We start from the raw sequence: 57,671 nt of genomic DNA on the forward strand, positions 1-57,671 counted from the left end.
TGACAATCGTGCCGATAACCGGCAATAGTTCGACAGGATGATGGAACTTCGCGAGGCCAATTCCGCCAGTCAGCACAATAAAAATCGCCATTACCCATAAGCTGCGCGTGCGTAAGGTAATCAATGTACGAATGGCATTAAGGATGGCACTGGCACCAGCGGGATAGGTGCCCAGAAGAAAAAAATGTACGCCAATAACGGCGCTATAGACCGAAAGCTGCTTTTTGAAGCGACGTTCGTCACGATTGAAAAATGTTGTGATACCAATCAGAAAGGCGATGACACCCACGCCCTGGGCCAGCCAATACGCGGTCATGATAAATCCTTAGCAGGTATGGAAAAGCAAACGGCGCTTCACATTATGAAACGCCGTTTTTTATTAACAACTCATTTCGACTTTATAGCGTTACGCCGCTTTTAAAGATCGCCAGTTCACGGAAGTCGTTACGCTCGTTGCAGGTTTGCTTACCGTTGGCAAACTCAACGATGGTATCGATAAATTCTTCCAACAACTGCGGCATCGCTTTACCGTGGATCAGCTGACCCGCGTCAAAGTCGATCCAGTGCTTTTTCTTCGCCGCCAGTTCGCTGTTGGTGGCGATTTTCACCGTCGGTACAAAACCGCCGTATGGCGTGCCGCGACCAGTACTGAACAGCACCATATGGCAGCCCGCGCCCGCCAGAGCGCTGGTCGCTACGGCATCGTTACCCGGCGCACTTAACAAGTTCAGCCCCGGCGTTTTCAGACGTTCGCCGTAACGCAGCACGTCAACCACGACGCTGGAACCCGCTTTCTGGGTACAGCCAAGTGATTTGTCTTCCAGCGTGGTGATACCGCCCGCTTTGTTCCCCGGCGATGGGTTTTCATAGATCGGCTGGTCATGGGCAATAAAGTACTGTTTGAAGTCGTTGACCATAGTGACCAGTTTTTCAAACGTTGCTTCGTCGCGGCAATGGTCCATCAGCAACTGCTCTGCGCCAAACATCTCCGGCACTTCGGTCAGTACGGTAGTACCGCCGTTAGCAATCACGTAGTCAGAGAAACGCCCCAGCATCGGGTTAGCAGTAATACCAGAAAGACCGTCAGAACCACCGCACTCCAGACCAAACTTCAGTTCGCTGAGTTTGCCTGGCTCACGCTTGTCGTTGCGCATTACGTTATACAACTGATGCAAATGCGCGATCCCGGCTTCGATCTCATCATCCTGCTGTTGGCAGATCATGAAATGAACGCGTTCAGGATCGATATCGCCCAGCGTTTCACGGAATGCGGCAACCTGGTTGTTTTCACAGCCCAGACCAATGACCAACACGGCGCCCGCGTTCGGGTGGCGCACCATGTTTTGTAGCATGGTGCGGGTATTGATGTGATCGTCGCCCAGCTGCGAGCAGCCGTAGGTGTGGCTGAAGAGGAACACGCCGTCAGTACCTTCGGCGTTGTTGGTCTCTTTCAGGAAACGGTTCTGGATCTGCCGCGCGATGCCGTTAACACAACCCACGGTTGGCAGGATCCACAGCTCATTACGCACCCCGACATCGCCGTTCGCGCGACGATAGATCTGCACTTCACGATCTGCCGCTTGCGCAGGCAGATCCTGAAAATCAGGTTGATAGCGATACTGATCCAGATCGCTCAGATTCGTGCGCGTATTGTGGGCGTGAACGTGTTCCCCCGCCGCAATATCCGCCAATGCATAACCAATCGGCAGGCCATATTTAATGACGTTGGCCCCTTTTGCGATATCCGTTAACGCAAATTTATGTCCACGAGCAACATCCTGGCGCAGCGTAACAGTCTGGTTATCGACACTGACTTCTGTGCCTTCCGCCAAATCTGCTAAAGCAACCGCGACGTTATCCAGCGCATGGATCTTGATGTATTGCATATCAACCCCAGACCTTAGTTCAGTTCAATGGCGAAGTAGTCACGCGCATTGTTAAAGCAAATATTTTTCACCATCTCGCCCAGCAGGTTGATGTCCGCCGGTGCTTCGCCCGCTTCCACCCAGCGGCCAATCATCTGGCACAGAATGCGGCGGAAGTATTCGTGACGGGTGTATGACAGGAAGCTACGGCTGTCAGTCAGCATACCGACAAAGCGGCTCAGCAGACCGAGCTGCGCCAGTTGGGTCATCTGACGTTCCATACCGTCTTTCTGATCGTTAAACCACCAGCCGGAACCGAACTGCATTTTGCCCGGCATTCCTTCGCCCTGGAAGTTACCGATCATGGTACCCAGTACTTCGTTATCGCGTGGGTTCAGGCAGTACAGAATAGTTTTCGGCAGCAGGTTTTCTTCGTTCTGTTTGCTCAGCAGCTTAGACAGTTCTTCCGCCATCGGACGGTCGTTGATGGAGTCAAAGCCTACATCCGGCCCCAGCAGTTTGAACTGACGCAGGTTGTTATTACGCAGTGCGCCGATGTGGTACTGCTGTACCCAGCCGCGACGTGCGTATTCGGCACCAAGGAACACCAGCACCGCAGTTTTGAACTGTGCCACTTCGTGCTCGCTCAGGGTTTCGCCTGCCAGACGGCGCGCCAGAATGCTGTCCAGTTCCGCTTCGTTCGCTTCAGCAAACATCACCACGTCCAGCGCGTGGTCAGACACTTTACAGCCGTGAGCGGCGAAGTGATCCAGACGTTTGGTCAGGGCAGTTTGCAGATCAGCAAAGCGGCGGATGTCGGTATCAGAGACTTCACCCAGCTTCGCCATGTAGTCGTTAAAGGTCGCCTGTTCGATGTTAAAGGCTTTGTCCGGACGCCAGCTCGGCAGCACTTTGATGGTGAAAGAGCCGTCTTTGGCGATCTCAGCGTGATGCTCCAGAGAATCGATCGGGTCATCGGTGGTGCCGACCATTTTCACGTTCATCTGCTGCATGATGCCGCGCGCGGAGAAGTTATCCTGCGCCAACAGTTCGTTACATTCGTTCCAGATTTCATCCGCGGTAGACGGAGACAGCAGTTTACCGGTAATACCGAATGGACGACGCAGTTCAAGATGCGTCCAGTGGTATAACGGGTTGCCGATAGTGTGCGGAACGGTCGCCGCCCAGGCGTCAAATTTTTCACGGTCAGACGCATCACCGGTACACAGACGCTCAGCCACGCCATTAGTGCGCATAGCACGCCATTTGTAGTGATCACCTTTCAGCCAGATGTCATACAGATTTTTAAAGCGGTAGTCTTCTGCGATTTGCTGCGGCGGCAAATGGCAATGGTAATCGAAAATCGGCTGGTCTTTTGCGTAGTCGTGATACAGACGGCGGGCAAATTCGGTATCTAACAGGAAATCTTCAGTCATAAACGGAGTCATTTTCGTCTTCCTCTCAACGAGTGAGCTAGCTTGCTTATGGTGCGATGCTGACAAAGTTATCACACCAATTTCCAGAGTCCGAAGATATTTTCGTGAGATAGATCAATAAACGTAGTTAAAAAAATTACTCTCAAAGTGGTAAATCTCGCTGCAAGCCGCGCCAGTACTGGCCTCGCTGTCATCAGGTAATGTCCCTACAAATATTCCCACATTTGTGATGGCTCTCACCTTTTAAAGTTGTATGACAAGTTATCTTTCTGCCGTCGCAAATCATAAGTCGACGGAATGCAAATTGCCGATTCATTCATTTGTTAGATGAATCGGGTTAACCGGTACGGAAGCCGAATTAGCACGAAACTTTCATGGCAACGTTCGGGGCGTGCCGGTTTTTTTTCGGTTACCCGGTCGTAACTAACATCTTCAGCCTCTGGCGGGATGATGGCCGCGCTTCCTGCGGATATAACAAAACGATGAGGTTTTACATGCGTAAAATTAAAGGGTTACGTTGGTATATGATCGCACTGGTGACGCTCGGCACCGTGCTTGGTTACCTGACGCGTAACACTGTGGCGGCAGCTGCGCCAACTCTGATGGAAGAGTTAAACATCTCCACCCAACAGTATTCCTATATCATCGCAGCCTATTCTGCTGCTTATACGGTCATGCAACCGGTAGCAGGTTATGTACTGGATGTGCTGGGTACGAAAATCGGTTACGCAATGTTTGCTGTACTGTGGGCTGTGTTCTGTGGCGCAACCGCGCTGGCAGGTAGCTGGGGTGGCCTGGCGGTTGCTCGTGGTGCGGTAGGTGCTGCAGAGGCGGCGATGATCCCGGCGGGTCTGAAAGCCAGTTCCGAATGGTTCCCGGCAAAAGAGCGTTCCATCGCGGTCGGCTACTTTAACGTAGGTTCTTCGATTGGTGCGATGATTGCGCCGCCGCTGGTGGTATGGGCAATCGTGATGCACAGCTGGCAGATGGCATTTATCATCTCCGGTGCGTTGAGCTTTATCTGGGCGATGGCATGGCTGATTTTCTACAAGCATCCGCGCGACCAGAAACATCTGACCGATGAAGAACGTGACTACATTATTAATGGTCAGGAAGCCCAGCACCAGGTTGACACAGCGAAGAAAATGTCCGTTGGTCAGATCCTGCGTAACCGTCAGTTCTGGGGTATCGCGCTACCGCGTTTCCTGGCTGAACCTGCCTGGGGTACTTTTAACGCGTGGATTCCGCTGTTCATGTTTAAAGTTTACGGCTTTAACCTGAAAGAGATCGCGATGTTCGCCTGGATGCCAATGCTGTTTGCTGACCTTGGTTGTATCCTCGGTGGTTACCTGCCGCCGCTGTTCCAGCGTTGGTTTGGCGTGAACCTGATCGTTTCCCGTAAGATGGTAGTAACGCTGGGTGCGGTGCTGATGATTGGCCCAGGTATGATCGGTCTGTTCACTAACCCGTATGTCGCGATTATGCTGCTGTGTATCGGTGGTTTTGCTCACCAGGCCCTGTCTGGCGCACTGATTACGCTCTCTTCTGACGTGTTCGGTCGTAACGAAGTGGCGACGGCGAACGGTTTAACCGGGATGTCCGCATGGCTGGCAAGTACGCTGTTTGCACTGGTAGTCGGTGCACTGGCTGACACCATCGGCTTCAGCCCGCTGTTCGCAGTTCTGGCAGTATTCGACCTGCTGGGTGCGCTGGTTATCTGGACTGTGTTGCAGAACAAACCGGCGATTGAGGTGGCGCAGGAATCACATAACGATCCCGCACCGCAACATTAAGGCTTAACGTAAGTTGTAATGACGAAGCCGCCTGTTCAGGCGGCTTCGTTGTTTGTAGAGAACAAACCGTTTATCCGGGTTACAGGATTAATTGATAGTTGGCAAGGATGGGGTAAATATTACCGACAATTTACCCATGTAATATCCAGCCTGTTTTGCCGTCACGTTAAATTTATCCACCACCAACGTCAGTGGTGTGGGGACACACATCACTGCGTAACGAATGCCGGGCAACACTACCGGACGTACACGTTTAAGATTGATATTGTTCCAGACGATACTTTCATTGTTGCGCACGTCGATTTGCCCGCCAGTCTCCGGGTTAGACATTTTGACGCGATAGTCGATACGTTCCGCTGCGTCAGTAGACGTGCCTCCCTGACGATATATGGAGAATTCACCATTGTTGCGCCCCGCCGCCGCGCGCCCCTCATCTTTTAGCAAGATTTCATAGCTGAGGCCATTACCGTTAAAACCGTCATACAGGCACATGTCAAGCATGGTCAGGTCTTGTGCGTAATTGCTGCCATTGACGCTGCCCGTAGGATGTAAATCTAACTGCACACGCGGCGTGGCATGCGCAAACTCAGGAAAGAAGACGTCTATATGATTGGGGTCGAGGGTATTCAGGGTAATATCCGCAAAATAGTCCTGTGAAGGGCTATTCAAATGTAATTTCACTGACCCTTTCCAGACGCCACCGATCGGTAGCTTCTTCATTTCAGCCTGTTCAAGGTAAAGTGTGAGTTGTCTCCTGTCCGCGCCATATGTGCCCGTGTTATCTCTACAATTCCACCCGGTATAATCAGTAAGAGGGAGTTGTTTAGTATACCCTTCACAATCTGAACCGACTCTTGATGTTTGTGCAGATATGTATCCTTTAAGTTTTACCTGCCAACGCATACCACTGCGCTGTTCTGTCATATAGATTTGCACTGTGGACATGTTAGAGCTGCTGGTACAGGTTTGCTGCAAATTAGAGAATGCACATAAATAAGACGCATACTTATTTTTTGCTGGTGGTTCTTCTCGATTCCAGAAGTAATAATCTGCTCTTCCTGATGCTAAATCATATGTCACTTCTGCAGTGACAACAGGTGCAGACTGGGCATACTGAGCGGAGAAAAATATCCCCCAAATACCTGCAATCAATCGCTTTCTCATGGTGCAACCTCCCTTTGCGCCGTTTGTACGTTTCCGCGTAATTTAGGCTGTTTTAACTGTGCCTGAACCTGAATGGACTCCGGTAATTGCGAATAACTCACGATGCTGCAAGTCACAACCCCGCTGTAGCGAATGCTGGCACGTTTCTTCACAACACTCAGTGGACACTTAAGGAAATGCTGCCCGGAAAGCAGATACAGATCTTTTTCACTACCGCTAATCTCAAGTGTAAATCCACCGTCTTCAGCCACCAGTAACATGGCGCTGTTCAGACCAACCAGCGGGAATTTCTCTACTGATGCGGGCAATAACAAGCGACCAATATAGTTGTAATTAAAGCTGGCAGACACTTCGCGATAGCGCAGCTTGCCCGGTAACAACATTAATTCACGATTTCCAGCACCGTTAATGATGTTGGTTGTCCCTTGCTGATCGCCCTGGCTGCTATCGTTAACTTCCACAAAACCCGACTGGAACCCGGCGTACGGAAACAATACGCTGTCATTTTGACCAAGTTGCAATGTTCTGCTGCCCGCCACTCGCGCTTCGAGTTGCAGCTCCTGACTCTGTTCATCCTGCTCAGAGAAACCTTTCACATCCACCAACACCGCCCCCAGCAGATCATCTGAGCCGCTGGCCCCCACATTAATGCCATAGCGACTCACCGCTAGTGTGGAGCTATATGTACCGGTAAAGGCTGAGATATGATCATGATTCTGGCGATCATAACTGTCCGAAACAGTAGCGTAGACATTTCCATATTGACCATCCCAACGCCCGTTAACCGCGCTGTTTATGGTATCGGTGTTCAGACCGCCGACGGTCACGCCAAGCTCTTTATGGCTGAATGAGTCGTTATAAAAGGTATGAGATAACTGCCATGACGTTTGATCGCCATCCTGATCGCTATAACGATAGTCAGTAGAAACATTGGTTAAATAGCTGTTGTTATTGCTATCCATCGTTGGCGTATCAGATAACGAAAACGATAAGTACAAGCCGTTATCGTCGTTATCATCCCCATTGTCATTACGATGGAAAACACCAACAGTAGTACTCAAAATCCAGTCACGCATCACGAAAGCGCGGGAAGCACTGAGTTGTAAAGTTTCGGAAATACTTTGCGCCGTCGTCTGGCGAAGATAGTTATTTTCAAAGCTCTGCTGTTTGTCCCAACGCAGATTGTCATTCGTGTTATTTTGCGTACGGGTATAACCCAGCATCATGTTCCAGCCTACAAGATTCTGTGAAATCGTCGCGGAGATGCTTTCATAACAGCTTAAGGCGTTGTAGCTTTCTCGGTTGTCGGTTGTACAAACATCACCATCAGAGTTGGTACGATAAAAGCCCAATGTCGGCCATCCCGATTGACTCCAGTTAGCCTGTTGCATATCACCTTTGCCACCATCATCGTTACGGAACACGCTGGCGTTGATGAGTAGATTCCCTGCCACGCCTAAATCTGCTGTCCAGTTATTGCCTAACTCGAAGGCACTAACATCATCTGCATTCGCCAGCCCTGCATAGAGCTCATATTGCGGATGTAATGGCAGGCGCACACCCAGCTGATAAGCCGAACTTTCATCATCAGAAGCTTGAGATGTGGTTTTCCCCGCCTGTAAAAACCACTGGGCATTTCCGTCTGTCAGACCGCCGGTTTTGGTAAATGGCACGAGCTCAGTGCGGGTGAGTTGGTTATTTTCATAGACTTTTAACGCCACGCTGTAACTGCCTGGCGGAAAGGAATTGGTATCAATAAATTGCGAACCGCTATTGAGGTAAAACGACCCCAAAAGTTGTTCATTACGATAAGCATCAACACGTGAATTGCGCGAAAGCAAAACCATTACCGGGGTTCCCTGCTGGCTTTGCGTCTGGTTTAAATAACTGAGCGTCGACCCGATACGCATTCCGTCGATTGCACCGAGTGGCAGAAAGTTAAACGTAAAGTTACCACCTTGTGCATTAAATAATGTGCGGTTGTCCATCCGCCCCGCCTGCACATAATAACGACGTAAAAAATCGTAGCGATAATAGAGATCGCTGACATCAGCATTACTGTCACTGATATCATCACCATCATAACCGTTGAAATTCCAGTGGGCGCCAATATAACTATTTTCTGTTATTCCCTGCGCACCATTACCTTGAATTGACAACGATTGGTAATCGTCCTGTACCAGCACATTAATATCTTGCTGATGTATAAACGCGTTAACCGTATTTTGGTCAGGATTTAAATACAATGATTTCGTATCAAACGCAGAACTCCATTGCGGATTGAGAAAGAGCGTTGCTGAACTTTCCTCATCATTGAAGATTATTTCTACCGTCTCAGTATTAAGAAAACCACAGCCTGAATCAGTACGTACAAAGCCACAAGCCAGTTCACCATGGCGAGCTAACGGTTGCGATAGTTTTTCTTTCACTGTACGTGCGATTTTTTGATCGTCGGTGTTCAATTCCAGTTTACTGTATAAACTCGATGAGTCCAGAAATGTTATGGTATCAAGATTAACCATTGCATAGTATTTACCGAGACTTTTCCCTGCAAAATAAACCTCGATATACTCCTGCTGTCCTTGAGCAATAATCTCGAAACCAGCGGGGATTTTTGTTAATGTTGCCTTTGCCGGGCTGATACTCGCCAGGATCAAAAGAGCCAGTAGTTTTTTATCCATGGCAGTCCTGTAATCCATAATAAATACTAAAATAGTTAAAAGAAGGGAGGAATTTCCTCCCTTTATTACATGTTAATTCTGTTATTAGGATTAGATATCCTGGGACAGATAAATGCTGACTACGCCACTGTAAATACCTGTTTCCAGAACACCTTTGGTGGCTTGAGCAAACATCAGTGGTTTAGCCAGCGAACCGTTAGTTAACGCATCGGAAGCAAAGATTTTTGTTGCAGTAAAAGTGGTTGCCGCATCAGCTTTAATCTCTTCACCGCCCCAGGTTACAGTCAGCGGAACAACTTTAGTAGCGTCCAGGCTTTGAACCAGTTGTGCAGGAGAAACTAACTGCATTTTCACGTCTTTGGTCGTGTCATTTGACCAGATTTTGGTCATTAACTGGTAAGATTGCAGGCCCTGCCCCGGCAGATATTGCATTTCAACTGCTTTCGGCAGTGCGCTGTTATCTGTCTGAGTCATATCCAGAGCAGCATCAACATTGGCAGTAACAGTGATATCTTTTTGTACTGCTAATGCAGAACCTGCAACGGAAAACATTGCCGCGACCAGAAGAGATTTTGCGAATACCTTTTTCATTACTATTCCTTTGTTTATTACAATGATAATTAATGAACCGCCAGTTCAAACTCGCCATTGTCCTTGGTGATCCAGTTATTATATTTGACAACGATTTTATCGTAGCCAGATATGCCTTCTAAACTTCTTTCCTGACCAGGGAAAATGTTTTTATTGACGGTCTGTATCTTGCAATTATTTTTACTATTATTTTTACAATAAGCGATCGTTAAAATTTTCAAGCGCTGATTCCCTGCATTTAATAATTTTTGGGCAGGGCTTACTTCTAACTTAGCAATAGGTTGCTGAGGTGGAACACTAACAACAATCCCCCAAATTAAATTAACTGTTAACTGCATAGAGAGATCTTTTTTATCCGTGGCAACGTCATCAATACTGGGAACCGCTTCAAATTTAACGCGATAGTTTTTCTCTTTTTGCTCTGGTTCCATCGCGACAAAGCGCACGGTTTTGCTACTACCGGCTGGTAAGGCGAATTTGGGTGGCATCACAACCAGATGATTTGCATCACCGGATTTAATCTCAACTTCATTTTCCTGAGGCGTCGATGGATTATCGATACGGAATACTGTCGCCTTAATATACTGAACTTCATTACTTTTAGATATAACGCGAACGTTGCCTTCACCCAGGCTATTAATGGAAACAGCCATAGGATAAACAGTCATATTTGACTGTGCAAAAAAAGGAGCGAACACGAATAAAAGCGGCGTAAGCCGTGATAAGAAGTTAATTTTCGCCACCATATAAATTTGATCTTATAGTATTGTTTCCAAAAAGTTAGTGCATTAGAAATGTAGACCTATTGTAAGTCAATATAAAAAAGCATTTTTAGTGAAGATTAAATTTAAAAGTAAAGAATTAAGTTACTGAAACATAGTGATTTTCACAATGGCAACACTTAATTTTTAGGAATTTATAAATATTCACAATATTAATTTATTATATTAATTCAATCACCATAATTATATATGAACGATGGCATACCCTTGAATAAAGTGGTATGATAACTTCGTCCGCATTCCACTCCGGGAGACGCATATGGAAATCACTGAACCACGCCGTTTGTATCAACAACTTGCCGCTGATCTGAAAGAGCGCATCGAACAGGGCGTCTATCTGGTGGGTGATAAACTGCCTGCTGAACGCTTTATTGCCGATGAAAAGAACGTCAGTCGCACCGTGGTTCGTGAAGCCATCATCATGCTTGAAGTTGAAGGCTATGTAGAGGTGCGTAAAGGCTCGGGTATTCATGTGGTTTCCAACCAGCCGCGCCATCAGCAGTCGGCTGACACTAATATGGAATTCGCCAATTACGGTCCGTTTGAGCTGCTTCAGGCACGTCAGCTCATCGAAAGTAATATTGCCGAGTTCGCAGCGACCCAGGTAACTAAACAGGACATCATGAAACTGATGGCCATCCAGGAGCAGGCGCGCGGCGAACAATGCTTCCGTGATTCCGAATGGGATTTACAGTTCCATATTCAGGTTGCCCTGGCGACGCAGAACTCCGCCCTGGCAGCCATCGTTGAAAAAATGTGGACCCAACGTAGCCATAACCCATACTGGAAAAAACTGCACGAGCATATTGATGCCCGTACTGTCGATAACTGGTGCGATGACCACGATCAGATCCTCAAAGCGTTAATTCGCAAAGATCCCCATGCCGCTAAGCTGGCAATGTGGCAGCATCTGGAAAACACCAAGATCATGTTATTTAACGAAACCAGCGACGATTTCGAGTTCAATGCCGACCGCTATCTGTTCGCCGAAAATCCCGTTGTGCATCTTGATACGGCCACCAGCGGCAGCAAATGAAATCCCCATTCGGCAGGCGCAACGACGCGCCTGTTTGCCTCGTCGGTAAGCGAAAAGTATAAAGTGTCAGCCTGTGTAAATCCTCTCGCCTCCCTCCCCTGCATTCAGCAAAATCAGACACCACGGACATGTAATTTTGATAACGAACAACGTTGACCTTTGTTACAATTAGATTCAATTTGAATTTATGCTTTTGAATGCTTTCTTATCTCACGATTTAACAGGGAATAGTTCAGGCTGTGTTGATGTATCAAACCCGCAGAACATACCAAAAAAGCAATAACATTGCGGTAGTGCATCTTTTAAAACCAGCGTGGCGTTAACCGATTCACCAGGAATAATGAATGGAACTTTTGACCCAATTGCTGCAAGCCCTGTGGGCGCAGGATTTTGAAACCCTGGCCAATCCGTCGATGATTGGCATGCTCTATTTTGTTTTATTTGTAATTTTGTTCCTTGAAAACGGCTTGCTTCCGGCGGCCTTTTTACCGGGCGACAGTTTACTGGTGTTGGTCGGCGTATTGATTGCGAAAGGCGCGATGGGCTATCCGCAAACGATTCTGCTACTGACCGTTGCCGCCAGCCTCGGCTGCTGGGTCAGCTATATTCAGGGGCGATGGCTGGGCAATACCCGCACCGTACAAAACTGGCTATCTCATTTACCCGCGCATTATCATCAACGCGCACACCATCTTTTTCATAAACACGGTTTATCGGCGCTGTTAATTGGTCGCTTTATTGCGTTTGTCAGAACACTGCTGCCGACGATTGCCGGGTTATCAGGGCTGAATAACGCGCGCTTTCAGTTCTTCAACTGGATGAGCGGTCTGCTGTGGGTATTAATCCTGACAACTCTGGGTTACATGCTCGGCAAAACGCCGGTATTTTTAAAGTACGAGGACCAGCTGATGTCATGCCTGATGCTGCTCCCGGTGGTGCTGCTGGTGTTTGGCCTGGCAGGTTCTCTGGTCGTGTTATGGAAAAAGAAATATGGAAATCGGGGGTAAGGGATGCAAATACCTCGCATGTCGCTTCGCCAGCTAACCTGGTCCGGCGCTGTTTTACTTCTGGTCGGCACGCTGTTGCTGGCCTGGTCCGCGGTTCGCCAGCAAGAGTCTACGCTGGCGATTCGTGCCGTTCATCAAGGCACAACGATGCCAGACGGTTTTTCAATCTGGCATCACCTTGACGCTCACGGCATTCCTTTCAAAAGCATCACCCCTAAAAACGACACTCTGTTAATTACGTTTGACTCCAGCGACCAGAGTGCCGCAGCAAAAGCGGTTCTCGACAGAACATTGCCCCATGGCTACATCATTGCGCAGCAGGACAATAATAGTCAGGCTATGCAGTGGCTAACCCGATTGCGGGATAACTCTCATCGCTTCGGATAACTTCCTGTTATCCGAAACAGATCACTCACTTTGGTGATTTCACCGTAACTGTCTATGATTAATGAGGCGGTGGTCAACACTACCGCTTCGTTGTCTGGACAATCGTTCCTTTGTAATAGGTCCGAATCACAATGGAAGGTTCAAGAATGAAATACCGCATCGCTTTAGCTGTTTCTCTTTTTGCTCTTAGTACCGGTAGTTATGCCACTACCCTGTGTCAGGAAAAGGAGCAAAATATCCTTAAGGAGATCAGCTATGCCGAAAAACACCAAAACCAGAATCGTATTGACGGTCTGAATAAAGCCCTGAGTGAAGTCCGGGCCAACTGTTCAGATAGCCAGCTGCGTGCCGATCATCAGAAGAAAATCGCAAAGCAGAAAGATGAGGTGGCGGAACGCCAGCAAGATTTAGCCGAGGCGAAGCAAAAAGGCGATGCCGATAAGATTGCCAAACGCGAACGGAAACTGGCAGAAGCGCAGGAAGAGCTGAAAAAGCTGGAAGCGCGCGACTACTAACTCACAATAGTCACTACTTACTCACCTGGAGAAAACTATGTCGAAAGAACACACTACGGAACATCTGCGTGCTGAGTTGAAATCCCTTTCCGATACGCTGGAAGAGGTGCTTAGCTCATCTGGCGAGAAGTCGAAAGAAGAGTTGAGTAAGATTCGTAGCAAAGCGGAGCAGGCACTGAAACAGAGCCGTTATCGCCTGGGTGAAACCGGTGATGCCATTGCCAAACAAACCCGTGTCGCGGCGGCGCGTGCCGATGAGTATGTGCGTGAAAATCCGTGGACGGGCGTGGGCATTGGCGCTGCAATCGGTGTAGTGCTCGGCGTTCTGCTGTCGCGTCGTTAATTATGGCGGACACTCATCACGCGCAAGGGCCCGGTAAAAGCGTTCTGGGCATCGGGCAGCGAATTGTTTCCATCATGGTTGAAATGGTGGAGACACGTCTGCGGCTGGCGGTGGTGGAGCTGGAAGAGGAAAAAGCCAATCTCTTTCAGCTTTTACTGATGCTGGGCCTGACGATGCTTTTCGCTGCATTTGGTCTTATGAGCCTGATGGTGCTGATTATCTGGGCGGTTGATCCGCAATATCGCCTGAATGCGATGATTGCCACCACCGTGGTGTTGCTGCTACTGGCACTCATTGGCGGTATCTGGACGTTACGTAAATCGCGTAAATCCACCTTACTGCGCCATACGCGCCATGAGCTGGCAAACGATCGGCAACTGCTCGAGGAGGAGTCCCGTGAGCAGTAAAGTCGAACGTGAACGACGTAAGGCGCAACTGCTTAGCCAGATCCAGCAACAACGGCTGGATCTTTCCGCCAGTCGTCGTGAATGGCTGGAGGCGACAGGCGCTTATGATCGTCGCTGGAATATGCTGCTGAGTCTGCGCTCCTGGGCGCTGGTTGGCAGTAGTGTGATGGCTATCTGGACGATTCGTCATCCCAATATGCTGGTCCGCTGGGCCAGACGCGGTTTTGGTGTATGGAGCGCCTGGCGTCTGGTGAAAACAACCCTCAAGCAACAACAGCTTCGCGGTTAACTTCCTCTCTGGCCGGAGACATTCCGGCCTTATCCCTCAAATTTTTTGAAAAATTTTGACAGTTTTCCTTGCTAACAATCACGCTTCGCCACGTTTATGATTCTCTCCATCGAAAGCAACGACGCTAATACCGCGCCCTTGCACAAAAAAACAATCAGCAGCCTGAGCGGCGCAGTGGAGAGTAAGATGAAAAAATTAGAAGATGTTGGGGTACTGGTCGCACGCATTTTAATGCCGATTCTGTTTATTACGGCAGGTTGGGGAAAAATTACTGGCTACGCGGGTACGCAACAATATATGGAAGCGATGGGTGTCCCTGGCTTTATGTTGCCACTGGTGATTCTGCTTGAGTTTGGTGGTGGTCTGGCAATCCTGTTCGGTTTCCTGACACGTACCACTGCCCTGTTTACTGCGGGCTTTACGCTGCTGACGGCATTTTTATTTCACAGCAATTTTGCAGAAGGCATGAACTCGCTGATGTTTATGAAAAACCTGACTATTTCTGGCGGATTCCTGCTGCTGGCGATTACCGGTCCGGGCGCGTATAGCATCGACCGTCTGTTGAATAAAAAGTGGTAAGTACGCGCTATACTTAACGATAAAAAACGAGGGGGAACACTCCTCGTTTCAGATTGTTGACAAAGTGCGCGTTGTTCATGCCGGATGCGGCGTGAACGCCTTATCCGGCCTACAAAAACATGCAAATTCAATACATTGCAGAAACCTCGTAGGCCTGATAAGCATAGCGCATCAGGCAGTTTTGCGTTTGCCATCAGTCTCAAACGAGGAGAAACGCTCCTCGTTTTTGCTATTGGAGGAGAGAAAAATGGGTCAACTGATTGACGGCGTCTGGCATGACACCTGGTACGACACCAAATCCACCGGCGGTAAATTTCAACGTTCAGCTTCCGCATTTCGTAACTGGCTCACTGCCGATGGCGCGCCAGGCCCCACTGGCAAAGGTGGTTTTGCCGCAGAGAAAGATCGTTATCATCTCTATGTTTCACTCGCCTGCCCGTGGGCGCACCGCACGCTGATCATGCGTAAACTCAAAGGGCTGGAACCGTTTATTTCCGTTTCCGTAGTGAACCCGTTAATGCTGGAAAACGGCTGGACCTTTGATGACAGTTTTCCGGGAGCAACCGGCGATACACTCTATCAACATGAGTTTCTGTATCAGCTTTATCTCCACGCCGATCCACACTATAGCGGACGTGTCACTGTTCCCGTACTCTGGGACAAGAAGAACCACACCATTGTCAGCAACGAATCAGCGGAAATCATCCGCATGTTCAATACCGCGTTTGATGCGCTGGGTGCGAAAGCTGGAGATTACTACCCTTCAGCCCTGCAAACGAAAATTGACGAACTTAATGGCTGGATTTACGACACCGTTAACAATGGCGTGTATAAAGCCGGTTTTGCCACCAGCCAGCAAGCCTACGACGAGGCGGTGGCGAAAGTGTTTGAATCGCTGGCGCGGCTGGAACAGATTTTAGGTCAGCATCGTTACCTGACCGGCAACCAGCTAACCGAAGCCGATATTCGCCTGTGGACCACACTGGTCCGTTTTGATCCGGTGTATGTCACCCACTTCAAGTGCGATAAGCACCGCATCAGCGATTACCTGAATCTGTATGGCTTCCTGCGCGATATCTACCAGATGCCGGGAATTGCCGAAACCGTCAATTTCGCTCACATCCGTAATCACTACTTCCGCAGCCATAAGACCATCAACCCTACGGGGATTATTTCAATTGGTCCGTGGCAGGATCTCGATGAACCGCACGGACGAGATGTTCGCTTCGGTTAAAAAAAGGCGCCTTACGAGGTGCCTCTGATAATTAGCTAAGTGCGTGTTGTTCATGTCGGATGTGGCGTAAACGCCTTATCAAACCTACAAAACATTTATATTCAATATGTTGCAATGACCGCGCAGGCCAGATAAGCGTAGCGCATCTGGCAATTTTGCGCTTGCCCTTATCCTTCACAGCGCCTTATTAATTCATCGAGATAATATTTACTGCCATTTCATTCACGTCTATTCTTAATTTGCTGCTTTAAAAACAAGTGATTGAGCAAAATTGAGGCAAAAATGGACTGGTATCTGAAAGTACTAAAAAATTATGTCGGTTTCCGGGGCCGTGCGCGGCGCAAAGAGTACTGGATGTTTATTCTGGTCAACATCATCTTTACGTTCGTGCTGGGGCTGCTGGATAAAATGTTAGGCTGGCAACGCGCCGGTGGCGAAGGCATCCTGACGACAATCTACGGTATTCTGGTGTTTTTACCATGGTGGGCAGTTCAGTTCCGCCGCCTGCACGACACCGACCGCTCGGCGTGGTGGGCACTGCTGTTCTTAATTCCGTTTATCGGCTGGCTGATTATCATCGTCTTTAACTGCCAGGCAGGTACGCCAGGCGAAAACCGCTTTGGACCAGATCCGAAACTGGAACCTTAAAACAAATCTCCTCGCCGGATGTCTGACTCATCCGGCTTTTATCATCATGTTGATGAATAAATAATCTCCTAATGTTTATTGAAATTATTTCAATGTCGTTATATAAATTACATATAAAACACGACCATGTATTTATCTTAAATATCAAAACCTTTATAACATCCGAAAAAGAAAGATACGAATAGCATTTACTCCATCCCCGGAATAGACTTTCGCAACTTTTAATTAAAGGGATGTTTTTATGCAGTGGTATTTAGCCGTATTAAAAAATTATGTTGGTTTCTCTGGTCGTGCACGTCGTAAAGAGTACTGGATGTTTACTCTGATTAACGCCATCGTCGGCACTATTATCAATGTCATTCAATTGATTTTAGGTTTAGAGTTTCCATTCCTTTCTCTCATTTACCTGGCAGCAACAATCATTCCGGTCATTGCTCTGTGCGTTCGTCGTCTGCACGATACTGACCGTTCAGGTGCGTGGGCGCTTCTCTATCTGGTACCGGTCATTGGCTGGTTAGTTCTGTTTGTATTTGCCTGTTTAGAAGGCAATTCTGGCAGCAATCGTTACGGAAACGATCCGAAGTTTGGTTCAAATTAATCTTAGAATTGGGGCGATATTTCGCCCCTTTTTATTAAAAATAACAAATATTATTTTCCGCTAAAAAGTTTGGGAATTTCCCGCAGACACCAGGATTTCGCTTCCCCCATACTGTCACGACGCCAGGCCATAATAATATCGATCTCGCTGGTCGATTCCGGGCTGACGACACGCAACCGTCCTTCCGCAATATCTTTTTCAACCATCGGATACGGCATCGTCGCCACGCCAAGCCCCGCCAGTAATGCCTGACGTTTATCTTCAATCGTGCTCACCGTTAAGCGCGGCTGTTTGTCCAGCAGCTGTACGGTCAACACCGGGCGCTCACGAGCGGTATCCGCCACCGCAATTCCACGATATTTCACGCGCGTCACTTCAGATAACGGTTCCGGCTCCTGATGAATCGGGTGATCAGGCGCGGCAACATAGACGTTCATTAAGGTATAGAGTTTGCGCGAGTTGATCTCCGACGAGGAGCGAAAATGCATATCCGGCGCGATAACAATATCCGCGCGCCCCTGCTCCAGCCGTTCCCACGCCCCCGCCAGCACTTCGGTGATGATTGCCAGTTGGGTATTGGCTTTTGCCGCCAGTTTGTCGATTAACGGGAAAAAGGCGGGTGTCGGTACCAGCGCCTCAGTCACAATGGTGAGATGCGTTTCCCAACCGCGCGCGAGGGCTTCCGCATCGGTAGTCAGTTTATCTGCGGCTTCCAGCAAAACGCGCCCTCGCTCCAGCAACATTCGCCCGACATTGGTGAATTTGGTGCGATGGCCCGAGCGGTCAAACAACACCACATCCAGCTCTTCTTCTAGTTTTTGCATGGTGTAGCTAAGTGCGGAAGGCACGCGTCCCAGCTCATCCGCCGCCGCCGCAAAACTGCCCCGGCGATCGATCGCATCCATAACCCGTAGTGCTTCCAGCGTTAATGCCCTTTCTTTGGCCATTTCGTTCTCATTCAGGAAATTTGAACATACCGGGCAGAATATCTGGCTAACAATGTAGCGTCCAGCCCCTTACCATAAAAGGAAGTAAAGAGAGGTCAAGAATTATGATTACTACCCGAACTGCCAGGCAGTGTGGACAAGCAGACTACGGATGGTTGCAGGCCCGGTATACTTTTTCCTTTGGACACTACTTCGACCCGAAATTGTTAGGTTATGCCTCCCTGCGTGTGCTTAACCAGGAAGTTCTGGCCCCAGGTGCCGCCTTCCAGCCACGAACCTATCCCAAAGTCGATATTTTAAATGTGATTCTGGATGGAGAAGCTGAGTATCGTGACAGCGAAGGCAATCATATTCAGGCCTACGCAGGTGAAGCGTTGCTGCTCTCTACCCAGCCGGGTATCAGCTATAGCGAACACAATCTCAGCAAAGACAAACCGTTAACACGGATGCAGCTTTGGCTGGATGCCTGCCCGCAGCGAGAGAATCCGCTGATTCAAAAACTGGCGCTTGATATGGGCAAGCAGCAATTAATCGCCTCGCCAGAGGGGGCGATGGGAAGCCTGCAGTTGCGCCAGCAAGTGTGGCTGCATCATATCGTGCTAGACAAAGGCGAAAGTGCGAATTTCCAGTTGCATGGGCCACGCGCGTATTTGCAATCGATTCACGGGCAATTTCATGCGCTTACGCATCATGAAGAGAAAGCGGTGCTGACCTGCGGTGATGGGGCGTTTATTCGTGACGAGGCTAACATTACGCTGGTTGCCGATTCCCCACTGCGCGCTTTGCTGATAGATTTGCCTGTCTAGTTGTTTTTACAGGGAGATGATGATGAGTAAAAAATCGGCCAAAAAGCGTCAGCCAGTGAAGCCCGTGGTGGCGAAGGAACCGGCTCGCACCGCCAATAATTTTGGCTATGAAGAGATGTTGAGCGAACTGGAAGCCATTGTCGCGGATGCTGAAACGCGTTTAGCCGAGGATGAAGCTACCGCGTAAAGACAGGTTGCCGGATGCGGCGTAAACGCCTTATCCGGCCTACAAAACCAGCAACATCAACAAATTGCACAACTCGTAGGCCAAATAAGATGCACCAGCATCGCATCCGACACGATACCCATAACCAGGCGTTTATCTGGCCTTGCTCGCCATAATCTCGATAATCTGCCGATCCGTTTGCTGCATCGAATGGCTTGCCAGCGCACACAGGTTGGCAATCGACTGCTCAACATCATGCGCCACAATACCTTCATTACCGGTCACAGCGGTATCATCCAGCGCCATTAACACTGCTTTCCACGCAGCCGAAGCACTGGTCGAAACCTTCATCGCGCAGCTGTTGGACGCACCATCGCAAATCATGCCGCTGACATCGCCGATCATACTGCTGATCGCCATCGAGATGGTTTCATAACGCCCATCCACCAGCCATGCCATCCCAGCAGCAGCCCCCATTGCTGCTGTCGTTGCGGCACACAACGCAGACAAACGCGGTAACTGGTTATGGATGTAAATCGCGCTCAAATGCGAAAGCATCAGCGCACGCGCCAGCCGTTCATCATCGGCCCCGAAGTGTTCTGCGACCACCACCACAGGCATTGTTGCAGTGATCCCCTGGTTACCCGAGCCGGAGTTACTCATTGCCGGAAGCGTAGCGCCGCCCATACGCGCATCGGATGCCGCGCTGGTACGAATCACAATGGATGAAGAGAGATCTTTCGCCAGCAAACCGCGTTCACACTGTTTTTCCAGCGTCGCGCCAATATGTAGCCCCCAGTTACCGCTCAAGCCTTCCTGCGATAACGCACAATTTAACTTCGCAGAATCGAGAATAAAGCGGATCGCCGCAAACGGCACTTCATTGACGAACTTCAGGATCTCAGCCAGCGTCGTTCTGGAGAGCACCGTCAGTGGCGACTCTTGCTCGCCCTCTGCTACACTGGCCTGCTGGGTAAACACCACGCCATTGTGCGTCTCAATATGCACAATGTTGGTATGCCCACCGACGATGGTGACACACGCCCACTTCTCACCGTTCCAGACTTTGGCGCGTGAGAAGAGGATTTCATCGCAAGGTTCCTGGATCTTAACTGAGACTTTCCCCGCCGCCAGCAGTGCTTTGGCATCGGCAATTGCCTGCGCAGTTGCGTCTTTCAGCACTTCCAGCCCGGCGTTGGCATTTCCACCTAACGCTCCCAGCGCCGCCGCAATCGGCAGCCCCACCATTCCCGTGCCAGGAACGGTGACGCCCAGACCGTTCTTCATCAGATTTGGCGAAACCCAGGCTTCTACTCGTTCAACCGGACCTTCCAGTTCTGCCGCAGCTACCGCCGCCGCCAGCGCCAGTGAAATTGGTTCAGTACATCCCAGCGCCGGTTTTACTTCCTCCTGAACGGCGAGGATGTAACGCTGCCATAACGGATTTAAAGTCGAATCAAACATAATAAAAACCTTAAAATTTCAGGTAAATCAAGAAAATGCCAGGAACGGAGATACACAAAGCAACAAACCAGTGACGATAATCAGGTACAGAGACATCCCTTTGTATTTGTGCAATGCCGGTACTTTGTAAACCAGCCACGCCGGGATCAAGCACCCTACCATGCCGAAAATCGGGCTACAGATAGAGGTGAAGCTCAACACCGGTGCGTTCAGTACGATGGCGCTCCAGGCCAGTAAAATGGCGAAAATCATGATGCCGCGCTGAACGAGATTTTCGTTAATCTTCTCGGCGGGCATCTTACGACGCAGGATGTTCATTACGATCCCTTGCGTTGCTTCGCGAAAACCTAAATAGACACCAAAGAATGCAGTCATTACGGCAAAAATATTAAGAATGACGCTGACCACTTTCACCCACGCTGCGCCGTCACCGCTAATAAACTGCGCCGCAATTGCCAGCGCGGAAATATTCTGCTCGTAGGCTTTTACCGCTTCGTCATGTCCCATCGCCAGCGTGAACGACACGGCGTAGAAAAAGACGGTGACAAACAAAATGCCAAACGCGATATTCATTGCCCGCAATGCTTTATGCCGCGCCACTTCAATGGATTTTTCCCGCGAGCGATAAGAGATCACCATCGGGCTTAACGTCTGGATAAACAGAATCGACGTCAGGGTAAACGGCAGAGTAATAATGGCGTTTTTCACCAGTAGCCCCAGAGGCGGTAGCGAACCGACGTTATACAGATGCCACATTCCCACCATCGACACGCCCAGCGCCGCGACCACCAGCAGCTTGGTCAGCACCATCCCCGTCGAAATTTTGAATAACAATTTCTCGCCGCGTGAGGAGATCGCCACCAGAATGCAAATCAGTACCAGACCATAAAAGGGACTGTCTGACAGCAACCCTTCCGTCACGCCGAAGGTATGCAGGTAGGAAGCACTATCGTTGGTGATGGCGGTGGAATAGACGAACATCCAGATCACCAGCATTACGAAATAGAGTGCACCTAACAGGATGCCCCAGTTTTTACCTAAATAACCGCTAATGACGCTCGGGTAATCTTTACATTCTGGTGATTCTGCCAGCGTATTAATAAACAACCGCTGAAACAGATACATTGCCGGGTAACCAATCACCGATGAGAGCAAAAATACCCACAATCCCATCAAACCGACCTGCACCGGGAGAAAAACAATCCCTGCGCCAATCGCCATCCCGATACTCATAATCACCCAGCCGGTGTCAGTACTGTCGAATTTGATCGCTTCTCGCCACTCGCTCTCACTCATTCCAGCACGACCTGCCGGGGTCGATGCGTCTGCAATGACGCCTTTATTCGATGCAATTTCCATAATTTCTCGCTCAATATTTTGTAGGGCTTATTATTTTTTTCCGAGCCGCATCAAGGCGATATGCGGTCTACATTTTTGCAGGCGAGTTATTAGAATAAGGAAATGATACGCGCGAGGTCAGAGAAAATCTTCACAATCAAGACTTTGAAATAACGGAGATGGATAAGAATTTTCTACTAAATTAACCGCAAGAGAATATTCATTCTCTATTTGCGTCAGATCACAAAAAAAAGGTGCACATTTGTGCACCCAAGGATGAAAGCTGACAGCAATGTCAACCGCAGACCACTTTAATGGCCAATCCTCCGCGTGATGTTTCGCGGTATTTATCGTTCATATCTTTGCCGGTTTCATACATCGTCTCGATCACTTTATCGAGTGAAACACGCGGTGCCGAAGTGCGGCGCATCGCCATCCGCGCAGCGTTTACTGCTTTCACGGCATTAATGGCATTACGTTCAATGCACGGGATTTGTACCTGTCCGGCAACCGGATCGCAGGTCAGCCCAAGGTTATGCTCCATAGCAATTTCCGCCGCATTGCATACCTGCGCAGGACTGCCGCCCAGTAGTTCAGTTAACCCTGCCGCCGCCATTGAACAGGCCACGCCAATTTCCCCCTGACAGCCGACTTCCGCGCCAGAGATGGAAGCGTTCATTTTATACAGCGCGCCAATAGCCCCCGCTGCCAGTAGATAGCGGGCAATCGACCGCTCATTTACTGGGCGACGGAACTTATCATAATAAGCCAGCACAGCCGGAATAATGCCGCACGCCCCATTGGTCGGCGCTGTTACTACGCGCCCACCGGCTGCGTTTTCTTCACTCACTGCCAGCGCGTACATGTTGATCCAGTCGATGACGTTCATCGGATCGTTAGAGATGTTATCGCTGGAAACCAGCTGGCGACGCAACGCAACGGCACGACGAGGCACATTAAGCGGTCCTGGCAGCACGCCTTCGGTATTCATCCCGCGTTCAATGCCGTCGTGCATCACTTGCCAGATACGGGCAAACCCGGCATCAATTTCCGCTTTGCTGCGCAGCGCCAGCTCGTTGTGCATCATTAGGCCAGAAATAGACAGGCCGTTGTAATCACACATTTTCAGCAGTTCACCTGCTGAGTGAAAATCATAAGGTACGAGGGTTTCGACATCGTGCGACAGACCGAAGTGTTCTTCTTCAACGATAAATCCGCCACCGACTGAGTAGTAAGTTTTGCTTAATAGCTCTTTCTGCCCATTCCAGGCAGTAATCCGCATCCCGTTCTCATGACGAGGCAACATTTCAGGATGGAAAACAATGTTCTTTGCTACAGGAAAATCAACAACATGCGCCCCAGAAGCCACCGGCAACCGCCCGCTGCGCGTCACTAACTCAATAAATGCAGGGATCTCATCAATAACAACATCCTGCGGACTGTTTCCTGCTAGTCCCATGATGATGGCGACATCCGTGGCATGGCCTTTGCCCGTCAGTGACAACGACCCGTACAGATCGACCATAATATGGCTCGTCGCGGTTAATAAGCCGCTATTTTCCAGCCGATCAATAAAACTTTTTCCGGCATTCATCGGCCCCACGGTATGCGAACTGGAGGGTCCAATCCCAATTTTGAAAATATCGAATGCACTAATCATATCCACACCCTCGGATTGCCGTTCAGTGAAGTGGAGCGGAACGACCTTGCGACCGTCCCGCTCACGAGGCTTTACGCACTACGTACTGCGATGGCTTCAATTTCCAGCTTCACATCTTTCGGCAAACGCGCGACCTGCACACAGCTCCGGGTCGGGTAGGTCGCCTGATGCTCATCGAAGAACTGCTTATAGACTTCATTGATGGTGGCAAAATCATTCAGATCGGTGATGAACACGGTCATCTTGATGATATCACCCACGCTCAGCCCGGCAGCAACCACGATCGCTTTGACGTTTTCGAGGCTTAAACGCGCCTGATCTTGCACATCAGCCGGGATCTCACCTGTCTGCGGGCAAACCGGAATTTGCCCGGAGGTGAAGACCATGCTGCCTAAATCAACACCCTGAACATAAGGGCCGATTGCGCCTGGGGCACGTTGCGTTTCGATAATCTTTTTCATACATCCTCCGGCGTCAGAGCGCCTGGGTAAAAGTACGTGAAATAACATCTTGTTGCTGTTCACGGGTCAGTGCGTTGAAACGCACGGCGTAGCCAGAGACACGGATTGTCAGGTTAGGATATTTTTCCGGGTGCTCGATGGCATCCAGCAGCATTTCCCGATTCATTACGTTGACGTTGAGGTGTTGACCGCCTTCGACATCCGCTTCGTGGTGGAAATACCCATCCAGCAGGCCGACAAGGTTGGTTTTACGTACTGGATCTTCTTTGCCCAACGCCGCCGGGACAATTGAGAAGGTGTACGAGATACCGTCTTTGGCGTAAGTGAACGGCAGTTTCGCCACCGACGTCAGCGAGGCCACGGCACCTTTACGGTCACGACCGTGCATCGGGTTAGCGCCCGGTGCGAACGGTGTTCCGGCGCGACGACCGTCCGGCGTGTTACCGGTTTTCTGCCCGTACACCACGTTAGAAGTGATAGTCAGAATCGACTGGGTAGGGACGGCGTTGCGATAGGTCGGCAGCGCTTTAATTTTCTTCATAAAACGTTCAACGAGGTCGCAGGCAATACTGTCTACACGCTCATCATTGTTGCCGTACTGCGGATATTCGCCATCGATTTCAAAGTCCACCGCCAGGCCGTTTTCGTCACGGATTGGTTTCACGCGGGCATATTTGATGGCAGACAGGGAGTCCGTCGCCACTGACAGGCCCGCGATGCCACACGCCATAGTGCGATAGACATCACGATCATGCAGCGCCATCAGCGAGGCTTCGTAGCTGTACTTGTCGTGCATGTAGTGGATGATGTTCAGCGCGCTGATGTACTGCACCGCCAGCCAGTCCATAAAGTGGTCGAGGCTGTCCATCACTTTGTCGTAGTCCAACACGTCGTCCATCAGCGGTGCTGTTTTTGGGCCGACCTGAATCTTCAGCTTCTCGTCCACCCCGCCGTTAATTGCGTAGAGCAGCGTTTTCGCCAGGTTAGCGCGTGCACCAAAGAACTGCATTTGCTTACCAATCACCATCGGGCTAACGCAGCAGGCAATCGCGTAATCGTCGCTGTTGAAGTCAGTACGCATCAGATCGTCGTTTTCATACTGCAAGGAAGAGGTGACGATAGACACCTGCGCGGCATATTTTTTGAAGGCGATCGGTAATTCTTCCGACCACAGAATGGTCAGGTTTGGTTCCGGTGCTGGCCCCATAGTGTGCAGGGTGTGCAGATAACGGAAAGAGTTTTTGGTCACCAGCGTACGACCGTCCAGCCCCATCCCACCGATCACTTCCGTCGCCCAGATCGGGTCGCCAGAGAACAGCGAATCAAATTCCGGCGTACGCAGGAAGCGCACCATACGGATCTTCATAATGAAGTGGTCGATCAGTTCTTGTGCCTGCTGCTCATTGAGCACGCCAGCTTTAAAGTCGCGCTCAATGTAGATATCGAGGAACGATGCCGTACGGCCAAGAGACATTGCGCCGCCGTTCTGTGATTTCACTGCCGCCAGGTAAGCGAAGTAGAGCCACTGCACCGCTTCCTGCGCATTCCGCGCCGGACGGGAGATATCAAAACCGTATTTCGCCGCCATTTCCTGAATCTGCAACAGCGCACGACGATGTTCCGCCAGCTCCTCACGCAGACGGATAGTGGCTTCGAGATCTTCGCCTTTTTCCAGACGAGACTGGAGATCGGCAAATTGCAGTTCGCGTTCACGTACCAGATAACTGATGCCGTAAAGCGCTACGCGGCGGTAGTCACCGATAATACGCCCACGACCATAACCGTCTGGCAAACCAGTCAGTACACCCGATTTACGGCAGCGCAGCATATCCGGTGAGTACGCATCAAATACGCCCTGATTATGGGTTTTACGCAGATCGGTAAAGATGTACTCAAATTCACTGTCCATTTCACGGCCATATGCGTGGAATGAACTTTTAATCATATTAATACCGCCGAACGGATGCAGCGCGCGCTTTAATGGTGCATCTGTTTGCAGGCCAACAATTTTTTCCAGCGGCTGGTTAATATATCCCGCATCATGAGCGGTAATGGTGGTGGCAATATTAGTATCGAAATCCAATGGCGCGTGAGTCGCGTTTTCGATACGGATGCCTTCCATTACTTTTTCCCACAATTCCGTGGTGGCTGGCGTTGCTTCGGCGAGAAAAGATTCATCACCTTCATACGGTGTATAGTTATGTTGAATAAAATCGCGGACATTAATTTCGTTTTTCCAGTCCGTACCTTTAAAGCCAAGCCATGCGTCGGCGTACAGCTTATCGCTGGTATCAATATCTACCTTCATGAAAAATAATCTCTCTACAATACTTCAACTAAATTATGCAAATTCTGCGGGCGCGTTCACTTTGCCTAAATGAATGGCATCCAAAGCAATCATTTTTTCTTCGTTGGTTGGGATAACGGCGCAAATGACACGCGCATTTTCACTGGAAACAATTCGCTCTCCACAGGAGTTAGAGCGATTATTCATTTCTGTATCAATCTCTACGCCTAATACAGCCAAATGCTCCATGACCAAACGACGAATTAAACTTGAGTTCTCTCCTATTCCGCCGGTGAATATAATTCCATCCAGGCGACGTAATGAAGCTGCGTGTCCGGCAATATGACGGGCAATTCGGTGAACAAAGGTTTTAATTGCCAGTTGCGCGCGTTCGTGTCCTTCATGCCACGCTTTTTCCAGAACACGTAAATCCGAAGAAAGACCGGAAATGCCTAATAATCCCGACTCTTTATTCACTACGCGTTCCAGGTCACTCAGGCTCTGGTTGGTTTGACTGGCGACCCAGGACATCGCCCCGAAGTCGACATCGCCACTGCGGGTACCCATCATCAAACCTTCCAGCGGCGTCATTCCCATTGAGGTGTCAACACTCTGACCGTTGCGAACTGCGCAGATTGACGCGCCATTGCCAAGATGCGCCACGACCAGGCCGGAGTCATCTTCCGCCAGATTCAGCAAAGAATGCGCGCGCTGGGAAACGTAGCGGTGCGACGTGCCGTGGAAACCATAACGGCGTACACCTAACTCTTCATAATATTTCCACGGCAGGCCGTATAAATAAGCTTCCGGCGCCATCGTCTGGTGGAAACTGGTATCAAATACCGCCACCTGAGTTACGCCCGGGAATAATTGCTGCGCCGATTCAATACCACTTAAATTGGCGTAATTATGCAGGGGTGCCAGTGGAGAAACGCGACGGATATTATCAATGACTTCATCGGTAATAATGGCGGACTCGGTAAAAATACTGCCGCCGTGAGCGATGCGGTGGCCAATTAAGGCCACGCTGTCATTTAAATTCCGTTTTTCCAGTTCAAATGCAATTGCCTTCAATGCACCTTCGTAGCTGTGGTGAGCCAGCGGTGCTGGCTCTCCCCCATTTACGGATAAGAATGCATTTTCCGAGTTAATACCGTCGGCAATACCTGACATTAATACTTCACAGTCGCTGGCATCGAGCACGGAAAACTTAATCGAAGACGAACCACAGTTAATAACCAAAACAACCGGAAATTCATTCATCTCTTTTCTCATCCTGAGTTACGGATTAAAACAGTTTGTATACGATGTTCAGGATGGTCAGCAGACCAATCACGGTAACAAACACGTTATCCAGACGACCACGGTATTTCGCCAGAGACGGCGCTTTACGGATGGCATACATCGGCAACAGGCACAGCAGGGATGCGATAATCGGCGCGCCCATGGCTTCAATCAGGTCGAGGATGTTCGGGTTGGCGTAGGCAACAACCCAGGTGGAGCCCATGATGAAAATCATGCTGAGAGTATTCAGTTTACCCAGCGACACTTTGGTTTTGTCACCTTTATAACCGAACTTCAGAATCAAACCATTCAGACCTTCCAGCGTCCCCAGATAGTGACCGAAGAAAGATTTGAAAATAGCCACGAGTGCGATGATGGAAGCTGCATATTCCAGTGTAATTGCAAACGTTGTTTTGGTACCGGTCATGGACGCAAAGTGGTTAGCCAGATAAGAAAGCACTGGAATATTCTGCGCTTTCGCTTCAGCCATATTCGCCGGAGACAGCGTAAACAGGCAGCTAAAGGCAAAGAACATCACCACTGCAACCATCAGCATACTGGCGCGAGAGATGATTTGTGAACATTTACGCTCGGTGAAATCGCGACCAAAATCTTTCTCATACTCTTCACGTTTAGAAACCACGAAGGAAGAGACGATTGGCGAGAAGTTAAAGGAGAAAACCATGATGGAAATCCCCAGCCAGACAGTGATCAGGATACCGTCATGACCGGTTAACGACAGCGAACCGAGGTCAACCTGGTCGATAACTGCAGAGTTCCAGTAAGGGATCAGCGACAGAGAAATCAGCACCAGGCTGGCGATAAACGGCCATACCAGGTAGCTCATCACTTTAACCATCAGATCCTTACCAAACCAGATGACGAAAGCCATCAGCAGCAACAGGAACAGCGCCACAAAGCCGCGATTCAGCGGTGCAAAGCCGAGCTGGTTTTCCCAGAACGTCATAAAGGTATTGGTAATAGTAACGCCATAAATCCACAACAGTGGGCAAATCGCGAAGAAGTACAGGAACGTGATAACCACGCCGCCAGTTTTACCAAAATGCTCTTCCACCGTTTCCGTAATGTTGCCGGAAGGGTTAGAGCCAGAAAGACACAGACGCGCCAGCGCCCGGTGGCAATAAAATGCGATGGGGTATGCCAATACCAACATCAGAAGAATCGGGATCAGTCCGCCAAAACCTGCGCGGATAGGGAAGAACAGCACCCCGGCGCCGATTGCCGTACCAAACAAGCCTAACGTCCATGTGGTATCTGATTTACGCCAGGACGATTGTTTTGTCTGGCTGGATACAATGCTATCTGAAGTACTCATATCCTATCCTCAACGAATTAATTAAGCGTCAACGAAACCGGTGATTTGAGAGACGCGAGAAAGATCGATATTGCCGCCGGAAATAATACTGACGGTTTTTCTGTTTTGAATATATTGGTCTAATTTACCGCTTAATAATGCAGCACATGCCAGAGCGCCTGCGCCTTCGGTGACGACTTTATTGCGCTGAATTAAGGCAATCATACTGTTTCTGATTTCGTCTTCGCTGACCAGCACGATGTCATCGACTAATTCACGAACGATTTCGTAAGTTAAATTACCCGGGCGGGCGACATCACAACCATCCGCCAGGGTGCCGGTAGTTCGGTGCGTGGTTATTTCTCCGGAGTGGAAAGAAGCCGCCATGCCGTGAACGTTTTCTGACTGTACACCAATAACACGAATAGTCGGGTTAATTGATTTAATCGCTACCGCAATACCAGCAATTAAACCGCCACCGCCAATTGGCACAATCACGTTATCGACATCATAGAGATCTTCCATAATTTCCAGACCAATCGTTCCCTGACCGGCAATCACTTTCGGATCATCATAAGGTGGGATAAAAATACGGCCTTCCATTTCGACAATTTCGCTCACTTTAGCGATAGTGTCGTTGAAGTTATCACCATGCAAAACAACTTCAGCGGAGTAGTCGCACGTTGCCGCTACTTTGGATTTCGGCGCGCCTTTTGGCATCACCACTTTACCGTCGATACCCAGCATCGCGCAGGAGAGCGAAACCCCTTGCGCATGGTTGCCCGCAGAGCAGGCCACTACACCTTTACGTTTTTCCGCATCGGTCAGTGAACTTAATTTATTAAATGCGCCACGAATTTTAAATGAACCGGTACGCTGCATGTTTTCGAATTTGAGGAATATTTCACCTTTGCAACGTTCACTAAAATAGTTGGAGCGAGGCATGCCTGTTTTATAAATTCGCCCAGCCAGTCGTTGTTTTGCTTCAATGATGTCATCAATAGCAACCGGGAGATCGTATGTAATATGCATTATAAAACCTCTTAGCCTGAATTAAATATGTAGGTAACCGTAACCGACACCTGCAAAACAGACAGGTGGATTATTTATGTTTAAATAAAAACAAATAACTAACCAACTTCTATTAATTGCCTTCGTCTACACCCATTATAAGATGAATACTCTTTGGCTAATTCCACCAAAACCGATGCTGCTTTTTTAATACGATAATTTTTCGACCATACCGCGGCATATTGTGCCACAGGTAATGTTTCTTCAACCGGGATAGTAATAAATTGATTAGAACCAAAAGGTGACGTCATATCACAAGGAATTACAGTTAAGAAATCAGCATTGAGGACAAGATTATAAATTGTCACGACTGAGTCAGTTTTAACGATGTTTTCAATACTGATGCCATTTCTTTGTAACGTGGTAAGCAGCTCGCTGTAGTACCCCATATTGGTTTGTGGCAACACCCACTGTTCGTTCTTCAACGACTCCAGCGTGGTGGTGCCGGTGCATGTTCGGGACTTACTGGCTACCAGCACAAACTCGGACTCGAACAGCGGCTCAACATGTAAATCCTGAAGCTTCATTTCTGCGCTTAACGTACCAATCGCAAAATCCAGGCGACCGTCGCGGATTGCCGGTAGGAACGAAGACAGTTGCGCTTCATACATAGAAACCTGCGCTTTCGGAAACACCTCTTTGAACTTGTTGATCATCCCGGACATAAAAGTAAAACCAATCAATGAAGGAAAACCAAATGAGACTTCCACCACCGCCTCAGAAGACATACCGCTTATCTCATTAACCATATTTTTCATTTCACGGGTAATGGATTCGGAACGGGAGAGTAACAATTGACCGGCAGGTGTTAATGTTACACCGGTATTTTTCCGCACCACTAATTCCACGCCAAAATAGTCTTCAATATCGTTAATGATTTTACTGACGGCGGGTTGAGTTAACCCTAATTCTTTTGCAGCCGAGCCGATAGAGCCACTTCTAATGACTTCCTGAAAGACTACCAGATGCTGCGTTTTCGGAAGAAGAATAGTGCTCATAACTACCTACGTTAATAACCTCATTGACGGCATGAAGTGTATCAAAATGAAATGAACAGGATATGTGCGACCACTCACAAATTAACTTTCAATACTTTTTTGGACATCACTGTATCAATTAAATATTTTTATATATCAATAAGTTAAAGTATATAAATCAGCATAAACCCTGATTTTTGTCAAAAAAAATGACAGGGATAACCATATTTTATGGCGATAACATCATTCGTTATGTGGTTAATAAAAAAAAGCAGCTGCGACCATATTTCAAGCAATTAGCGGATAATTACCAGGCAAATTTTGAGTTAAATTTTATGAGCAAGTTATCAAATTTTATTATAAATAAATCATTTTCAGCGATAAATAATGCGGCACGTCACATTTTTTCTCGCTATTTGTTGGAGGACAAACATTTATTTTATCAATGTTTTAAAATTTTGAATACAGATATTGATCATCTCGAACAATTGATTAACATCAACTTTCACCCTTCTTACAGGACGTCATTTTGTGAATGCAATCGTTTCCCCTCGTTTCTACTGTCACCATAGTTACTAAATAGCATTTTGTGTTGAGGATCACAAAACGAATAATTGATGTTCATCGCTATACGATCAGAAGAAGAGAACAAGGAGGATTTTCGTTGTGCTTTACATCGTTGTAGACCACAGAATTTTGCTTCGTTGACTGTAATGCCGGGTAATTGAGCGTTTTTTGATAGTTGTGAGCGAACCGTGCAAGGAGAATAAGCATTGATTATTGTTTGTCATGATGACAAGGCAGGCATCAATGAAAGGTTATTCGGTTTCACATTTTTTACCCCCTTCGATACCACCAATGTACGAGACTGTTAACACTTATAATAGAAACATTGATTATTGGAAGGTAAAAATAAAATTTGCCGAGATTATATCGACAAATGACGTTAATGAAATTTACAGCATAAGCAATGAATTGCGGAGAATATTATCTGCGATTACTGCATTGAATGTCTATAAAGGTGATGTTTCTTCTGTAATGATCCGAATCCAACCGGAAAATAGAAGTCCATTCATCATTGATATTTCTACAGGAGTAAATGATGATTATATAATACAAACTTTAGATGTAGGCACATTTTCACCTTTTGGCGAAAAATGTACTTGTTCAGCCATCAATAGAAAAGATCTGGAGTGTATCAAGGAGACAATTTTTAAGTTTTGCGCAAAGTTCACGCAAAAAGAAGTTATCTTAACGGAATTTAATCATTTTAATAAAACTGACAATGTTTCAGATTGTTGGCAAATTCTCTTTTTTTCACCAGATCATTTTAATCATGATTCTCATTGATTATTTAAAAAGGATAAAATAATGTTCCCGGTTTCATCAATAGGTAATGACTTAGGTAATAATTTAGTATGTATAAAAATGAATGACATTCCTGAAACCCCCATAATAAATGACCTCAAAGCACTAGCACCAGGTGTAGTAAAACTAAAACAGACTTCTAATCAAATGCTCACGTTAATCAGCGCGTTGCAACCTGGTGGGACATGTATTATCGATGGTGATTTTCAACAAGAATTAGCATACTTAAAAAATGTAATAATTTATAATGACTCGTCTCTTCGCATAGACTTTTTAGGTTATAATGCCCAAATAACGCAACGATCAGACAATACCTGCGAGCTTATAATTTGTGAACCGTTAAATAACATAAAAATTTCAGCAGACATCATGAACACAAATTGTTCATTAAATAAAATTTACAATGAAATCAGAAGATTAAATGTAATCTTTAGCTCTGGAGCAGGCGACGTAATAGATTTATCCTATCTGGACTTGCATAACGTCGATTTAACTGGTTATGATTTTTCAAATAAACATATGGCTTACGCGACTTTAGATCCCTTTACATTGTTTGCAACAAAGTTTACTAAAACCAATATGTACAATATAAATTTTATGCGTTCGACACACAATGGTACTATCTCATGGAATTCTTTATTAAAAATCACCCCAGCGTTAACAAGTATCAGCGATGATTATTCCAGAGAAAAAATCAACTTTGTCGAAAGTTGTTTAAATGAGCTTGGAGATTTAACCGAAGATCAATTAAAAATCATGAGATATGCGATTATAAAATCCATACCAACAGCAAATATAACAGACAAATTAGAAAAAGAATTAACAAAAAGCATATATAAAAACTCCTCAAAAATTAATAATTATTTGAGCAAAGTTAAATTACCAGAGATGAAAAACTTCTCATTAGAAAAAGCATATGATTATATCGACAAAATTATTGAAGAATATGATTGCGTCAAAAAAAATGATTACCAAACCGATCCAGAAATTAATTATACTGTCGATTACAACCTAGATTATACTAACTCAAACGACTTGCTTTCAGATAATAGCCTGGAGGAAGAGAGAGATTCTGTTGACAATTCCTTTTCAGACGATAAATTTAGCTTCAACGAGTGTCGTTTTATTAGCAAAGAATATACGTATGATTACGATCTTTTAAATGAAATATAAATGTAATGATTTCTTGCAAAGTCTATTATTAATAGCTTAGATATTCGTTCATCTTTCCGTCTGCACCAAAAGTAAAAGCTTGCCGAAGCAGGTTCGAGACTGATGATAAACACAAAATTGCCTGAGGCGCTACGCTTATCAGGCCTACATTGCCTCTGTGCAATATATTGAATTTTCGTTGTTTTGTAGGCCAGATAAGACGTTCATCTTTCCGACCACCCTCCTCAAAAGCAAAAACCCGCCAGTTTACGCTGGCGGGTTTTCGTTAAAATAGGTGAAACTGACCGATAAGCCGGGTTCTGTCGTGGACAGTCATTCATCTAGGCCAGCAATCGCTCACTGGCTCAAGCAGCCTACCCGGGTTCAGTACGGGCCGTACCTTATGAACCCCTATTTGGCCTTGCTCCGGGTGGAGTTTACCGTGCCACGGACTGTTACCAGCCGCGCGGTGCGCTCTTACCGCACCCTTTCACCCTTACCTGATCCCGCTTGCACGGGCCATCGGCGGTTTGCTCTCTGTTGCACTGGTCGTGGGTTTCCCCCCCAGGCGTTACCTGGCACCCTGCCCTATGGAGCCCGGACTTTCCTCCCCTCCGCCCGTCTCCCCCGAAGAGGACGACGACGAAGCGGCGACTGTCTGGTCAGCTTCGGCGCGCAGTATAGAGGGTTTGCGCGCCCTTGTCACCCCGCGTTGCGCATTCCAATCGCCAGTGTCGCGGCGATATTACGTGAAGCACGGTAAATATTGTCATAAGCCCCGCGGAATGCTTCATCCAACGTACCAATACTGGTCAATACGCTGAAGACCGCATCAATGCCATGCTGATGTACAACGCCAACATCATTGGTCAGGCTACCCGCAATGCCAATCACCGGTTTATGGTACTTTTTCGCCACGTTTGCGACGCCAATCGGAACCTTGCCGTGTATACTCTGGCTGTCAATACGCCCTTCACCGGTGATCACCAGCGTACAATCGTGAATATGTTCCTCCAGATTCAGCGCCGTCGTGACGATTTCAATACCACTTTTCAGTTCCGCACCAAGAAACGCCATCAGCGCCGCGCCCATACCGCCCGCAGCTCCTGCGCCGGGGACATCTTTCACATCAACATGCAGCGCTTTTTTAATGACATCGGCATAGTGAGAGAGGTTATTGTCCAGCTCGACAATCATCGCTTCACTGGCTCCCTTTTGTGGGCCAAAGATGCGCGATGCGCCGTTATCGCCCACCAGCGGATTGGTGACATCACAAGCGACGCGAATAGCACAATCTTTTAAGCGCGGATCGAGGCCGGAAATATCAATATCATTCAGAGTATTAAGGCTACCGCCGCCAAAACCAATTTCATTGCCGTTGGCATCGCATAATTTCGCCCCCAGCGCCTGCACCATGCCTGCGCCGCCGTCGTTGGTGGCGCTGCCGCCAATGCCGATAATAATGTTTGTCGCGCCGCTCTCCAGCGCCTGCAGGATTAATTCGCCAGTACCGCGTGAAGTGGTCACAAGTGGATCGCGTTTTTCCGCAGGTACCAGTTCCAGCCCACTGGCCGCCGCCATTTCGATAAACGCGGTTTTGCCATCGCCGGAGATCCCCCAACTGGCATTCACTTTCTCGCCCAGCGGCCCTGTAACCCAGGCGTGACGTTCAGCCCCCTGGGTGGCTGCAATCATGGCTTCCACCGTTCCTTCACCACCGTCGGCAACCGGAACGGAAACATACTGTGCATCAGGAAAAATTTCCCGAAATCCTTTTTCTATCGCCTGCGCAACCTCGCTGGCAGATAAACTTTCTTTATAAGAGTCTGGGGCGATTACGATTTTCATACCTATGCCTGTTACCACATGACGCCGGAGGGCGTTTCTCTTATTCGGCCTGGATTCCAGGCCCGGATTGCAATACGCCATCCGGGCACGACGTCATTAGCGAGTAACTTCGACTTTCGCCAGTTTTTCGTAGTAGCACGCCAGGGCGCTATGATCCGCCGTTCCTAAACCATCGGCACGCAGTGCCTGCATCATCTCCATAACCGCAGCTGTGAGCGGCAGTTGCGCGCCGACGCCGTGGGAAGTATCCAGCGCATTTGCCAGATCCTTAATATGCAGATCAATACGGAAGCCCGGCTTGAAGTTGCGGTCCATCACCATCGGCGCTTTGGCATCCAGCACGGTACTGCCCGCCAGTCCACCGCGAATTGCCTGATACACCAGATCCGGGTTAACGCCCGCTTTGGTTGCCAGCGTTAACGCTTCTGACATCGCGGCAATATTCAGCGCCACAATGACCTGATTTGCCAGTTTGGTGACGTTACCTGCACCGATTTCCCCGGTATGCACCACGGAACCCGCCATCGCTTTCATCAAATCATAGTATTTGTCGAAAATAGCCTTGTCGCCGCCCACCATCACTGACAGCGTACCGTCGATGGCTTTCGGTTCACCGCCGCTCACCGGGGCGTCCAGCATATCAATGCCTTTCGCTTTCAGCGCTTCGCTTATTTCACGGCTTGCCAGCGGTGCAATAGAACTCATATCGATCAATACCGTACCTGGCTTCGCGCCTTCAATAATGCCATTCTCACCCAGCGCCACCTCTTTCACATGAGGGGAGTTTGGCAGCATGGTTATGATGACGTCGCACTGTTCAGCGATCGCTTTAGCCGTAGAAGCTGTTTCTGCACCTGCAGCAATCACGTCAGCAATAGCTTCTGGGTTACGGTCAGCAACCACCAGCGAGTAACCTGCTTTCAGAAGGTTTTTACTCATTGGTTTACCCATAATCCCCAGGCCAATAAAACCAACTTTCATAGTCATATCAATCATCTCTCTTGTTGCGGTGGTGGTTATTTTTTAAAGGTATCAGCCAGTTTCTGAGTGGCAGAGCGGAAGACGCCGAGATCGCTGCCGACAGCCACAAACGTCGCGCCCCATTCCAGATAACGACGCGCATCGGCTTCGACCGGCGCGAGGATACCGCTGGGTTTGCCGTGCGCACTGGCACGGTTAAAAATATGCTGGATTGCTTTTTGTACATCCGGGTGCGAGGCATTGCCGAGATGGCCTAATGCCGCAGCCAGATCGCTGGGGCCGACGAAGATACCGTCTACACCTTCGGTAGCGGCAATGGCATCGACGTTATCTACGCCCTGCTGACTTTCTATCTGGACCAGAATGGTGATGTTCTTGTTCGACTGAGCGAAATAATCCGCCACGGTGCCAAACATATTGGCGCGGTGAGAAACGGAGACGCCGCGAATGCCTTCCGGTGGGTAACGGGTTGATGCCACCGCCTGCTCTGCTTCCTCTTTTGTTTCTACAAAAGGAATCAGGAAGTTATAGAAACCGATATCCAGAAGACGCTTTATAATTACCGGCTCGTTGGTCGGCACTCGCACTACTGGCGCGCTGGCGCTGCCTTTCAGGGCCATTAACTGCGGAATGAACGTGGAGATATCGTTCGGCGCATGTTCGCCATCCAGCACCAGCCAGTCAAAGCCAGCTAAACCAAGAACTTCTGTACTGATCGGATTAGAAAGTGCTGACCAGCAACCAATTTGTACCTGTTTCGCAGCCAGTGCGGCTTTGAATTTATTCGGGAAAACATCGTTATTCATCGCTTATACCTTTGCTTATTTCTGCAATTCCATACGTTTAATGTCGCCAACTACGAAGAGGTAGCAGACCATCGCCATCAGCGCTGAACATCCCACGAAAACCAGTGCTGCATTGAAGGAGTGCAGTTCACTTACCAGGTAGCCAATCACCAGTGGAGTGACAATGGAGGCAACATTTCCAAAGACGTTAAAGACGCCGCCGCAGAGGCCAACAATCTCTTTCGGCGCGGTGTCAGAAATCACCGGCCAGCCCAGAGCACCAAATCCTTTGCCAAAAAAAGCCAGCGCCATCAGCATGACCACCAGCGTGGTGTTGTTGGTGTAGTTACATAATATGATGGTGGAAGCCAGCAACATTCCCAGCACAATCGGTAGCTTACGTGCCAGGGTCAGGGACAAACCGCGTTTGATCAGATAATCCGAGAAGACACCTCCCAGCACGCCGCCCGCAAAACCACACAGTGCCGGAATCGAGGCGACCAGACCCACTTTCAGAATCGACATGCCTTTTTCCTGCACCAGATAAATCGGGAACCAGGTGAGGAAGAACCAGGTGATGGTGTTGATAAAATATTGTCCGAAAAATACGCCCAACATCATGCGGTTAGAGAGCAATTGCTTGATGTAATGCAGTTTGGGACCGCTTGCTGCCGCGCTGCCCGGCTTTTTGTGGTCCATATCGACCACCGCGCCATTTTCAGATATAAACTTCAGCTCTTCCGCAGACATACGTGGGTGATCTGTCGGGTTATGAATCAACTTGATCCACAGCGCCGTCAGCACAAAACCAATCACCCCCATAACGGTAAAGACGTGCTCCCATCCCCAGGCGAAAGTCAGCCAGCCAAGCAGAGGCGAAAAGAGCGCCAGCGAGAAATATTGCGCCGAGTTAAAGATGGCGGAGGCAGTACCACGTTCTTTCGTCGGGAACCAGGCGGCGACAATACGGGCGTTCGCCGGGAATGATGGCGCTTCCGAGAAGCCGAGCATAAAGCGCATAAAGAACATGGAGATCCCTGCCCAGGCCAGCGGGAACATATCAACAAAGCCTTGCAGGAAGGTGAATAGCGACCAGAAAAAGAGGCTGTAGGTGTAAACTTTTTTCGAGCCAAACTTATCAAGCAGCCAGCCGCCGGGGATTTGCATCAGCAAGTAGGCCCAGCCAAAAGCAGAAAAGATGTAACCCATCGAAACCGCACTTAACTGCAACTCTTTTGCCACTTCGGTACCAGCAATAGACAGCGTTGCACGATCGGCGTAGTTAACGGCGGTAACAATAAAAATAATCAGTAATATTAAATAGCGGGTATGCACGCCTTTCTTTTTTACGTCAACGGTGTCCAGAATCATTTTATTTACCTCGGGTACTTATGCTGATTTTTATTATTATGGGGAAGGTGTTATTTATGAGTTTAATTTATGCCGTTACGACAATGAACTCAGGAATTAGTATAAGCAGCGAGAGAATAATAATCATTGTGCAAATGCTAATTTAATTATTACTATTTAAATATTATTTTGAGCATATGCACATAAGGTTGCGCGCTAAAGCACAGATTTGCGCTTTACCCTGCCGGGCGGCACTGCAATCCCTGAAATGATTGACATTGATCACATTTCTGCGTTTAAACTCCTGACATTCTTATTTCACCCAATGAAGTCATTTATTTTTAAATGAGACCAGGTCCTCATTTTAATAACCCCTGGCTGGAGAATATTGCACAATGGCCAACATCGAAATCAGACAAGAAACGCCAACTGCGTTTTATATAAAAGTTCACGACACAGATAATGTGGCAATTATTGTTAATGATAATGGCCTGAAAGCAGGAACGCGTTTTCCGGATGGGCTGGAATTAATTGAACATATTCCCCAGGGGCATAAAGTCGCATTGCTGGACATTCCGGCTAATGGTGAAATTATTCGTTATGGTGAAGTGATTGGTTACGCCGTGCGCGCAATCCCACGCGGAAGCTGGATCGACGAATCAATGGTTGTACTACCGGAAGCGCCACCGTTACACACGCTGCCACTGGCAACTAAAGTCCCGGCCCCCTTACCGCCACTGGAAGGATACACCTTTGAGGGCTATCGCAATGCCGATGGCAGCGTGGGCACCAAAAACCTGCTCGGCATCACCACCAGCGTCCACTGTGTGGCAGGCGTGGTGGACTATGTAGTAAAAATCATTGAACGCGATCTGCTACCGAAATACCCGAACGTCGATGGCGTGGTGGGGCTGAATCATTTGTACGGTTGTGGCGTGGCGATTAACGCACCGGCGGCAGTTGTGCCTATTCGTACCATTCACAATATTTCGCTGAACCCTAACTTTGGCGGCGAAGTAATGGTGATTGGTCTGGGTTGTGAAAAGTTGCAGCCTGAGCGCCTGCTGACTGGAACGGATGATGTGCAAGCTATTCCAGTAGAAAGCGCCAGCATTGTCAGTTTGCAGGATGAAAAGCATGTCGGTTTTCAGTCCATGGTCGAGGATATTTTGCAGGTCGCCGAACGCCATCTACAAAAACTGAATCAACGTCAGCGAGAAACCTGTCCGGCTTCAGAACTGGTTGTCGGCATGCAGTGCGGTGGCAGCGATGCGTTTTCTGGCGTAACGGCAAACCCGGCGGTTGGGTATGCGTCTGATCTACTGGTGCGCTGCGGCGCAACGGTGATGTTTTCAGAAGTCACAGAAGTGCGTGACGCGATCCATCTGCTGACACCACGCGCAGTGAACGAAGAGGTCGGCAAACGGCTGCTGGAGGAGATGGAGTGGTACGATAACTATCTCAATATGGGAAAAACCGACCGCAGCGCCAACCCTTCTCCGGGCAACAAGAAAGGCGGTCTGGCAAACGTAGTGGAGAAGGCTCTCGGCTCCATTGCTAAATCGGGTAAAAGCGCAATTGTTGAAGTGCTATCGCCCGGTCAACGCCCGACTAAACGCGGATTAATTTACGCCGCGACGCCAGCCAGCGATTTTGTCTGTGGCACGCAACAGGTGGCATCAGGGATTACCGTGCAAGTGTTTACGACCGGTCGCGGCACGCCGTACGGCCTGATGGCGGTACCCGTCATTAAAATGGCGACCCGCACCGAGCTGGCGAACCGCTGGTTTGATTTAATGGATATTAATGCGGGCACCATCGCTACCGGCGAAGAAACTATTGAAGAGGTGGGCTGGAAATTGTTCCATTTTATTCTCGACGTCGCCAGCGGGAAGAAGAAAACCTTCTCAGATCAATGGGGACTGCATAACCAGCTGGCGGTGTTTAACCCGGCACCGGTGACTTGACGGCCTTGCATGAACGGAAAACGGGGAGACTGTGTTTCCCCGTTTTCCCCACGAAAAGTAAGTGATAACTCTCACATATCTAAAGTATTTTTAGATTGTTGTTTTTTTCATTCCTGTAGGCAGAAAAAAACGTAATCTATTGAAAAAACGTTAATTTATTCAATTACCATTTTGCCTGTACTTTTCATTCCGCTAAAAAAGAAACCTACCGAAAGCCGTGCTATTTTTATTACAACACGCCCACAATTTCACTCTCTTGACATTCAATCCTATAAACCAGATTATTCAATGGCTCCTGAAATTTTTGAGATTAATACCAAAAGACGACATTCAGGAAATCAATATAAACATCCGTGCCTTTTTAATTAAAGTCGCCTCATATGCCATTCATGGCATGACAAATATATTATTACGTAATATATCTGGAGTCCCTATGGAAAAGAAAAAAATATACTTATTTTGTTCAGCGGGAATGTCAACATCACTGCTGGTGTCAAAAATGAAAGTGCAGGCGATAAAATATGATGTGCCAGTAATTATCGAAGCATTCTCCGAATCTGTTGCCGCAGAGAAAGGGCCGGAAGCCGATGTTATATTATTGGGACCTCAAATTGCTTACATGCAATCAGAGATCCAAAGCTTATTACCAGGAAAGCCAGTGGAAGTTATTGATTCAATGTTATATGGAAAAATTGATGGCTTAGGTGTTCTAAAATCAGCTATCGCCATAATAAAAAAAGAGCAAAAGTAACCATAGCAACAGGATATTAATAAAACCAAAGTCGCAGTGATACATTAATCGGTATATAAGGATATTTTTATGCCCGGAGTGATGGCGTTACTTGAAAAACTCATTCTTCCTTTTGCAGTTAAATTAGGGAAACAACCTCACGTCAATGCAATAAAAAACGGTTTTATCCGTATGATGCCATTAACGTTAGCCGGTACGTTATTTGTCCTCATTAATAGCGTTTTTTTAGATTTTGGCGAAGGCTCCTTTTTTTATTCATTAGGCGTCCGACTGGAACCATCGACCATAAAAACCTTAAGCGCCTTCACCGTCGTCGGTGACAGTGCTTATCATGGCACGCTGGGCATTATGTCACTCATGACCCCCTTTTTTATTGGGATGGGGTTGGCCGAAGAACGGAAAGTTGATTCGTTATCCGTTGGCTTACTCTCTGTCGCAGCGTTTATGACTGTCACCCCCTTCAAGGCAGGAGAAACCGCTAATGTCATTGGTGCAAACTGGTTAGGCGGCGCCAATATTCTGTCTGGTATGATCATTGGATTAGTTGTAGCGGAAATTTTCGCTTTTATTATCCGCCGCAATTGGGTGATTCGGTTGCCCGCGAGTGTTCCGACCGCAGTATCACGCTCATTCTCAGCAATGGTGCCCGGGTTTATCATCCTGTTAATTATGGGTAGTTTGTCTGGGATATTGTCGATATATGGCACCAATTTCCATCAGGTCATTATCACCTCACTGGCTACGCCATTAACGTCAATGAGCGGTATTGTTGGCTGGACATTCGTTGTCTTTAATTCCCTGTTATGGTTCTTTGGTATCCACGGCGGCTTAGTATTAACCGCGTTGCAAAGCAGCACGTTGGGTCCGTGGGGACTGGAGAATATCGCCACCTATACACAATATGGTTCAGTACAAGCGGCACTGGAAGCAGGAAAAACCTTCCATTTCTGGACCGGGCCAATGCTTGACGCTTACGTGTTCCTCGGTGGAACAGGGGCAACGCTGGGACTCATTTTCGCCATTTTCATTGCGTCACGCCGGGAAGATTATCGTCAGGTTGCTAAATTAGCGTTACCTTCTGGTATCTTTAATATCAACGAACCTATTTTATTTGGTTTGCCGATCATTATGAACCCCATTATGTTAATCCCGTTTGTGATGATTCAACCTATTCTCGCCGGGATTACCTTAATCGCCTATAACATGGGTATTATTCCGCCATCAACAAATATTGCCCCCTGGACCATGCCTCCTGGACTCAATGCGTTCTTTAGCTCGAATGGTAGCATTGCTGGATTACTCCTGGCGCTCTTTAACTTAGGTGTTGCCACAATGGTTTATCTTCCCTTTGTCATTATCTCAAACAAAGCACAAGTTGAAATAATTAAACAAGAAAGCGAAGAAGACATTGCCAATGCATTAAAGTTTTAATAGCACACTTCATCATGCCAGCGTTTAGATAAAACCATGGCATCACAAGTCAATTTAATATTGAGTATGGAAGTAACATGAAAAACTTAAAAATCGTTACTATTGGCGGTGGCAGTAGCTATACACCAGAACTCCTTGAAGGATTCATAAAACGCTACGATGAATTACCGGTCAGTGAATTATGGTTAGTTGATATTGAAGAAGGCAAAGAAAAGCTGGACATTATTTTCGACCTTTGTCAGCGGATGGTGATAAAAGCTGGCATTCCGTTAAAAATAGTGAAAACACTTGACCGTCGCGCTGCATTACAGGGCGCGCACTTTGTCACCACACAATTTCGGGTCGGGCAATTAAAAGCTCGGGAAATGGATGAGTTGATTCCACTAAGTCAGGGATATCTCGGGCAAGAAACCAATGGCGCGGGCGGTTTATTCAACGGGTTACGAACCATTCCAGTAGTTTTTGATATTATCAAAGATGTTGAGGAACTTTGCCCTGATGCCTGGATTATTAATTTTACCAATCCTGCCGGGATGGTTACTGAAGCCGTGTACCGCCATACCCAATTTAAACGTTTTATCGGTGTCTGTAATGTCCCTATTGGGATGAAGAGCTTCGTTTGCAATGCCCTAAAACTTGGCGCGGACGATGATCTTTCAATAGACATATTTGGCTTAAATCATATGGTCTTTCTTAAAGACGTATGGGTCAATGGACAATCACGTTTTGCTGAATTGCTCGATGGCGTCGTTGAAGGTTTGCTTGAAGGAAGTACCGTCAAAAATATTGACAGTTTAACCTTCAATCCTAATTTAATTCGGGCACTTAATCTCCTGCCCTGTGCTTACTTACGTTACTATTTTAAACATAAAGAAATGCTCGCTATTGAGATGGGGGAATTTTATAAAAATGGCGTTCGTGCACAAGTCGTGCAGGCATTAGAGAAAAAATTATTTGAGCTGTATAAGGACCCAGAACTAAATACAAAACCTGAAGAACTGGAGCTGCGTGGTGGTGCGTATTATTCAGATGCAGCCTGTGCCGTTATTAATGCAATTTATAATGACACGCAAACAGAACACTACGTTAATATTCCACACAAGGGCAGTGTAAAAAATATCCCTGAAGACTGGACCGTTGAAATGACCTGCATTCTGGGGAATAACGGTGTTACCCCCCACCCGCGTCTCACTCATTTTGACGAAAATGTACTGGGGCTCATTCATTCAATCAAATGTTTTGAGATCGCGGCAGCCCGGGCGGCAATAAGTGGTAACTATAACGATACGCTGCTGGCTCTGTGCCTTAACCCGCTAATGACCTCGGATAACGACGCTGAAAAATTAGTACGTGAACTGATCATTGCCCATAAAAAACATCTGCCTCAATTTTCCAGCACCATTGCTGAACTTACCCAATCTCATCAATAACAAGGACGCCTTATGCAACGCTTATTAATTGTGAATGCGGATGACTTTGGACTAAGTAAAGGTATTAATTATGGAATTATCGAGGCAGTACGAAATGGTGTCGTTCGCTCAACAACTGCGATGATGAATGCTCCGGCAATTGATCATGCTGCCTCTTTAAGTGCCGAAACCCCACAGCTCGGCGTCGGGTTACATTTTGTTTTGAGCTATGGCGCTGCCTTAACGGATATGCCTTCGCTGGTACGCGCAGGCCAATTAGGTAAATGGATCTGGGATGTCGCGGAGCAAGGGCAATTAAACACGGGTGAAATTGAACAGGAACTGAATTCTCAATATCAACGTTTTATTGATGTATTTAAACGGGAGCCCACCCATTTAGACAGCCATCACAGCGTTCATATGCTCCCGCAGGTTTATCCCGTTGTCGCGCGGTTCGCGCGTGAGAAAAATTTACCATTACGTATAGACCATTCTGTCCTGCGAGAGAAAAAAATCGATTCGCTGGATGCCAAAAGTAGTGAGGGATTCAGCAGTAATTTCTACGATAATAATATTTCAGAAGACTTTTTTTTATCACTCCTCGATAGCGCCATAAAACGTGATGAAAAATCGCTGGAAATTATGTGTCACCCTGGATTTGTAGATAACCACTTAATGTCGAGCAGTTACTGCTATCAACGGCTGGAAGAACTTACGGTTCTGACTACACCGTCACTCAAATATGCGATTGAAAAACACGGATTTCATCTTGTTAGTTTTCGTAATTTATAACGTAGCAATTAAGATGAATTTATCAGAAAGGTATTTCTTTATATGAGTAAAAATAAAGTCACTGTTTTAGTAATAGGTGCAGGCGCACGTGGAGAAATATATTCCCGCTATGCCCTTGAGCATCCGGACAGAATGCAAGTGGTAGGTGTTGCTGAACCTAGAGAGGCTTACCGCGAGCAAGTTGTGTCCCGGCATACGATCCCGACAGATAATATTTTTAGCAACTGGAAAGAGGCTGCTGCTCGGCCAAAAATGGCTGATGCTGTACTTATTTGTACGCAAGACAATATGCATAGAGATCCGGCCGTCGCTTTTGCCGATCTCGGTTATCACATTCTGTTGGAAAAACCGCTCGCGCCAACAGAGCACGATTGCCGCATTATCATTGATGCCGTCAAACGCAATAATGTCTTATTAGCCGTCGCACACGTTCTTCGTTACACCCGATATACACAAAAACTCAAATCCTTACTCGACAGCGGCATCATTGGCGACATTATCAGTATGCAGCATCTCGAACCCGTCGGTTACTGGCACCAGGCACACTCTTTTGTGCGTGGTAACTGGCGCAACGAGGCTGAATCATCATTTATGTTGTTACAAAAGTCCTGCCACGATCTGGACTGGATCCGCTACATCATGGGAGACAACTGTAAAACCGTTAGCTCATTTGGCGGGCTCAACCATTTTGTAAAACAAAACCAACCTGAAGGCGCAGCCGAACGCTGTCTCGATTGCCAGGCAGAAGCGACCTGCCCGTGGTCCGCATGCAAAATTTATGCTGGCGAAGCCCATAAATGTACGTTTCACTTTCGCCACGTGTTAACACCAAATCCTACTGAAGAGAATATTCGTCAGGCCCTGCGTGACGGCCCCTATGGTCGCTGTGTTTATTGCTGCGATAACGATGTTGTTGATCATCAAGTGGTAAACATGCAGTTTGCGCATCAGCAGAGCGTCACTTTTACAATGACAGCCTTTACGAAAATGGAGGATCGCAAAACCCGAGTTTTCGGTTCGAAAGGTTATCTGGAAGGCGATGGCAACACCATTCGGTGTTTTGATTTTCTCACCGACCAGGAAACTATTTACACCGTTGAAGAGAAAAACGCAGGCACTCACACCCAAATGGGAGGGCACGGTGGTGGTGATTACTATCTGATGGACAGCTTTATCCATGCCGTGATGGCTGACGATCGAGCGATGATCCTTTCAGGACCAGATGAATCGCTCGAAAGTCATTTAATGGTCTTTGCCGCCGAACGCGCTCGCAAGGAAAATACCCTGGTTGTGCTGTGAAACCAAAGGAGATGAGCGATGTTTTACGGTGTTGATATTGGTGGAACCAAAACAGAGATAGTCGCCTTTGATCAGGATTTACAAATTTGCTGGCGCAAGCGGGTAGCTACGCCTGTTCAGGATTACGCGCTTTTTCTATCCACATTTGTGTCTCTGATTGATACCGCTGACTGGGCCACGGGTACGCAAGGCAAAATAGGTATCGGGATGCCCGGCGTTATGGATCGGCACACCGGTAAACTGTTGTCTTCTAACGTTCCCTGCCTGACCGGACGCCAGGTGTTAACCGATCTGGCAAATCGCCTTAACCGCCCGGTAATAATGGATAATGACTGCTGCTGCTTCGCCCTATCAGAAGCGCATACCGATCAAGCTCGTCAATATAGTCGGATCTTTGGCGCGATTATCGGCACGGGTATGGGCGGGGGATTAGTTATTGATGGCCAGTTGTACCGTGGCCGTAACCGTATGGCCTGCGAGTTTGGCCATTTACCGCTCCCGGCGACATTTACGCGGCGCTATAACCTGCCTGAATTACAATGCGGCTGCGGTTTGCAAGGGTGCCTGGAACGCTACCAGTCCGGTCCTGGCTTGCTCTGGTTACATAAGCATTTCAGCGGTGAGCAAATCACTATGGAGACATTGTTAGAAAATCATCAACGTGGCGTTCCCAGTGCCATCACCACCATTAGCGCCTGGATAGATATGGTTGGTTGTACGCTGGCACAGTTGCAGCATATTCTCGACGTAGATGCATTTGTTCTTGGCGGCGGTGTGTCTAACTTCAAAGAAATTTACACGTTATTGCCGAAAGCTATGACGCGTTATCTTCTTCCTGGACTGGAACCTGCGCGCGTATTTTCTGCGATTCACGGAGCAACGAGCGGTGTACGAGGCGCGGCGTTGCTGCAAATCGAACTTGCAACCTGAATAACGTAATGTGGCTGGCGACGTTTATCTCCAGCCACATTTTCTCACTCATCAGCAATCACAACTTCCACACCCATTTGCGTTAATGCTGCTTTGTAATTCTCCGGAATACCGCTATCGGTAATCAGTCGATCTATCTCGCTCACTTCACCGATCATACAGAAGCTTTTGCGGCCAAATTTACTGGAGTCCGCGACAACAGTAATTTCCTGCGCAACCTGGCACATCACCTGGTTCAGATGTGCCTCACCCGGATGTGGTGTGGTAATCCCTGCTTCAAGGCAAAAGCCGTCCACGCCCAAAAACAGCTTATCAAAGCGATACTGCCGGAGTTGTTGTTCTGCCGAAGGCCCATACAGGGAGTAGACGCTCTGGCGAACATTTCCACCAAGGATCATAACATCCACCCGTTCAAAACTGGCCATTTCCCAGGCGATATTCAAGGCATTCGTCATGACGACTAAATCCCGACGCCCTTTGAGCGAAGCGGGAATTAGCGTGGTCGTTGAACCAGAATCGATAATTAATGTATCGCCATCTTTGACAAAACTGGCCGCTTTTTCGGCAATTCGCACTTTAACATCACGATTAAGGCGATCTTTATCCTGCAAGGGTCTGTCGAGCGCAAAGTGTTGATTCAACACGGCACCGCCATAGGAACGCATGACGCAACCTTTTTGCTCCAGATACCGTAAGTCATTGCGGATCGTGACCGATGAGACACCAAAATGGATGCTGAGCGGCTCAACGCGTACGCTTCCCTGGGCACATAACAAATCAATGATTTGTTCGCGGCGTCTTAGGCTATCTAGCATGTTTATCGCTCCCTGAAAAAGTATTTCGTTGCATTCTTGCATTTTGCAGCTTTCATTTTCTTTTGAATGCATTACATCAGAAGAAAAGAAGTGAATTTGTGAACGCGACAACGGCGTTGAAACCTGGAAAAATCGACTCCAGAACTTTCGGTTGACCGCAAATGAAAATGACAAACTGAAAAAGTGAAAAGAAGAGATGCCGAAATAGCGAGTGCTAACGGCAGAAAAGCGAAAGCAGAAAGTGGATCCCCACCGTGAGATCACCGCCTTTTGGGAGAGTGAAGAAGGTCACAAATTTGCAAAATAGTGCTTTTAGCACTGCAACGCGAGGGGACTGAGCGGGTGATTTGGAAAGCGCCTCGCAAAATGGGAAACATGCTCTCTTTTTTCGTTGGTTCTGGCGCTTTCTGCTGTTAATAATGCATTTGCATTACCTTTGCTGAAGTTTCTAATTTGAGCAGAAAACAGGCTGTAAAAGGTCAGTGAACAATGCCCGCCGAACACATCCGTGTTGAGCTACGGGCGCCATTTCTCACTCCCCGACCAGAATCACTTCAACCCCAGCCTTTCGCAGGCCTTCCAGACTATCCGCAGGAATGCCTTCATCAACAATGATCATGTCGATACGTTGAGTATCAATGATCTTATGTAAACTGGAACGGTTGAACTTACTGGAATCGGTGACCACAATGATCCGTTCCGCAACTTCGCACATCCGACGGTTTAAACGGGCTTCATCTTCATTATGCGTGCTGACGCCGCGCTCCAGATCGATCGCATCTACGCCGAGAAAAAGCATATCAAAGTGGTAATTTTGTAGCGATTGTTCAGCCTGATCGCCGTAAAAAGATTGCGACTGACGCCGCAGATGCCCGCCGGTCATAAGAAGTTCAACGCCTTCTGCTTCCAGCAGTGCATTGGCTACGTTCATACCATTGGTCATCGCAATTACGTCGGTGTGCTTGCGCATCAGACGAGCAATCTCAAACGTGGTGGTCCCGGAATCGAGGATCACCCGATGACCTGGCTGAATCAACTCAACGGCAGCTTTCGCAACGCTGCGTTTCATCGCAGTGTTCAGCGCGCTTTTATCTTCCACTGATGGCTCGACTGACGGCGTCGTGCTATCGCAGATCAACGCGCCGCCATAGGCCCGCACAGCGATCCCCTGCTTTTCCAGAAAAGCCAGATCGTTGCGGATCGTCACAGTAGATACGCCATACAATGCCGACAGATCGTTAACCTGCACACTCCCTTGCTGTCGCAGGCGCTGAATGATTTGTTCTCGTCGCTCGCTGGTGCCTGTCACTCGCTTCTCGCCTGAAGCGTCGGTATTACTCATAGTAAGTCCTTTCGTAAAACTTTCGTTTCATTTCGTTTTGCCTATTTACGCCTTTCTATTGAGCAAATGCAAGCCCACCTTGCCCATTGACGCAAGCTACTCTCGTTTCAGTGACTTTCATTATGTTTCTTTTGTGAATCAGATCAGAAAACTATTATCTTTCGTTTTATTTTTATCTCACCATGACGCAGTATCAACTGAAACAAAACGAAAGATTAATATCGCAGCAATCTGAACTGGAGAGGAAAGTGAAACATCTGACAGAAATGGTGAGGCAGCACAAAGAGGGCAAAACAAATGGGATTTATGCCGTTTGTTCCGCACACCCGCTGGTGCTGGAAGCTGCAATCCGCTACGCCAGTGTAAACCAAACACCGTTACTGATTGAAGCGACATCCAATCAGGTGGACCAGTTCGGTGGTTATACCGGAATGACACCCGCCGATTTTCGCGGCTTTGTTTGTCAGCTCGCCGACTCATTGAATTTCCCACAAGACGCGTTGATTCTGGGTGGCGATCATCTGGGGCCAAACCGCTGGCAAAACCTGCCTGCAGCTCAGGCGATGGCCAATGCCGATGATTTGATTAAAAGCTACGTGGCGGCAGGATTCAAAAAAATTCACCTTGATTGCAGCATGTCCTGTCAGGACGATCCGGTTCCCTTAACCGATGACATCGTGGCTGAACGCGCCGCCCGACTGGCTAAAGTCGCGGAAGAAACCTGCCGTGAACACTTTGGCGAAGCCGATCTGGTGTATGTCATTGGTACCGAAGTGCCGGTACCTGGCGGCGCGCATGAAACCTTAAGCGAGCTGGCGGTCACTACGCCGGATGCCGCCCGCGCCACGCTGGAAGCCCATCGTCACGCCTTTGAAAAGCAAGGTCTGAATGCCATCTGGCCACGCATCATTGCTCTGGTGGTACAACCCGGCGTCGAATTCGATCACACCAACGTTATTGATTATCAGCCAGCTAAAGCGACCGCCTTAAGCCAGATGGTCGAAAACTACGAAACGCTGATTTTCGAAGCGCACTCTACCGATTACCAAACGCCGCAATCGCTGCGCCAGCTGGTGATTGACCACTTTGCCATTCTGAAAGTTGGCCCAGCGCTGACCTTCGCCCTGCGTGAAGCTCTGTTCTCTCTGGCGGCGATTGAAGAAGAACTGGTGCCAGCAAAAGCCTGTTCCGGTCTGCGTCAGGTGCTGGAAAACGTGATGCTCGACCGCCCGGAATACTGGCAAAGCCACTACCACGGTGACGGCAACGCGCGTCGTCTGGCGCGTGGTTATAGCTACTCGGATCGCGTGCGCTATTACTGGCCGGACAGCCAGATTGATGACGCTTTCGCTCATCTGGTTCGTAACCTGGCGGATGCGCCAATTCCGCTGCCGCTCATCAGTCAGTACCTGCCGCTGCAATACGTGAAAGTTCGCTCCGGCGAGCTGCAGCCAACGCCACGGGAACTCATTATCAACCATATTCAGGACATCCTGGCGCAGTACCACACAGCCTGTGAAGGCCAATAAGCAAAACAAAGAGGAACACGCTATGCCAAATATTGTTTTAAGCCGGATTGATGAACGCTTGATTCACGGTCAGGTCGGCGTTCAGTGGGTCGGATTTGCGGGGGCAAATCTGGTGCTGGTAGCCAATGATGAGGTTGCCGAAGATCCGGTACAACAAAACCTGATGGAAATGGTGCTGGCAGAAGGGATCGCCGTACGTTTCTGGACGCTGCAAAAAGTGATCGACAACATTCATCGCGCCGCCGATCGACAGAAAATCCTGCTGGTTTGTAAAACACCTGCCGATTTCCTGACGCTGGTGAAAGGTGGCGTTCCGGTGAATCGCATTAACGTTGGCAATATGCACTACGCCAATGGCAAGCAACAAATCGCCAAAACGGTTTCTGTGGATGCGGGCGATATCGCAGCATTTAACGACCTGAAAGCCGCTGGGGTGGAATGCTTCGTTCAGGGCGTCCCGACAGAGCCTGCTGTGGACCTCTTTAAATTACTTTGAGGGATTCATCATGGAAATCAGTCTGTTGCAGGCATTTGCGTTGGGCATTATCGCCTTTATCGCTGGCCTGGATATGTTTAACGGCCTAACCCATATGCACCGCCCGGTGGTCCTCGGCCCGTTAGTTGGGTTGGTGCTTGGCGATCTGCATACCGGTATTTTAACCGGCGGTACGCTGGAACTGGTGTGGATGGGGCTGGCACCGCTGGCGGGCGCACAGCCGCCTAACGTGATTATCGGAACTATCGTCGGCACGGCGTTTGCCATTACTACTGGCGTGAAACCGGATGTCGCGGTCGGTGTCGCCGTACCTTTCGCTGTCGCAGTACAGATGGGGATTACCTTCCTGTTCTCGGTGATGTCTGGCGTGATGTCCCGCTGCGACCGGATGGCGGAGAACGCCGATACTCGCGGCATTGAACGCGTGAACTATCTGGCATTGCTGGCACTCGGCACGTTCTATTTTCTCTGCGCTTTCCTGCCTATCTACTTCGGCGCGGAGCATGCAAAAACCATCATTGATGTCCTGCCGCAACGGTTAATCGACGGCCTTGGCGTCGCGGGCGGCATCATGCCAGCAATCGGTTTTGCCGTGCTGCTGAAAATCATGATGAAAAACGTCTATATCCCCTACTTCATCCTGGGCTTCGTTGCCGCCGCCTGGCTCAAGTTACCGGTGCTGGCTATTGCTGCCGCCGCGCTGGCGATGGCGCTGATCGACCTGCTGCGTAAATCTCCTGAACCGACTCAACCTGCGGCACAGAAAGAGGAATTTGAAGATGGCATCTAATCAAACTACCCTGCCGAACGTCAGTGAAAACGAAGAAACACTACTGACAGGCGTCAATGAAAACGTGTATGAAGATCAGAGCATTGGCGCGGAGCTAACAAAAAAAGATATCAACCGCGTCGCCTGGCGTTCCATGCTGTTACAAGCGTCTTTTAACTACGAACGTATGCAGGCTTCCGGCTGGTTGTACGGTCTGCTGCCTGCTCTGAAAAAGATCCACACTAATAAACGCGACCTGGCGCGCGCCATGAAGGGGCATATGGGTTTCTTCAATACCCATCCGTTTCTGGTGACGTTTGTTATTGGCATTATCCTCGCGATGGAGCGTTCTAAGCAGGACGTTAACAGTATTCAGAGCACCAAAATTGCCGTCGGTGCGCCGCTCGGTGGGATTGGCGATGCCATGTTCTGGCTAACGTTACTGCCGATTTGTGGCGGGATTGGTGCCAGTCTGGCATTGCAAGGCTCTATTCTTGGCGCAGTCGTGTTTATTGTGCTGTTTAACGTGGTACACCTGGGGCTGCGTTTTGGTCTGGCGCATTATGCTTACCGCATGGGCGTGGCGGCGATCCCACTCATTAAAGCGAATACCAAAAAAGTCGGCCATGCAGCGTCTATCGTTGGGATGACGGTGATCGGCGCGCTGGTGGCAACCTATGTTCGTTTAAGCACCACGCTGGAAATCACGGCGGGCGATGCAGTGGTTAAGCTGCAGGCTGACGTTATCGACAAACTGATGCCTGCCTTCTTACCGCTGGTCTACACCCTGACCATGTTCTGGCTGGTACGCCGCGGCTGGAGTCCGCTGCGCCTGATTGCGGTTACCGTGGTTCTTGGCATCGTCGGTAAATTCTGTCATTTCCTTTAAATACAATGAGGTATTAGATGTTAAGTATTATTTTGACAGGGCATGGCGGATTTGCCAGCGGCATGGAAAAAGCAATGAAGCAAATCCTCGGCGAGCAGTCGCAGTTTATCGCCATTGATTTTCCGGAAACCTCAAGCACTGCGCTGCTTACATCGCAGCTTGAAGAAGCCATTGCCAAACTGGATTGTGAAGACGGCATTGTTTTTCTGACAGATTTGCTGGGCGGCACACCGTTTCGCGTGGCTTCAACGCTGGCGATGCAAAAACCGGGCTATGAAGTGATCACCGGCACCAATTTGCAACTGTTACTGGAAATGGTGCTGGAGCGCGAAGGGTTAAGCGGTGAAGAATTCCGTGTGCAGGCGCTGGAGTGTGGACACCGTGGGCTGACCAGTCTGGTAGACGAGTTAGGCCGCTGCCATGAAGAATGTCCGGTCGAGGAAGGAATATGACACACGTTCTGCGCGCCAGAAGGCTGCTGACTGAAGAGGGATGGCTCGATGACCATCAGTTGTGTATTGCTGACGGTGTAATCGCAGCAATCGAACCGATTCCAGTGGGCGTGACTGAACGCGATGCGGAACTGCTCTGCCCCGCTTATATCGATACCCATGTACACGGTGGTGCGGGCGTTGATGTTATGGATGACGCGCCGGATGCGCTCGACAAGCTGGCAATGCACAAGGCACGGGAAGGTGTCGGCAGTTGGTTGCCGACTACCGTAACCGCGCCGCTTAATACCATTCATGCGGCGCTGGAACGTATTGCGCTACGCTGCCAGCGCGGTGGACCTGGTGCGCAAGTGCTGGGGAGTTATCTCGAAGGGCCGTACTTCACGCCGCAGAATAAAGGCGCACATCCGCCGGAGCTGTTTCGCGAGCTGGAAATTGCCGAGCTGGATCAATTGATTGCTGTTTCACGGCATACCTTGCGCGTGGTGGCGCTGGCACCGGAAAAAACGGGCGCGTTACAAGCCATTCGTCATCTTAAACAGCAGAACGTGCGGGTAATGCTGGGACATAGCGCAGCAACCTGGCAACAAACCCGCGCCGCATTTGATGCTGGCGCAGACGGCCTGGTGCATTGCTATAACGGGATGACAGGATTACATCACCGCGAACCGGGAATGGTTGGCGCGGGTTTAACGGACAAGCGCGCCTGGCTGGAACTGATAGCCGATGGGCATCATGTTCATCCGGCGGCGATGTCGCTGTGTTGTTGCTGTGCGAAAGAGAGAATCGTGCTCATCACCGACGCGATGCAGGCAGCCGGGATGCCGGATGGTCGCTATACGTTATGTGGTGAAGAAGTGCAGATGCACGGTGGCGTTGTCCGTACCGCGTCCGGTGGGCTGGCGGGCAGTACGCTGTCTGTCGATGCGGCAGTGCGCAACATGGTCGAGTTGACGGGCGTAACGCCTGCGGAAGCCATCCATATGGCATCGCTGCATCCGGCGCGTATGCTGGGTGTTGATGGTGTTCTGGGATCACTTAAACCGGGCAAACGCGCCAGCGTCGTTGCGCTGAATAGCGGACTGCATGTGCAACAAATCTGGATTCAGGGTCAATTAGCTTCGTTTTGATGGTTTGCTCCTTTATTGGGCCTTCACTTCCCCCGTAAGGCCTTTCTTTTTCTTTCGTTTTAATCTGTGCAGTGGTGTCGAATGCGACGCTGGCGCGTCTTATCCGCTCTACGGTACGCCGCTTCCAGCAATCGGTACACATAGCGACGTTATCACGCAATCCTTTAATCTTCCCTTGTCTTTTCTTTCAACGATCACAAATTTCGTTTTATTTCTTTTTTCTCCATTGAACTTTCGATTTCTTTTCTATAGATTTTAATCAACGAAACGAATCACCAAGTGAAATGAAACGAAAGGCAAGCGAAGCCTGCAATGCCGGAAGTCAAGTTCATCAGACTAAGGATTGAGTTATGCCAGAAAATTACACCCCAGCGGCCGCCACCACCGGCACATGGACTGAAGAAGAGATCCGCCATCAGCCTCGCGCATGGATCCGTTCACTCACCAACATCGACGCGCTACGTTCCGCGCTCAATAACTTCCTTGAACCGTTACTGCGCAAAGAGAATCTGCGGATCATCCTGACCGGAGCCGGAACCTCGGCATTTATCGGTGATATCATCGCGCCGTGGCTCGCCAGCCATACCGGTAAAAACTTCAGCGCCGTACCGACCACCGATCTGGTCACTAATCCGATGGACTACCTGAATCCAGCTCATCCACTGCTGTTGATCTCCTTCGGTCGATCTGGCAACAGCCCGGAAAGCGTCGCCGCCGTGGAACTGGCGAATCAGTTTGTACCGGAATGCTATCACCTGCCGATCACCTGCAACGAAGCGGGCGCTCTTTACCAAAACGCGATCAACAGCGACAACGCGTTTGCCCTGCTGATGCCCGCAGAAACGCACGATCGCGGCTTTGCAATGACAAGCAGCATTACCACTATGATGGCCAGCTGCCTCGCGGTTTTCGCACCTGAGACAATCAATAGCCAGACCTTCCGCGACGTAGCGGATCGTTGCCAGGCGATCCTGACCTCACTGGGCGATTTCAGCGAAGGTGTGTTTGGTTACGCACCGTGGAAACGGATCGTTTATCTCGGCAGCGGTGGCTTACAGGGCGCAGCACGCGAGTCGGCGCTGAAAGTACTGGAACTGACGGCGGGTAAACTGGCGGCCTTTTATGATTCCCCGACCGGATTCCGTCATGGCCCGAAATCGCTGGTCGATAACGAAACGCTGGTGGTGGTGTTTGTCTCCAGCCACCCCTATACGCGTCAGTATGATCTTGATCTGCTGGCAGAACTCCGCCGTGACAACCAGGCAATGCGCGTAATCGCCATCGCCGCGGAAGGCAACGACGTTATTACCGCCGGTCCACATATCATCCTGCCGCCGTCACGTCACTTTATCGACGTTGAGCAGGCATTTTGCTTCCTGATGTACGCCCAGACGTTTGCACTGATGCAGTCGCTGCATATGGGCAATACGCCGGATACCCCATCAGCCAGCGGCACCGTTAACCGCGTGGTGCAAGGCGTAATCATTCATCCGTGGCAGGCATAAGAGGATCGCATTATGAGTATTATCTCCACCAAATATCTGTTACAGGACGCCCAGGCCAATGGCTACGCGGTGCCTGCTTTTAACATTCATAACGCCGAGACGATCCAGGCGATCCTCGAAGTGTGCAGTGAAATGCGATCGCCGGTGATCCTCGCCGGGACGCCGGGGACCTTTAAACATATCGCGCTGGAAGAGATCTACGCCCTGTGTAGTGCCTATTCCACAACCTACAACATGCCACTGGCGCTGCATCTCGACCACCACGAATCGCTGGATGATATTCGCCGTAAAGTCCACGCAGGCGTGCGCAGTGCGATGATCGACGGCAGCCACTTCCCATTTGACGAGAACGTGAAGCTGGTGAAATCGGTTGTCGACTTCTGCCACTCACAGGATTGCAGCGTGGAAGCAGAACTGGGCCGCCTGGGCGGTGTTGAAGATGACATGAGCGTTGACGCCGAAAGTGCATTCCTGACCGATCCACAAGAAGCTAAACGCTTTGTCGAACTGACTGGCGTCGACAGCCTGGCGGTAGCGATTGGTACGGCGCACGGCTTATACAGCAAAACGCCGAAGATTGATTTCCAGCGGCTGGCGGAAATTCGTGAAGTGGTGGATGTTCCTCTGGTGCTGCATGGTGCCAGCGATGTTCCAGATGAATTTGTCCGCCGCACTATTGAACTTGGCGTCACAAAAGTAAACGTTGCCACAGAATTAAAAATAGCTTTCGCTGGCGCGGTTAAAGCCTGGTTTGCGGAAAATCCGCAGGGTAATGATCCTCGTTATTATATGCGCGTCGGTATGGATGCGATGAAAGAAGTTGTCAGAAATAAAATTAATGTCTGTGGTTCAGCGAATCGAATTTCAGCATAATCATTAGTTTTTTATGATTTATCCCAATGTACTTCCCGATTAATATCGGGGAGTGCCTTAATGGTAAAGGAGATAACTAAACCTTAATAAATACATCAGTAAAATATCGCAACAATAATATATTTAAAAAAATTATATTATTCAACTTTATGGTGAGGATTACACAATGAGCAGTCCAAATATTCTCTTAACCCGTATTGATAACCGTCTGGTTCACGGTCAGGTTGGTGTGACCTGGACATCTACCATCGGTGCAAATCTGCTGGTAGTCGTGGATGATGTTGTCGCTAACGATGATATTCAACAAAAATTAATGGGTATTACCGCGGAAACCTACGGCTTTGGCATTCGTTTCTTTACTATCGAAAAAACCATTAACGTCATCGGCAAAGCTGCACCGCATCAGAAAATCTTCTTGATTTGCCGTACGCCGCAAACGGTACGTAAATTGATAGAAGGTGGCATTGACCTGAAAGATGTCAACGTCGGCAATATGCATTTCTCGGAAGGTAAAAAGCAAATCAGCAGTAAAGTTTATATCGACGATCAAGATCTCGCGGACTTACGCTTTATTAAACAACGCGGTGTGAATATTTTTATTCAGGACGTCCCCGGCGATCAAAAAGAACAAATCCCTGACTAAATTTAAAATCGCCTTAATACTGGTTTGAGGTAAT

Annotated in this window: 57 protein-coding genes and 1 other RNA gene (1 of these 58 only partly in view); 34 read left to right on the forward strand and 24 right to left on the reverse strand. The window is 48.6% G+C overall.

Features of this window, described 5'->3' with window-relative positions; translation table 11 throughout:
* The 3 genes from BGE37_RS01720 to uxaC form a co-directional block, all read right to left on the reverse strand.
* Positions 1 to 316: the 5' portion of a YgjV family protein gene (locus BGE37_RS01720; RefSeq protein WP_000128139.1), read on the reverse strand. Its footprint begins 239 nt before the window's first position; only the first 316 of its 555 coding nucleotides appear in the window; it begins with the start codon at positions 314 to 316; its stop codon lies off the left edge, out of view.
* 82 nt (positions 317 to 398) lie between these two features.
* Positions 399 to 1,886, reverse strand: coding sequence for an altronate dehydratase (uxaA, locus tag BGE37_RS01725; RefSeq protein WP_001199369.1), 1,488 nt, complete (start codon positions 1,884 to 1,886; stop codon positions 399 to 401).
* Between the two features lie 14 nt (positions 1,887 to 1,900).
* Positions 1,901 to 3,313 carry a glucuronate isomerase gene (gene uxaC / locus BGE37_RS01730; RefSeq protein ID WP_000187442.1) on the reverse strand — a complete coding sequence of 471 codons (1,413 nt, stop codon included), beginning with the start codon at positions 3,311 to 3,313 and terminating at the stop codon, positions 1,901 to 1,903.
* A gap of 482 nt (positions 3,314 to 3,795) precedes the next feature.
* Between uxaC and exuT the strand changes: the two genes are divergently transcribed.
* Positions 3,796 to 5,094: a hexuronate transporter ExuT gene (gene exuT, locus BGE37_RS01735; protein ID WP_001298326.1), complete on the forward strand. Its 1,299-nt coding sequence runs from the start codon at positions 3,796 to 3,798 to the stop codon at positions 5,092 to 5,094.
* Between the two features lie 87 nt (positions 5,095 to 5,181).
* On the opposite strand, the gene BGE37_RS01740 is transcribed toward exuT, so the two are convergent.
* From BGE37_RS01740 to BGE37_RS01755, 4 genes are all read right to left on the reverse strand, one after another.
* A complete protein-coding gene (locus BGE37_RS01740; RefSeq protein ID WP_105271285.1) occupies positions 5,182 to 6,258 on the reverse strand; it encodes a CfaE/CblD family pilus tip adhesin in 1,077 nt (358 codons plus the stop codon).
* The gene (locus tag BGE37_RS01745) at positions 6,255 to 8,939 is read right to left on the reverse strand and encodes a TcfC E-set like domain-containing protein (RefSeq protein ID WP_105287709.1); all 2,685 of its coding nucleotides are present in this window, start codon (positions 8,937 to 8,939) and stop codon (positions 6,255 to 6,257) included. The genes BGE37_RS01740 and BGE37_RS01745 overlap by 4 nt, the downstream gene beginning before the upstream one ends.
* A gap of 90 nt (positions 8,940 to 9,029) precedes the next feature.
* Entirely contained in the window at positions 9,030 to 9,530 is a 501-nt protein-coding gene (locus BGE37_RS01750) for a CS1 type fimbrial major subunit (protein WP_032185169.1), read from the reverse strand.
* Positions 9,531 to 9,559: 29 nt separating this feature from the next.
* Positions 9,560 to 10,276, reverse strand: a complete 717-nt coding sequence (locus BGE37_RS01755; RefSeq protein WP_148787588.1) for a fimbria/pilus periplasmic chaperone — start codon at positions 10,274 to 10,276, stop codon at positions 9,560 to 9,562.
* Between the two features lie 295 nt (positions 10,277 to 10,571).
* On the opposite strand from BGE37_RS01755, the gene exuR reads away from it, so the two are divergent.
* The 12 genes from exuR to BGE37_RS01810 all read left to right on the forward strand — a co-directional run bounded on the left by exuR (position 10,572) and on the right by BGE37_RS01810 (position 17,355).
* Positions 10,572 to 11,348 carry a transcriptional regulator ExuR gene (exuR, locus tag BGE37_RS01760; RefSeq protein ID WP_000406496.1) on the forward strand — a complete coding sequence of 259 codons (777 nt, stop codon included), beginning with the start codon at positions 10,572 to 10,574 and terminating at the stop codon, positions 11,346 to 11,348.
* A gap of 239 nt (positions 11,349 to 11,587) precedes the next feature.
* Entirely contained in the window at positions 11,588 to 11,671 is an 84-nt protein-coding gene (gene yqiM, locus BGE37_RS25515) for a hypothetical protein (protein ID WP_212735935.1), read from the forward strand.
* A 21-nt stretch (positions 11,672 to 11,692) separates the two neighbouring features.
* Positions 11,693 to 12,355: a DedA family general envelope maintenance protein YqjA gene (gene yqjA, locus BGE37_RS01765; RefSeq protein WP_000422149.1), complete on the forward strand. Its 663-nt coding sequence runs from the start codon at positions 11,693 to 11,695 to the stop codon at positions 12,353 to 12,355.
* Positions 12,356 to 12,358: 3 nt separating this feature from the next.
* Entirely contained in the window at positions 12,359 to 12,742 is a 384-nt protein-coding gene (mzrA, locus tag BGE37_RS01770) for an EnvZ/OmpR regulon moderator MzrA (protein ID WP_001166773.1), read from the forward strand.
* Between the two features lie 146 nt (positions 12,743 to 12,888).
* Positions 12,889 to 13,257 (forward strand): DUF1090 family protein YqjC, encoded by a 369-nt coding sequence (gene yqjC / locus BGE37_RS01775; RefSeq protein WP_001352920.1) that lies wholly within the window; start codon positions 12,889 to 12,891, stop codon positions 13,255 to 13,257.
* Positions 13,258 to 13,294: 37 nt separating this feature from the next.
* A complete protein-coding gene (locus BGE37_RS01780; RefSeq protein WP_000031415.1) occupies positions 13,295 to 13,600 on the forward strand; it encodes a DUF883 family protein in 306 nt (101 codons plus the stop codon).
* Positions 13,601 to 13,602: 2 nt separating this feature from the next.
* On the forward strand, positions 13,603 to 14,007 hold the full coding sequence (locus BGE37_RS01785; protein WP_000785722.1) for a phage holin family protein: 405 nt from the start codon (positions 13,603 to 13,605) through the stop codon (positions 14,005 to 14,007).
* On the forward strand, positions 13,997 to 14,296 hold the full coding sequence (locus BGE37_RS01790) for a YqjK-like family protein (RefSeq protein ID WP_000096086.1): 300 nt from the start codon (positions 13,997 to 13,999) through the stop codon (positions 14,294 to 14,296). The genes BGE37_RS01785 and BGE37_RS01790 overlap by 11 nt, the downstream gene beginning before the upstream one ends.
* 186 nt (positions 14,297 to 14,482) lie before the next feature.
* Positions 14,483 to 14,875 (forward strand): DoxX family protein, encoded by a 393-nt coding sequence (locus tag BGE37_RS01795; RefSeq protein ID WP_000732238.1) that lies wholly within the window; start codon positions 14,483 to 14,485, stop codon positions 14,873 to 14,875.
* 247 nt (positions 14,876 to 15,122) lie between these two features.
* Positions 15,123 to 16,109, forward strand: coding sequence for a glutathionyl-hydroquinone reductase YqjG (gene yqjG / locus BGE37_RS01800; protein WP_105287710.1), 987 nt, complete (start codon positions 15,123 to 15,125; stop codon positions 16,107 to 16,109).
* Positions 16,110 to 16,391: 282 nt separating this feature from the next.
* Positions 16,392 to 16,757: a DUF805 domain-containing protein gene (locus tag BGE37_RS01805; RefSeq protein WP_000384145.1), complete on the forward strand. Its 366-nt coding sequence runs from the start codon at positions 16,392 to 16,394 to the stop codon at positions 16,755 to 16,757.
* 241 nt (positions 16,758 to 16,998) lie between these two features.
* Positions 16,999 to 17,355 carry a DUF805 domain-containing protein gene (locus tag BGE37_RS01810; RefSeq protein WP_001198788.1) on the forward strand — a complete coding sequence of 119 codons (357 nt, stop codon included), beginning with the start codon at positions 16,999 to 17,001 and terminating at the stop codon, positions 17,353 to 17,355.
* 50 nt (positions 17,356 to 17,405) lie between these two features.
* Here the strand turns inward: BGE37_RS01810 and yhaJ are convergent, their stop codons facing one another.
* Positions 17,406 to 18,302 (reverse strand): DNA-binding transcriptional regulator YhaJ, encoded by an 897-nt coding sequence (yhaJ, locus tag BGE37_RS01820; RefSeq protein WP_001041010.1) that lies wholly within the window; start codon positions 18,300 to 18,302, stop codon positions 17,406 to 17,408.
* 104 nt (positions 18,303 to 18,406) lie between these two features.
* Here yhaJ and BGE37_RS01825 point away from each other — a divergent pair, with 104 nt between their 5' ends.
* Both BGE37_RS01825 and yhaL read left to right on the forward strand, forming a co-directional pair.
* A complete protein-coding gene (locus tag BGE37_RS01825; protein ID WP_000633564.1) occupies positions 18,407 to 19,108 on the forward strand; it encodes a pirin family protein in 702 nt (233 codons plus the stop codon).
* A gap of 22 nt (positions 19,109 to 19,130) precedes the next feature.
* Complete coding sequence (gene yhaL / locus BGE37_RS01830; RefSeq protein WP_001306007.1) at positions 19,131 to 19,295, forward strand: protein YhaL; 165 nt, start codon at positions 19,131 to 19,133, stop codon at positions 19,293 to 19,295.
* Positions 19,296 to 19,427: 132 nt separating this feature from the next.
* Here the strand turns inward: yhaL and cyuA are convergent, their stop codons facing one another.
* From cyuA to tdcA, 9 genes are all read right to left on the reverse strand, one after another.
* Positions 19,428 to 20,738: a cysteine desulfidase gene (gene cyuA / locus BGE37_RS01835; RefSeq protein WP_105287711.1), complete on the reverse strand. Its 1,311-nt coding sequence runs from the start codon at positions 20,736 to 20,738 to the stop codon at positions 19,428 to 19,430.
* Between the two features lie 27 nt (positions 20,739 to 20,765).
* Positions 20,766 to 22,097: an amino acid permease gene (locus BGE37_RS01840; RefSeq protein WP_000401598.1), complete on the reverse strand. Its 1,332-nt coding sequence runs from the start codon at positions 22,095 to 22,097 to the stop codon at positions 20,766 to 20,768.
* A gap of 274 nt (positions 22,098 to 22,371) precedes the next feature.
* Complete coding sequence (tdcG, locus tag BGE37_RS01845) at positions 22,372 to 23,736, reverse strand: L-serine ammonia-lyase (protein ID WP_000622095.1); 1,365 nt, start codon at positions 23,734 to 23,736, stop codon at positions 22,372 to 22,374.
* A gap of 71 nt (positions 23,737 to 23,807) precedes the next feature.
* Positions 23,808 to 24,197, reverse strand: coding sequence for an enamine/imine deaminase (locus tag BGE37_RS01850; protein WP_000719990.1), 390 nt, complete (start codon positions 24,195 to 24,197; stop codon positions 23,808 to 23,810).
* Between the two features lie 13 nt (positions 24,198 to 24,210).
* Positions 24,211 to 26,505: a 2-ketobutyrate formate-lyase/pyruvate formate-lyase gene (tdcE, locus tag BGE37_RS01855; protein ID WP_105287712.1), complete on the reverse strand. Its 2,295-nt coding sequence runs from the start codon at positions 26,503 to 26,505 to the stop codon at positions 24,211 to 24,213.
* Between the two features lie 33 nt (positions 26,506 to 26,538).
* Positions 26,539 to 27,747, reverse strand: a complete 1,209-nt coding sequence (gene tdcD, locus BGE37_RS01860) for a propionate kinase (RefSeq protein WP_001579025.1) — start codon at positions 27,745 to 27,747, stop codon at positions 26,539 to 26,541.
* Positions 27,748 to 27,772: 25 nt separating this feature from the next.
* Entirely contained in the window at positions 27,773 to 29,104 is a 1,332-nt protein-coding gene (tdcC, locus tag BGE37_RS01865; protein WP_000107721.1) for a threonine/serine transporter TdcC, read from the reverse strand.
* A 21-nt stretch (positions 29,105 to 29,125) separates the two neighbouring features.
* Entirely contained in the window at positions 29,126 to 30,115 is a 990-nt protein-coding gene (tdcB, locus tag BGE37_RS01870; protein ID WP_000548345.1) for a bifunctional threonine ammonia-lyase/L-serine ammonia-lyase TdcB, read from the reverse strand.
* 98 nt (positions 30,116 to 30,213) lie between these two features.
* Positions 30,214 to 31,152 (reverse strand): transcriptional regulator TdcA, encoded by a 939-nt coding sequence (tdcA, locus tag BGE37_RS01880; RefSeq protein ID WP_000104211.1) that lies wholly within the window; start codon positions 31,150 to 31,152, stop codon positions 30,214 to 30,216.
* A 314-nt stretch (positions 31,153 to 31,466) separates the two neighbouring features.
* On the opposite strand from tdcA, the gene tdcR reads away from it, so the two are divergent.
* The 3 genes from tdcR to BGE37_RS01895 all read left to right on the forward strand — a co-directional run bounded on the left by tdcR (position 31,467) and on the right by BGE37_RS01895 (position 33,672).
* Positions 31,467 to 31,703, forward strand: coding sequence for a transcriptional activator TdcR (gene tdcR, locus BGE37_RS01885; RefSeq protein WP_214294837.1), 237 nt, complete (start codon positions 31,467 to 31,469; stop codon positions 31,701 to 31,703).
* Between the two features lie 238 nt (positions 31,704 to 31,941).
* Entirely contained in the window at positions 31,942 to 32,481 is a 540-nt protein-coding gene (locus BGE37_RS01890) for a hypothetical protein (RefSeq protein WP_001352916.1), read from the forward strand.
* A 21-nt stretch (positions 32,482 to 32,502) separates the two neighbouring features.
* Positions 32,503 to 33,672, forward strand: coding sequence for a hypothetical protein (locus tag BGE37_RS01895; protein ID WP_105287714.1), 1,170 nt, complete (start codon positions 32,503 to 32,505; stop codon positions 33,670 to 33,672).
* Positions 33,673 to 33,944: 272 nt separating this feature from the next.
* On the opposite strand, the gene rnpB is transcribed toward BGE37_RS01895, so the two are convergent.
* The 5 genes from rnpB to garP form a co-directional block, all read right to left on the reverse strand.
* An RNA gene (gene rnpB, locus BGE37_RS01900) (RNase P RNA component class A) lies at positions 33,945 to 34,321 on the reverse strand.
* Between the two features lie 32 nt (positions 34,322 to 34,353).
* Complete coding sequence (gene garK / locus BGE37_RS01905) at positions 34,354 to 35,499, reverse strand: glycerate 2-kinase (RefSeq protein ID WP_001352915.1); 1,146 nt, start codon at positions 35,497 to 35,499, stop codon at positions 34,354 to 34,356.
* Positions 35,500 to 35,595: 96 nt separating this feature from the next.
* Positions 35,596 to 36,486 carry a 2-hydroxy-3-oxopropionate reductase gene (gene garR, locus BGE37_RS01910; protein WP_001303675.1) on the reverse strand — a complete coding sequence of 297 codons (891 nt, stop codon included), beginning with the start codon at positions 36,484 to 36,486 and terminating at the stop codon, positions 35,596 to 35,598.
* A gap of 29 nt (positions 36,487 to 36,515) precedes the next feature.
* Complete coding sequence (gene garL / locus BGE37_RS01915) at positions 36,516 to 37,286, reverse strand: 2-dehydro-3-deoxyglucarate aldolase (RefSeq protein ID WP_001058227.1); 771 nt, start codon at positions 37,284 to 37,286, stop codon at positions 36,516 to 36,518.
* 15 nt (positions 37,287 to 37,301) lie between these two features.
* Positions 37,302 to 38,636: a galactarate/glucarate/glycerate transporter GarP gene (gene garP, locus BGE37_RS01920; protein WP_000599651.1), complete on the reverse strand. Its 1,335-nt coding sequence runs from the start codon at positions 38,634 to 38,636 to the stop codon at positions 37,302 to 37,304.
* A gap of 374 nt (positions 38,637 to 39,010) precedes the next feature.
* On the opposite strand from garP, the gene garD reads away from it, so the two are divergent.
* From garD to BGE37_RS01955, 7 genes are all read left to right on the forward strand, one after another.
* Positions 39,011 to 40,582 carry a galactarate dehydratase gene (garD, locus tag BGE37_RS01925; protein ID WP_001273739.1) on the forward strand — a complete coding sequence of 524 codons (1,572 nt, stop codon included), beginning with the start codon at positions 39,011 to 39,013 and terminating at the stop codon, positions 40,580 to 40,582.
* Positions 40,583 to 41,015: 433 nt separating this feature from the next.
* Positions 41,016 to 41,333, forward strand: coding sequence for a PTS sugar transporter subunit IIB (locus tag BGE37_RS01930; protein WP_105287744.1), 318 nt, complete (start codon positions 41,016 to 41,018; stop codon positions 41,331 to 41,333).
* A 69-nt stretch (positions 41,334 to 41,402) separates the two neighbouring features.
* The gene (gene chbC / locus BGE37_RS01935; RefSeq protein ID WP_105287715.1) at positions 41,403 to 42,764 is read left to right on the forward strand and encodes a PTS N,N'-diacetylchitobiose transporter subunit IIC; all 1,362 of its coding nucleotides are present in this window, start codon (positions 41,403 to 41,405) and stop codon (positions 42,762 to 42,764) included.
* Between the two features lie 77 nt (positions 42,765 to 42,841).
* The gene (locus BGE37_RS01940; protein ID WP_105287716.1) at positions 42,842 to 44,194 is read left to right on the forward strand and encodes a 6-phospho-beta-glucosidase; all 1,353 of its coding nucleotides are present in this window, start codon (positions 42,842 to 42,844) and stop codon (positions 44,192 to 44,194) included.
* 12 nt (positions 44,195 to 44,206) lie between these two features.
* Positions 44,207 to 44,965, forward strand: coding sequence for a chitin disaccharide deacetylase (gene chbG, locus BGE37_RS01945; RefSeq protein ID WP_105287717.1), 759 nt, complete (start codon positions 44,207 to 44,209; stop codon positions 44,963 to 44,965).
* Positions 44,966 to 45,007: 42 nt separating this feature from the next.
* Complete coding sequence (locus tag BGE37_RS01950) at positions 45,008 to 46,264, forward strand: Gfo/Idh/MocA family protein (RefSeq protein WP_105287718.1); 1,257 nt, start codon at positions 45,008 to 45,010, stop codon at positions 46,262 to 46,264.
* A gap of 18 nt (positions 46,265 to 46,282) precedes the next feature.
* Complete coding sequence (locus tag BGE37_RS01955; RefSeq protein ID WP_105287719.1) at positions 46,283 to 47,194, forward strand: ROK family protein; 912 nt, start codon at positions 46,283 to 46,285, stop codon at positions 47,192 to 47,194.
* 44 nt (positions 47,195 to 47,238) lie between these two features.
* On the opposite strand, the gene agaR (BGE37_RS01960) is transcribed toward BGE37_RS01955, so the two are convergent.
* Together agaR (BGE37_RS01960) and agaR (BGE37_RS01965) are read right to left on the reverse strand one after the other, a co-directional pair.
* Positions 47,239 to 48,009, reverse strand: a complete 771-nt coding sequence (gene agaR, locus BGE37_RS01960) for a transcriptional repressor AgaR (RefSeq protein WP_105287720.1) — start codon at positions 48,007 to 48,009, stop codon at positions 47,239 to 47,241.
* A gap of 532 nt (positions 48,010 to 48,541) precedes the next feature.
* The gene (agaR, locus tag BGE37_RS01965; protein WP_000072187.1) at positions 48,542 to 49,351 is read right to left on the reverse strand and encodes an aga operon transcriptional regulator AgaR; all 810 of its coding nucleotides are present in this window, start codon (positions 49,349 to 49,351) and stop codon (positions 48,542 to 48,544) included.
* Positions 49,352 to 49,599: 248 nt separating this feature from the next.
* On the opposite strand from agaR (BGE37_RS01965), the gene kbaZ reads away from it, so the two are divergent.
* The 9 genes from kbaZ to agaB all read left to right on the forward strand — a co-directional run bounded on the left by kbaZ (position 49,600) and on the right by agaB (position 57,637).
* Complete coding sequence (gene kbaZ / locus BGE37_RS01975; protein ID WP_032303875.1) at positions 49,600 to 50,880, forward strand: tagatose-bisphosphate aldolase subunit KbaZ; 1,281 nt, start codon at positions 49,600 to 49,602, stop codon at positions 50,878 to 50,880.
* 22 nt (positions 50,881 to 50,902) lie between these two features.
* Positions 50,903 to 51,376, forward strand: coding sequence for a PTS N-acetylgalactosamine transporter subunit IIB (agaV, locus tag BGE37_RS01980; protein ID WP_001295547.1), 474 nt, complete (start codon positions 50,903 to 50,905; stop codon positions 51,374 to 51,376).
* A 10-nt stretch (positions 51,377 to 51,386) separates the two neighbouring features.
* Entirely contained in the window at positions 51,387 to 52,166 is a 780-nt protein-coding gene (agaW, locus tag BGE37_RS01985; RefSeq protein WP_000406214.1) for a PTS N-acetylgalactosamine transporter subunit IIC, read from the forward strand.
* Positions 52,156 to 53,034 carry a PTS N-acetylgalactosamine transporter subunit IID gene (gene agaE, locus BGE37_RS01990; RefSeq protein WP_001295548.1) on the forward strand — a complete coding sequence of 293 codons (879 nt, stop codon included), beginning with the start codon at positions 52,156 to 52,158 and terminating at the stop codon, positions 53,032 to 53,034. Before agaW ends, agaE begins: the two co-directional genes overlap by 11 nt.
* Before the next feature lie 17 nt (positions 53,035 to 53,051).
* The gene (gene agaF / locus BGE37_RS01995) at positions 53,052 to 53,486 is read left to right on the forward strand and encodes a PTS galactosamine/N-acetylgalactosamine transporter subunit IIA (RefSeq protein ID WP_000948819.1); all 435 of its coding nucleotides are present in this window, start codon (positions 53,052 to 53,054) and stop codon (positions 53,484 to 53,486) included.
* Positions 53,483 to 54,616, forward strand: a complete 1,134-nt coding sequence (gene nagA, locus BGE37_RS02000) for an N-acetylglucosamine-6-phosphate deacetylase (RefSeq protein ID WP_105287722.1) — start codon at positions 53,483 to 53,485, stop codon at positions 54,614 to 54,616. Before agaF ends, nagA begins: the two co-directional genes overlap by 4 nt.
* Positions 54,617 to 54,966: 350 nt before the next feature.
* Positions 54,967 to 56,121 carry an AgaS family sugar isomerase gene (locus tag BGE37_RS02005; RefSeq protein ID WP_105287723.1) on the forward strand — a complete coding sequence of 385 codons (1,155 nt, stop codon included), beginning with the start codon at positions 54,967 to 54,969 and terminating at the stop codon, positions 56,119 to 56,121.
* Between the two features lie 12 nt (positions 56,122 to 56,133).
* Positions 56,134 to 56,994: a tagatose-bisphosphate aldolase subunit KbaY gene (gene kbaY / locus BGE37_RS02010; protein WP_000022773.1), complete on the forward strand. Its 861-nt coding sequence runs from the start codon at positions 56,134 to 56,136 to the stop codon at positions 56,992 to 56,994.
* A 166-nt stretch (positions 56,995 to 57,160) separates the two neighbouring features.
* Positions 57,161 to 57,637 carry a PTS galactosamine transporter subunit IIB gene (agaB, locus tag BGE37_RS02015; protein WP_000098011.1) on the forward strand — a complete coding sequence of 159 codons (477 nt, stop codon included), beginning with the start codon at positions 57,161 to 57,163 and terminating at the stop codon, positions 57,635 to 57,637.
* Positions 57,638 to 57,671 lie beyond the last annotated feature (34 nt).

It is taken from the genome of Escherichia sp. MOD1-EC6300 (assembly GCF_002965045.1).
In the GTDB taxonomy this organism is placed as follows: domain Bacteria; phylum Pseudomonadota; class Gammaproteobacteria; order Enterobacterales; family Enterobacteriaceae; genus Escherichia; species Escherichia coli_F.

Excerpts from the sequence above, each read along its gene's own strand:
- uxaA (WP_001199369.1), bottom strand. The coding sequence starts at position 1,886 with ATGCAATACATCAAGATCCATGCGCTGGATAACGTCGCGGTTGCTTTA.
- uxaC (WP_000187442.1), bottom strand. The coding sequence starts at position 3,313 with ATGACTCCGTTTATGACTGAAGATTTCCTGTTAGATACCGAATTTGCC.
- exuT (WP_001298326.1), top strand. The coding sequence starts at position 3,796 with ATGCGTAAAATTAAAGGGTTACGTTGGTATATGATCGCACTGGTGACG.
- BGE37_RS01740 (WP_105271285.1), bottom strand. The coding sequence starts at position 6,258 with ATGAGAAAGCGATTGATTGCAGGTATTTGGGGGATATTTTTCTCCGCT.
- BGE37_RS01745 (WP_105287709.1), bottom strand. The coding sequence starts at position 8,939 with ATGGATAAAAAACTACTGGCTCTTTTGATCCTGGCGAGTATCAGCCCG.
- BGE37_RS01750 (WP_032185169.1), bottom strand. The coding sequence starts at position 9,530 with ATGAAAAAGGTATTCGCAAAATCTCTTCTGGTCGCGGCAATGTTTTCC.
- BGE37_RS01755 (WP_148787588.1), bottom strand. The coding sequence starts at position 10,276 with ATGGTGGCGAAAATTAACTTCTTATCACGGCTTACGCCGCTTTTATTC.
- exuR (WP_000406496.1), top strand. The coding sequence starts at position 10,572 with ATGGAAATCACTGAACCACGCCGTTTGTATCAACAACTTGCCGCTGAT.
- yqjA (WP_000422149.1), top strand. The coding sequence starts at position 11,693 with ATGGAACTTTTGACCCAATTGCTGCAAGCCCTGTGGGCGCAGGATTTT.
- mzrA (WP_001166773.1), top strand. The coding sequence starts at position 12,359 with ATGCAAATACCTCGCATGTCGCTTCGCCAGCTAACCTGGTCCGGCGCT.
- yqjC (WP_001352920.1), top strand. The coding sequence starts at position 12,889 with ATGAAATACCGCATCGCTTTAGCTGTTTCTCTTTTTGCTCTTAGTACC.
- BGE37_RS01780 (WP_000031415.1), top strand. The coding sequence starts at position 13,295 with ATGTCGAAAGAACACACTACGGAACATCTGCGTGCTGAGTTGAAATCC.
- BGE37_RS01785 (WP_000785722.1), top strand. The coding sequence starts at position 13,603 with ATGGCGGACACTCATCACGCGCAAGGGCCCGGTAAAAGCGTTCTGGGC.
- BGE37_RS01795 (WP_000732238.1), top strand. The coding sequence starts at position 14,483 with ATGAAAAAATTAGAAGATGTTGGGGTACTGGTCGCACGCATTTTAATG.
- yqjG (WP_105287710.1), top strand. The coding sequence starts at position 15,123 with ATGGGTCAACTGATTGACGGCGTCTGGCATGACACCTGGTACGACACC.
- BGE37_RS01805 (WP_000384145.1), top strand. The coding sequence starts at position 16,392 with ATGGACTGGTATCTGAAAGTACTAAAAAATTATGTCGGTTTCCGGGGC.
- BGE37_RS01810 (WP_001198788.1), top strand. The coding sequence starts at position 16,999 with ATGCAGTGGTATTTAGCCGTATTAAAAAATTATGTTGGTTTCTCTGGT.
- yhaJ (WP_001041010.1), bottom strand. The coding sequence starts at position 18,302 with ATGGCCAAAGAAAGGGCATTAACGCTGGAAGCACTACGGGTTATGGAT.
- BGE37_RS01825 (WP_000633564.1), top strand. The coding sequence starts at position 18,407 with ATGATTACTACCCGAACTGCCAGGCAGTGTGGACAAGCAGACTACGGA.
- yhaL (WP_001306007.1), top strand. The coding sequence starts at position 19,131 with ATGAGTAAAAAATCGGCCAAAAAGCGTCAGCCAGTGAAGCCCGTGGTG.
- cyuA (WP_105287711.1), bottom strand. The coding sequence starts at position 20,738 with ATGTTTGATTCGACTTTAAATCCGTTATGGCAGCGTTACATCCTCGCC.
- BGE37_RS01840 (WP_000401598.1), bottom strand. The coding sequence starts at position 22,097 with ATGGAAATTGCATCGAATAAAGGCGTCATTGCAGACGCATCGACCCCG.
- tdcG (WP_000622095.1), bottom strand. The coding sequence starts at position 23,736 with ATGATTAGTGCATTCGATATTTTCAAAATTGGGATTGGACCCTCCAGT.
- BGE37_RS01850 (WP_000719990.1), bottom strand. The coding sequence starts at position 24,197 with ATGAAAAAGATTATCGAAACGCAACGTGCCCCAGGCGCAATCGGCCCT.
- tdcE (WP_105287712.1), bottom strand. The coding sequence starts at position 26,505 with ATGAAGGTAGATATTGATACCAGCGATAAGCTGTACGCCGACGCATGG.
- tdcD (WP_001579025.1), bottom strand. The coding sequence starts at position 27,747 with ATGAATGAATTTCCGGTTGTTTTGGTTATTAACTGTGGTTCGTCTTCG.
- tdcC (WP_000107721.1), bottom strand. The coding sequence starts at position 29,104 with ATGAGTACTTCAGATAGCATTGTATCCAGCCAGACAAAACAATCGTCC.
- tdcB (WP_000548345.1), bottom strand. The coding sequence starts at position 30,115 with ATGCATATTACATACGATCTCCCGGTTGCTATTGATGACATCATTGAA.
- tdcA (WP_000104211.1), bottom strand. The coding sequence starts at position 31,152 with ATGAGCACTATTCTTCTTCCGAAAACGCAGCATCTGGTAGTCTTTCAG.
- tdcR (WP_214294837.1), top strand. The coding sequence starts at position 31,467 with ATGAGCAAGTTATCAAATTTTATTATAAATAAATCATTTTCAGCGATA.
- BGE37_RS01890 (WP_001352916.1), top strand. The coding sequence starts at position 31,942 with ATGAAAGGTTATTCGGTTTCACATTTTTTACCCCCTTCGATACCACCA.
- BGE37_RS01895 (WP_105287714.1), top strand. The coding sequence starts at position 32,503 with ATGTTCCCGGTTTCATCAATAGGTAATGACTTAGGTAATAATTTAGTA.
- garK (WP_001352915.1), bottom strand. The coding sequence starts at position 35,499 with ATGAAAATCGTAATCGCCCCAGACTCTTATAAAGAAAGTTTATCTGCC.
- garR (WP_001303675.1), bottom strand. The coding sequence starts at position 36,486 with ATGACTATGAAAGTTGGTTTTATTGGCCTGGGGATTATGGGTAAACCA.
- garL (WP_001058227.1), bottom strand. The coding sequence starts at position 37,286 with ATGAATAACGATGTTTTCCCGAATAAATTCAAAGCCGCACTGGCTGCG.
- garP (WP_000599651.1), bottom strand. The coding sequence starts at position 38,636 with ATGATTCTGGACACCGTTGACGTAAAAAAGAAAGGCGTGCATACCCGC.
- garD (WP_001273739.1), top strand. The coding sequence starts at position 39,011 with ATGGCCAACATCGAAATCAGACAAGAAACGCCAACTGCGTTTTATATA.
- BGE37_RS01930 (WP_105287744.1), top strand. The coding sequence starts at position 41,016 with ATGGAAAAGAAAAAAATATACTTATTTTGTTCAGCGGGAATGTCAACA.
- chbC (WP_105287715.1), top strand. The coding sequence starts at position 41,403 with ATGCCCGGAGTGATGGCGTTACTTGAAAAACTCATTCTTCCTTTTGCA.
- BGE37_RS01940 (WP_105287716.1), top strand. The coding sequence starts at position 42,842 with ATGAAAAACTTAAAAATCGTTACTATTGGCGGTGGCAGTAGCTATACA.
- chbG (WP_105287717.1), top strand. The coding sequence starts at position 44,207 with ATGCAACGCTTATTAATTGTGAATGCGGATGACTTTGGACTAAGTAAA.
- BGE37_RS01950 (WP_105287718.1), top strand. The coding sequence starts at position 45,008 with ATGAGTAAAAATAAAGTCACTGTTTTAGTAATAGGTGCAGGCGCACGT.
- BGE37_RS01955 (WP_105287719.1), top strand. The coding sequence starts at position 46,283 with ATGTTTTACGGTGTTGATATTGGTGGAACCAAAACAGAGATAGTCGCC.
- agaR (WP_105287720.1), bottom strand. The coding sequence starts at position 48,009 with ATGCTAGATAGCCTAAGACGCCGCGAACAAATCATTGATTTGTTATGT.
- agaR (WP_000072187.1), bottom strand. The coding sequence starts at position 49,351 with ATGAGTAATACCGACGCTTCAGGCGAGAAGCGAGTGACAGGCACCAGC.
- agaV (WP_001295547.1), top strand. The coding sequence starts at position 50,903 with ATGCCAAATATTGTTTTAAGCCGGATTGATGAACGCTTGATTCACGGT.
- agaW (WP_000406214.1), top strand. The coding sequence starts at position 51,387 with ATGGAAATCAGTCTGTTGCAGGCATTTGCGTTGGGCATTATCGCCTTT.
- agaE (WP_001295548.1), top strand. The coding sequence starts at position 52,156 with ATGGCATCTAATCAAACTACCCTGCCGAACGTCAGTGAAAACGAAGAA.
- agaF (WP_000948819.1), top strand. The coding sequence starts at position 53,052 with ATGTTAAGTATTATTTTGACAGGGCATGGCGGATTTGCCAGCGGCATG.
- nagA (WP_105287722.1), top strand. The coding sequence starts at position 53,483 with ATGACACACGTTCTGCGCGCCAGAAGGCTGCTGACTGAAGAGGGATGG.
- BGE37_RS02005 (WP_105287723.1), top strand. The coding sequence starts at position 54,967 with ATGCCAGAAAATTACACCCCAGCGGCCGCCACCACCGGCACATGGACT.
- kbaY (WP_000022773.1), top strand. The coding sequence starts at position 56,134 with ATGAGTATTATCTCCACCAAATATCTGTTACAGGACGCCCAGGCCAAT.
- agaB (WP_000098011.1), top strand. The coding sequence starts at position 57,161 with ATGAGCAGTCCAAATATTCTCTTAACCCGTATTGATAACCGTCTGGTT.